This window comes from Cephaloticoccus capnophilus (assembly GCF_001580045.1).
Taxonomy (GTDB): domain Bacteria; phylum Verrucomicrobiota; class Verrucomicrobiia; order Opitutales; family Opitutaceae; genus Cephaloticoccus; species Cephaloticoccus capnophilus.
Map to the genome: position 1 here is coordinate 1 of NZ_LSZP01000047.1, position 57,671 is coordinate 57,671.

At 60.5% G+C, this 57,671-nt stretch carries 40 protein-coding genes, 1 tRNA gene and 2 pseudogenes (1 of these 43 running past the window's edge); 20 read left to right on the forward strand and 23 right to left on the reverse strand.

Annotation, left to right across the window (positions count from 1 at the left end; translation table 11 throughout):
* Positions 1–271: 271 nt before the first annotated feature.
* On the reverse strand, positions 272–1,183 hold the full coding sequence (locus AXK12_RS06010) for a phosphoribosylaminoimidazolesuccinocarboxamide synthase (protein WP_068712497.1): 912 nt from the start codon (positions 1,181–1,183) through the stop codon (positions 272–274).
* 491 nt (positions 1,184–1,674) lie between these two features.
* Here AXK12_RS06010 and AXK12_RS06015 point away from each other — a divergent pair, with 491 nt between their 5' ends.
* Positions 1,675–2,850 carry an ATP-binding protein gene (locus tag AXK12_RS06015; protein ID WP_082782697.1) on the forward strand — a complete coding sequence of 392 codons (1,176 nt, stop codon included), beginning with the start codon at positions 1,675–1,677 and terminating at the stop codon, positions 2,848–2,850.
* A 516-nt stretch (positions 2,851–3,366) separates the two neighbouring features.
* Here AXK12_RS06015 and AXK12_RS06020 read toward each other — a convergent pair.
* From AXK12_RS06020 to AXK12_RS06035, 4 genes are all read right to left on the reverse strand, one after another.
* Entirely contained in the window at positions 3,367–3,639 is a 273-nt protein-coding gene (locus AXK12_RS06020; protein ID WP_068712499.1) for a hypothetical protein, read from the reverse strand.
* Positions 3,640–3,726: 87 nt separating this feature from the next.
* A complete protein-coding gene (locus AXK12_RS06025; RefSeq protein ID WP_197457012.1) occupies positions 3,727–4,197 on the reverse strand; it encodes an FKBP-type peptidyl-prolyl cis-trans isomerase in 471 nt (156 codons plus the stop codon).
* Between the two features lie 76 nt (positions 4,198–4,273).
* Complete coding sequence (locus AXK12_RS06030) at positions 4,274–5,686, reverse strand: DEAD/DEAH box helicase (RefSeq protein WP_068712501.1); 1,413 nt, start codon at positions 5,684–5,686, stop codon at positions 4,274–4,276.
* Between the two features lie 235 nt (positions 5,687–5,921).
* A complete protein-coding gene (locus AXK12_RS06035; protein WP_068712503.1) occupies positions 5,922–6,332 on the reverse strand; it encodes an RNA recognition motif domain-containing protein in 411 nt (136 codons plus the stop codon).
* 694 nt (positions 6,333–7,026) lie between these two features.
* Between AXK12_RS06035 and AXK12_RS06040 the strand changes: the two genes are divergently transcribed.
* From AXK12_RS06040 to AXK12_RS06055, 4 genes are all read left to right on the forward strand, one after another.
* A complete protein-coding gene (locus AXK12_RS06040) occupies positions 7,027–9,333 on the forward strand; it encodes a TonB-dependent siderophore receptor (RefSeq protein ID WP_068712505.1) in 2,307 nt (768 codons plus the stop codon).
* 539 nt (positions 9,334–9,872) lie between these two features.
* Positions 9,873–11,513: a hypothetical protein gene (locus AXK12_RS06045; protein ID WP_231863561.1), complete on the forward strand. Its 1,641-nt coding sequence runs from the start codon at positions 9,873–9,875 to the stop codon at positions 11,511–11,513.
* 495 nt (positions 11,514–12,008) lie between these two features.
* Positions 12,009–14,684: a TonB-dependent receptor domain-containing protein gene (locus AXK12_RS06050; protein ID WP_197457013.1), complete on the forward strand. Its 2,676-nt coding sequence runs from the start codon at positions 12,009–12,011 to the stop codon at positions 14,682–14,684.
* A 183-nt stretch (positions 14,685–14,867) separates the two neighbouring features.
* Positions 14,868–16,175, forward strand: coding sequence for a citrate synthase (locus AXK12_RS06055; protein WP_068712511.1), 1,308 nt, complete (start codon positions 14,868–14,870; stop codon positions 16,173–16,175).
* Between the two features lie 131 nt (positions 16,176–16,306).
* Here the strand turns inward: AXK12_RS06055 and AXK12_RS06060 are convergent, their stop codons facing one another.
* The 8 genes from AXK12_RS06060 to AXK12_RS06095 form a co-directional block, all read right to left on the reverse strand.
* The gene (locus AXK12_RS06060; RefSeq protein WP_068712513.1) at positions 16,307–18,343 is read right to left on the reverse strand and encodes an ATP-dependent helicase; all 2,037 of its coding nucleotides are present in this window, start codon (positions 18,341–18,343) and stop codon (positions 16,307–16,309) included.
* 364 nt (positions 18,344–18,707) lie between these two features.
* Positions 18,708–19,850, reverse strand: coding sequence for a glutamate 5-kinase (gene proB / locus AXK12_RS06065; protein ID WP_068712515.1), 1,143 nt, complete (start codon positions 19,848–19,850; stop codon positions 18,708–18,710).
* A gap of 49 nt (positions 19,851–19,899) precedes the next feature.
* Positions 19,900–20,451, reverse strand: a complete 552-nt coding sequence (gene frr, locus AXK12_RS06070) for a ribosome recycling factor (RefSeq protein WP_068712646.1) — start codon at positions 20,449–20,451, stop codon at positions 19,900–19,902.
* A 78-nt stretch (positions 20,452–20,529) separates the two neighbouring features.
* A complete protein-coding gene (gene pyrH / locus AXK12_RS06075) occupies positions 20,530–21,276 on the reverse strand; it encodes a UMP kinase (RefSeq protein WP_068712517.1) in 747 nt (248 codons plus the stop codon).
* Between the two features lie 453 nt (positions 21,277–21,729).
* Positions 21,730–23,214 carry an efflux transporter outer membrane subunit gene (locus AXK12_RS06080; RefSeq protein ID WP_068712519.1) on the reverse strand — a complete coding sequence of 495 codons (1,485 nt, stop codon included), beginning with the start codon at positions 23,212–23,214 and terminating at the stop codon, positions 21,730–21,732.
* 2 nt (positions 23,215–23,216) lie between these two features.
* On the reverse strand, positions 23,217–26,354 hold the full coding sequence (locus AXK12_RS06085) for an efflux RND transporter permease subunit (RefSeq protein ID WP_068712521.1): 3,138 nt from the start codon (positions 26,352–26,354) through the stop codon (positions 23,217–23,219).
* Between the two features lie 209 nt (positions 26,355–26,563).
* Positions 26,564–27,781: an efflux RND transporter periplasmic adaptor subunit gene (locus AXK12_RS06090; protein WP_156468904.1), complete on the reverse strand. Its 1,218-nt coding sequence runs from the start codon at positions 27,779–27,781 to the stop codon at positions 26,564–26,566.
* A 53-nt stretch (positions 27,782–27,834) separates the two neighbouring features.
* Entirely contained in the window at positions 27,835–28,350 is a 516-nt protein-coding gene (locus AXK12_RS06095) for a MarR family winged helix-turn-helix transcriptional regulator (protein ID WP_197457014.1), read from the reverse strand.
* 94 nt (positions 28,351–28,444) lie between these two features.
* Between AXK12_RS06095 and AXK12_RS06100 the strand changes: the two genes are divergently transcribed.
* Complete coding sequence (locus AXK12_RS06100) at positions 28,445–29,326, forward strand: LysR family transcriptional regulator (protein ID WP_068712525.1); 882 nt, start codon at positions 28,445–28,447, stop codon at positions 29,324–29,326.
* A 57-nt stretch (positions 29,327–29,383) separates the two neighbouring features.
* Here the strand turns inward: AXK12_RS06100 and AXK12_RS06105 are convergent, their stop codons facing one another.
* The 3 genes from AXK12_RS06105 to dnaE all read right to left on the reverse strand — a co-directional run bounded on the left by AXK12_RS06105 (position 29,384) and on the right by dnaE (position 35,731).
* Positions 29,384–31,069 carry a SurA N-terminal domain-containing protein gene (locus AXK12_RS06105; RefSeq protein ID WP_068712527.1) on the reverse strand — a complete coding sequence of 562 codons (1,686 nt, stop codon included), beginning with the start codon at positions 31,067–31,069 and terminating at the stop codon, positions 29,384–29,386.
* A gap of 107 nt (positions 31,070–31,176) precedes the next feature.
* Positions 31,177–32,046, reverse strand: a complete 870-nt coding sequence (locus AXK12_RS06110) for a class I SAM-dependent methyltransferase (RefSeq protein WP_068712529.1) — start codon at positions 32,044–32,046, stop codon at positions 31,177–31,179.
* 19 nt (positions 32,047–32,065) lie between these two features.
* Complete coding sequence (gene dnaE / locus AXK12_RS06115; protein ID WP_068712531.1) at positions 32,066–35,731, reverse strand: DNA polymerase III subunit alpha; 3,666 nt, start codon at positions 35,729–35,731, stop codon at positions 32,066–32,068.
* Between the two features lie 158 nt (positions 35,732–35,889).
* On the opposite strand from dnaE, the gene rpsU reads away from it, so the two are divergent.
* Positions 35,890–36,087, forward strand: a complete 198-nt coding sequence (gene rpsU, locus AXK12_RS06120) for a 30S ribosomal protein S21 (protein WP_068712533.1) — start codon at positions 35,890–35,892, stop codon at positions 36,085–36,087.
* A gap of 152 nt (positions 36,088–36,239) precedes the next feature.
* A pseudogene (locus tag AXK12_RS09505) lies at positions 36,240–36,605 on the forward strand (DUF1016 N-terminal domain-containing protein); the annotation flags it as partial.
* Positions 36,606–36,617: 12 nt separating this feature from the next.
* Here AXK12_RS09505 and AXK12_RS06125 read toward each other — a convergent pair.
* Complete coding sequence (locus AXK12_RS06125) at positions 36,618–37,742, reverse strand: A/G-specific adenine glycosylase (RefSeq protein ID WP_231863562.1); 1,125 nt, start codon at positions 37,740–37,742, stop codon at positions 36,618–36,620.
* 65 nt (positions 37,743–37,807) lie between these two features.
* Here AXK12_RS06125 and rnhC point away from each other — a divergent pair, with 65 nt between their 5' ends.
* The 3 genes from rnhC to AXK12_RS06140 all read left to right on the forward strand — a co-directional run bounded on the left by rnhC (position 37,808) and on the right by AXK12_RS06140 (position 41,113).
* The gene (gene rnhC, locus AXK12_RS06130) at positions 37,808–38,866 is read left to right on the forward strand and encodes a ribonuclease HIII (protein WP_231863563.1); all 1,059 of its coding nucleotides are present in this window, start codon (positions 37,808–37,810) and stop codon (positions 38,864–38,866) included.
* Positions 38,867–38,947: 81 nt separating this feature from the next.
* Positions 38,948–39,784: a ribonuclease HII gene (locus tag AXK12_RS06135; RefSeq protein WP_068712538.1), complete on the forward strand. Its 837-nt coding sequence runs from the start codon at positions 38,948–38,950 to the stop codon at positions 39,782–39,784.
* A gap of 36 nt (positions 39,785–39,820) precedes the next feature.
* Complete coding sequence (locus tag AXK12_RS06140; RefSeq protein ID WP_068712540.1) at positions 39,821–41,113, forward strand: two-component system sensor histidine kinase NtrB; 1,293 nt, start codon at positions 39,821–39,823, stop codon at positions 41,111–41,113.
* Positions 41,114–41,505: 392 nt separating this feature from the next.
* Here AXK12_RS06140 and lipA read toward each other — a convergent pair whose 3' ends face one another.
* Together lipA and lipB are read right to left on the reverse strand one after the other, a co-directional pair.
* Positions 41,506–42,429: a lipoyl synthase gene (lipA, locus tag AXK12_RS06145; protein ID WP_068712543.1), complete on the reverse strand. Its 924-nt coding sequence runs from the start codon at positions 42,427–42,429 to the stop codon at positions 41,506–41,508.
* 91 nt (positions 42,430–42,520) lie between these two features.
* Entirely contained in the window at positions 42,521–43,381 is an 861-nt protein-coding gene (lipB, locus tag AXK12_RS06150) for a lipoyl(octanoyl) transferase LipB (protein WP_082782700.1), read from the reverse strand.
* A gap of 104 nt (positions 43,382–43,485) precedes the next feature.
* On the opposite strand from lipB, the gene lysS reads away from it, so the two are divergent.
* Positions 43,486–44,994, forward strand: coding sequence for a lysine--tRNA ligase (lysS, locus tag AXK12_RS06155; protein ID WP_068712545.1), 1,509 nt, complete (start codon positions 43,486–43,488; stop codon positions 44,992–44,994).
* 126 nt (positions 44,995–45,120) lie between these two features.
* Here lysS and AXK12_RS06160 read toward each other — a convergent pair whose 3' ends face one another.
* Positions 45,121–46,512 carry a carbohydrate porin gene (locus tag AXK12_RS06160; protein WP_082782701.1) on the reverse strand — a complete coding sequence of 464 codons (1,392 nt, stop codon included), beginning with the start codon at positions 46,510–46,512 and terminating at the stop codon, positions 45,121–45,123.
* A gap of 792 nt (positions 46,513–47,304) precedes the next feature.
* Here AXK12_RS06160 and AXK12_RS06165 point away from each other — a divergent pair.
* The 3 genes and pseudogenes from AXK12_RS06165 to AXK12_RS09600 form a co-directional block, all read left to right on the forward strand.
* Positions 47,305–48,738 carry a sigma-54-dependent transcriptional regulator gene (locus AXK12_RS06165; protein WP_068712654.1) on the forward strand — a complete coding sequence of 478 codons (1,434 nt, stop codon included), beginning with the start codon at positions 47,305–47,307 and terminating at the stop codon, positions 48,736–48,738.
* Between the two features lie 483 nt (positions 48,739–49,221).
* Positions 49,222–49,297: transfer RNA gene (locus AXK12_RS06170), tRNA-Gly, on the forward strand.
* 108 nt (positions 49,298–49,405) lie between these two features.
* A pseudogene (locus tag AXK12_RS09600) lies at positions 49,406–49,590 on the forward strand (IS256 family transposase); the annotation flags it as partial.
* Here the strand turns inward: AXK12_RS09600 and AXK12_RS09510 are convergent.
* From AXK12_RS09510 to mgtA, 3 genes are all read right to left on the reverse strand, one after another.
* Entirely contained in the window at positions 49,553–50,173 is a 621-nt protein-coding gene (locus tag AXK12_RS09510) for a response regulator transcription factor (RefSeq protein ID WP_068712547.1), read from the reverse strand. The pseudogene AXK12_RS09600 and the gene AXK12_RS09510 overlap by 38 nt on opposite strands.
* Positions 50,170–51,246, reverse strand: coding sequence for a sensor histidine kinase (locus AXK12_RS06180; RefSeq protein ID WP_068712549.1), 1,077 nt, complete (start codon positions 51,244–51,246; stop codon positions 50,170–50,172). The genes AXK12_RS09510 and AXK12_RS06180 overlap by 4 nt, the downstream gene beginning before the upstream one ends.
* Before the next feature lie 100 nt (positions 51,247–51,346).
* A complete protein-coding gene (gene mgtA / locus AXK12_RS06185) occupies positions 51,347–54,046 on the reverse strand; it encodes a magnesium-translocating P-type ATPase (RefSeq protein ID WP_068712551.1) in 2,700 nt (899 codons plus the stop codon).
* A gap of 335 nt (positions 54,047–54,381) precedes the next feature.
* Here mgtA and AXK12_RS06190 point away from each other — a divergent pair, with 335 nt between their 5' ends.
* The 5 genes from AXK12_RS06190 to ureC all read left to right on the forward strand — a co-directional run.
* Positions 54,382–55,005, forward strand: a complete 624-nt coding sequence (locus AXK12_RS06190) for a nucleoside triphosphate hydrolase (protein ID WP_068712554.1) — start codon at positions 54,382–54,384, stop codon at positions 55,003–55,005.
* 239 nt (positions 55,006–55,244) lie between these two features.
* Positions 55,245–56,099, forward strand: a complete 855-nt coding sequence (locus AXK12_RS06195) for an urease accessory protein UreD (protein ID WP_068712557.1) — start codon at positions 55,245–55,247, stop codon at positions 56,097–56,099.
* 21 nt (positions 56,100–56,120) lie between these two features.
* Positions 56,121–56,423 carry an urease subunit gamma gene (locus AXK12_RS06200; RefSeq protein WP_068712559.1) on the forward strand — a complete coding sequence of 101 codons (303 nt, stop codon included), beginning with the start codon at positions 56,121–56,123 and terminating at the stop codon, positions 56,421–56,423.
* 14 nt (positions 56,424–56,437) lie between these two features.
* A complete protein-coding gene (locus AXK12_RS06205; RefSeq protein WP_068712561.1) occupies positions 56,438–56,770 on the forward strand; it encodes an urease subunit beta in 333 nt (110 codons plus the stop codon).
* On the forward strand, positions 56,767–57,671 hold the 5' portion of the coding sequence (gene ureC / locus AXK12_RS06210; protein WP_068712563.1) for an urease subunit alpha. 805 nt of this gene lie beyond the right edge of the window; the window shows 905 of its 1,710 coding nt (coding positions 1–905); it begins with the start codon at positions 56,767–56,769; its stop codon lies off the right edge, out of view. Before AXK12_RS06205 ends, ureC begins: the two co-directional genes overlap by 4 nt.

The window sequence follows — 57,671 nt, forward strand, 5'->3', positions numbered from 1 at the left end:
GGGAGAAAGTAGAGTGATAACCCGTTTGGGCGAAGTGGGGAAAATCACCAGTAAACTCCCGGCTCCAAGTTTGGGTTCCTTTCTACCGAAGGCTTGGCTGCCGTGCGAATGCACGGCAGCCAAGCCTTCGGTAAATGGGTGCAGCGACACGCTGCCGCCCCACGCGTAGTGGGAAAAAGCGTATCGGCGCGGCGCTAGGCGACGGCGGTTTCGTCGTCGTCGGCCACGTTTTAAACGGGAGCAGACCCGAGGAGAGGGGGGCGGTGGGGTTTTAGCCCAGCAGTTTTTCGAGTGCGGCGAGGTACTTTTGTTGGGTGCGGCGAATGACTTCGGGGGGGAGTTTGGGCGGGGGGGATTGCGGGTCCCACTCGATGGCGACGAGGTGGTTTCTAACAAATTGCTTGTCGTAACTGGGGGGCGAGATGCCGATTTGGTAGCGGTCGGCAGGCCAGTAGCGGGAAGAGTCGGGAGTGAGGACTTCGTCGATGAGGTGGAGTGCCCCTTGCTCGTCGGTACCAAATTCAAATTTCGTGTCGGCGAGGATGAGTCCGGCGGCTTCGGCGCGGGTAGCCCCAAATTCGTAGAGCGCGAGGCTCGCGGCCTTGACTTGCTCAAAAAGTGCAGAGCCGAGCAGTGCCGTCGCTTCGGGCTCGGTTATGGGCGCGTCGCTTTGGCCCTTGGGGGCTTTAGTCGTGGGCGTGAAGAGAGGGGCGGGGAGTTTCTCGGCTTGGCGGAGTCCGGCGGGGAGCGGGATTCCGCAAAGCGCTCCGGCTTGTTGATAGGCGTTCCAACCGCCGCCGATGAGGTATCCGCGTGCGACGCACTCGATGGGCAGCGGGCGCAGCTTGCGAACGATCATGCTGCGGAGTTGTAGGTCGGGATCGGTGAGGCCGCGCCGTGCGAACTCGCCTGCTTGGTCGGGGAGTAGGTGATTGGGGATGAGCTGCGCGGTTTGCTCAAACCACCAGAGGCTCATTTGCGTGAGAATGATGCCCTTACCGGGGATGCCGTCGGGGAGGATGGCGTCGAAGGCGGAGAGTCGGTCGCTGGCGACGAGGAGCAGGGCGTCACCGAGGTCGAATAGCTCGCGGACTTTACCGGAGGCGATGCGTGGGAAGGGGAGGGAGGGGGAGGCCGTGCGAGCCTGTTCGGGCAACGCAGCGGCAATCTCGGCGTAGGTCATGAGGGTGCGATTTTGCTGTGGGTGTGGCAGAGCACGGGTCATCCGGCGACGGAATTCTTTGCTAATCAGCGGATTTCTTCCCTGTCGGGAACTTGGCCGCTGACCACGCACCAAAGCGCGCACCTCGCCGTTCAGGGCGAGGTCATCGTCATATGGAGCCGAAGGCTCCTCTAGCTTGTGGCGGAGAAGCTCCGACCGCAGGGGCGGAGTTCTTCACTTGTGGGGCGGGCGACTTTGGGAGGAGGAAATTTTAGCGCTAAAGCCGTGAAATTGGGTGAAAGGGGAGCGATTTTGGCATTTTATCAGTTTGTAACTCGATATGGAAAAGGGAGTTAGATACTAAATCGGGTTTTTAGAAGTTAAGTTCTAAAAAACGTGATTTGCTTAAAGTTATACCTGGTAAATTAGAGTTTGGATTCTAAAAAACGTGGTTAGTTTACGATTATACCTTGCAAATTAGAAGTTTAGTTCTAAAAAACGTGGTTATTTTTATGACAACGGTTTCCAAAATTGAGCGGCCACGTCAGCTTGAGCGGATTGAAGAGGCGATGGCGCTTTCGCCGGTGACTGCGTTGCTTGGCCCTAGGCAGTGTGGGAAGACTTGGCTGGTGCGGGAGTTGGCGAGCGGGCCGGGGAACTACTTCGACCTCTATGACTATGCGAGCCGGAGCCTGCTAGCTGAGCATCATTTTTCGGCTTTAGATCGACTTACTGGTACAGTGGTAATCGACGAGGCGCAGTTGCTGCCCGAGTTGTTCATGAAGCTGCGCATCCTTGCGGATAGGCCGGAGCAGCCCGCGCATTTTGTGATCACGGGGAGCGCGTCGCCCTACATCGTGCGCGGCGTTTCGGAGAGTTTGGCCGGGCGCGTGCGTCTTTTACCCGTTTCGGGATTTAATTGTTCCGAGGTGGGCTGGGAGAACTGGGAGCGGCTGTGGCTACGCGGCAGTTACCCTCGTTCTTATTTGAATGCGAAGAGCGAGGCTTCGCTGGATTGGCGGCTCGACTACGTGGTTCAGTTTGTGAGCAAGGATCTTCGTGGGATTGCGGACATCAAACTAAGTGACGAGCAGCTCCAGCGGCTGCTCCAGATGGTGGCCAACTACCACGGGCAGTACTGGAATCACTCGCAGGCGGCTGAGTTAGTCGGGGTGAGTTACAAGACGGTGCAGCGGATTTTGGAGTTGTTTAAGGGGGCTTTTATTACACGCGAGTTGCCGCGGTTCTTTACCAACTCGGGCAAGCGGCTGCGCAAGGCCCCCAAAATCTATCTGCGCGATAGCGGGCTGCTCCATGCGATGCTGATGGTGCGCGACTATCAGCAACTGCTTGCGCATCCGATTCTCGGTGCTTCGTGGGAGGGCTTTTGCATTGAGCAGATTATTGCGTTGAGCGAGGCGCGGGCGGAGGACTGTTTCACTTGGGGGCTACAAAGCGGGGCCGAGATTGACCTTGTGCTGGTCCGCCCGAGCGGGACCTACGGTTTCGAGTTTAAGGCGAGCGGTACGCCCAAGCGCAGTCGCTCGATGCTGCGCGCCTTAGCTGACCTGCCGCTAAAAAAGCTCTTCGTAGTCTATCCTGGGCAGCGGAATTACTCGATTGATGAGAAAATCGAGGCAATCGGCCTACCCAATCTGATGGATGCAATCGCGCAAATGGGGCGCTAGGGTCTGTCCCCGTTTCAAACGCGCGCCGCACCCCGCCTCTCCTGCCCGCAGGGTAAATGTCAGAGCTCACAGAGTTCCACTACGCGTGGGGCGCAGCCGCAGGCTGTTTTATTTGGCGGCGGGCTCGCTGGCCCGCCGTCCATTTACAGAGCCGCTTGGTTGCCGTGCATGCGCACAGCAGCCAAGCGGCTCTGTGAAAAGGGCCACAATCTTTGGGATGTGGATTTATCCGTGCTTTTTCCCACCTCGCCCAAACGGGTTATCACTCTACCTTCTCCCCCTGTCGCAACGCGACAGGGGGAATGCTTTCAAATTTGGGATTTCGCTTTCGCGCGATAGCGCGATGAGAAATCCTAAATTGAATGGGTGCGGTCACTGACTGCCGCCCCACGCGGAGTGGAAAAGTGCTGCTCACTGGTGAGCTGCGCTGCGGCCCTCACCTTGCTGCGCGAAAAATCTGCTTCCTTCGCGGCGCGCGTCTGAAACGGGGACAGACCCTTGAGTTGTCGTCCCCGACTACTGAGCGACTTGGGTGTAGCTGTATTTTTTAGAAAACTCGGACTCCGCCTGTCGTTGGGCGGCGTAAGGGCTAAGCCCTTGTTGGACGAGTTCGGTGCTACGTTTCTCCGTCCATCGGTCTTTGAGGGCTTGCTCGACGGCGAGGGGGATCGATTTTTCCTCGGCGCGTTTCTTTTTGGCAGAGCTAAAGCAGCCGGAGCTAAGGGCGGCGGCGGCGGCGGTCGCTAGGAGTACGGAGGCAAAAAGGAGTCGCGATTTTGGGAAAGGCATAGCGAGGCGGTTCTAGATGCGGATTTGAGCGCGCAGCGAGCGCGAATGGGGAGGCGGTGGGCGTGTTCGGCAGGGGCGCAAGCCGCGTTACTTCTTGTCGGCAGCGAGTAACTGCATCGTGAAAACGAGCGTGGTATTAGGCGGGATTCTGGGGGATTGGCCGCGGGTGCCGTAGGCGAGCTCGGGTGGGATGATGACGAGCCACTTATCGCCGGGGCGCATGAGGGGGATGATTTGATCCCAACCTTGGATGACCTGTCCGCGCCCGAGTCGAAACTTGAAGGGCTTTTGGGGATCGAGGTTTTGGTCAAAGGTGTCGCCATTAATGAAGCGACCGATGTAGAGCATCGACACCATTTGGCCGCGCTTGGCGGTCGGGCCGTCGCCCTGCTCGATGACGACGTAGCGGATGCCGGTGTTGGAGATTTCGGCGTTGGGGAAGTTTTGCTCGACCCACTCAAGGTCTTCGGGCGGGAGCTTTTCGCGTTGCGCGTGCAGAGGCAGTGGAGCGAGGGCGGCGAGTGCAAAAAGGAAGAGCGGTGCGATGCGGCGTAACATGATGGGGGGCGAAGCTAGCGGATGAGTCTGCGAAAGTTCACGGATTTTTTTAGAATCGGCGAAATGGAGCGCGGGCCTACCCGCGCCCGCGTGGCGAAAAGGTACTGCGCGATTGGGCGCGACCGCTGCGGCTGGCATTTCTACCTGCTGTATTTGCGTCGCTGCTACGGTTTCCCGAGCGCCCGCCGCCAGCGTTGCCGGAGCGTCGGTCGAAATTACCTCGTGCGCTGCCGTGTCCACTGGTGTTGCCCGAGCGGCGCGCTTGGCCGAAGCCGCCGCGTCCGCGTTCTCTTTCGGGGCCCGGCTCGTAGGGGCCGTAGGGAAAGCCTTCGAGCTGGAGCTCGGGGATGCGTGCGCCGATGAAGCGCTGGATGTCGCGGATGTCTTTCTCGTTTTCGGGGGTGACGATGGTGAAGGCGTCACCGACAGCTTGGGCGCGGCCCGTGCGCCCGATGCGGTGGACGTAGTCTTCGGGTTTTTCGGGGACGTCGTAGTTGATAACGTGTGACACGCCTGCGACGTCGATTCCGCGCGCAGCGATGTCGGTCGCGACCATGACTTCGTATTTGCCGGACTTGAAGCCGGCGAGGGCCTCAATGCGTTGGTTTTGCGAGCGGTTGGCGTGGAGGACGGCGACGGAGTGGTTGGCGTCGCGGAGTTTGCGCGCAATTTTGTCGGCGCCGTGTTTGGTGCGCGAGAAGACGAGCACGCTGTCGAAGTCGGTGCGTTCGAGGAGCGCGAGCAGCAGGTCGAATTTTTGGGGATACCCGACTGGGTAGAGCGCGTGTTTGACCGAGTTATTTACCGAGCGGTCAACGCCGATGGCGACGCGTGCCGGGTCACGCAGCGCGAAGGAGGCGATTGCTTGAATCTCGGGCGGTACGGTTGCCGAGAAGAGGAGTGTTTGGCGCTCGCTGGGGCAGCGGCCTATGATTTCGCGCACGGCGGGCAGGAAGCCCATGTCGAGCATGTGGTCGACCTCGTCGAGGACGAGGGTCGTGAGATCGCTGAGGCTGAGCGTGCCGTCGTTGAGGAAATCCATCAGGCGCCCCGGGGTGGCGACGATGATGTCGACCCCGCGTGCGAGTTCGCGGCGTTGGTGGCCGTAGCCGACGCCGCCGAAGACGGCGAGGGTGCGTAGATCGGTGTAGCGCGCAAAGTCGCGAAAGGAGGTTTCGACTTGGGCGGCGAGTTCGCGCGTGGGCTCTAGGACGAGGACGCGGGGGCGGCGGGAGTTGCCGCCGTTACTGCTCTTTCGGCGTTCGGCGTGGGTTTGGGCCGTGTGCTCGTGCGCGCCGAGGAGCCGGTCGAGGATGGGCAGCGCGAAGGCGGCAGTCTTACCGGTGCCGGTTTGTGCGGAGCCGATGAGATCGCCGCCGCCGAGGACGACGGGGATCGCGCGAAGCTGGATGGGGGTCGGGTCGGCGTAACCGGCGGCTTGGATGCCGCGAAGGATGGGCGCGGAGAGATTGAGTGCTTTAAAGGGCATGGGTGCTGGTAGCGGTCGGGTCGCTGCGCGGACGCCAAAACGGAAGGCGAACTCGCTTAGCGAAAGGGAAAAAAGGGAGAGGCAGGCACTTTGCCGGGCCGGAGAACATGCCACCGCACAGCACCTAGGAAGGGCGCGGCGATTTTAGATTTTTCGCCGCAGTTTTAGAGAAAAAGAACGGAGCCCAAACAGGCTCCGTTCTTTTGAGAAAAGGGGGAATCGGCTGCGAGGCGGCTTAGTAGCGCTCGCGGTCGCGGTCATAGCCGCCGCGGTCACGGTCGCGTCCACCGCCACCGAAGCCACCACGGTCGCGTCCGCCGCCGAAGCCGCCGCGTCCACCACCGCCGAAACCGCCACGTCCACCGCCACCGAAGCCGCCGCCAGCGGGGCGCTCTTCCTTCGGGCGGGCTTCATTAACAGTCAACTGACGGCCATCGAAGTCGGTGCCATTGAGTTTTTCGGCGGCCTGCTTGGCCTCTTCTTCGGTGCCCATTGTGACAAAGGCGAAGCCGCGGGGGCGGCCACTCATGCGATCCATCGCCACGTAGACGTCGGTAACATCGCCAAATTGGGCGAAGTGGGCACGTAGGTCATCCTCGTTGGCTTTGAAGGGGAGGTTACCGACATACAGTTTGGAGTTGCTCATCTGATGATTCGTAGATCTTCGCGTCCGCTGCCAGTTCTGTTCCCACCGTGGGTTTCGAAATCATCACTAGAGCCCTTGCTCTGCTAACGACTCACCAGATCCTGTCATCTAACGTTTTTCTCTATCGAGGGCGGCGAAGGAGGCAGAGTGAGTGGCGTGCGGCAAGCCCGAATTCGCAGGTCATTATCATGGGGCAAGGGCGGGTTAGCCGAGGGCGTGATGCTGACCAGTACGGGTAAGTGGCGAAGGTGTTTGCGCTAGGTGGCTGTCGGCCTCGCTTTTTTAAGCGCTTAATCGCGGAGGAATGTGCAACCGTATTGCGCGCTTACTTTCGTGAGCAAGGTAGGCTTAACAAAGTATACGTAAAGTAGCGTAATGCGGCGAGATGGGCAGGGTTACTCCTTGCGCTGTACGCAGATACCTGAATGCATGCGGCACCCCTTACCCCGTCCGATGCTACCCCGACTGACCGCGACGCCCAAATCGGGCCCCGTTGCACTAGTGCCGCATTGCGGCTGCTGGCTGCGCTGCGGCGCGCTAAGCTTAGTCACCTTAAATCGCTTTCAGTCTGTTTGTTTAAAACAGCTTACATTTCTTAAAACTTATTTCCCAGCCAGTTGCAGCTCTGTGCCGTGACTGGTTTTTTTTGTGCCCGCCTTGGGCACGTCAAAACACCACAAAAATAAATACCCCGATGAAAAGCCCCCAGCTACTCCCTGTCGCGCTTGGCCTTTGCGCCTTCGTTTGCTGCATAGCTCCAGAGCTTGTCGCTCAATCCAGCCCCTACAGTACTGACCAAGCACAACAAACGGACGATGAAACGGTCGTCTTGCCCGCCTTCTCAGTTGCAGGCGATACGGTTGACCGCTACCGCGCCGCAGATGCGGTATCGTCTGCACGCGTTCGCACTCAGTTAATCGAAACTCCGAGTTCAATCACCGTCCTGCCTCGTGATCTTATCGAAGATATCGCTCCGACCCGCGTCTACGACGCCACTAAATACATAGCCGGCGTCCAAGATGGCCGGGGGAACAGCTATCAAGACCGCATCACGCTTCGCGGCTTCGAGCTTTCCGGGCGCACTGTTAATAGCTTCGCCGATACCGGGAACCACAACTTCGATGAAGCCCTCATTGAACGCATCGAAGTGAGTAAGGGGCCCAATGCGATCCTCTCTCCCGGAGGTCCTCCCGGCGGCACGGTCAATATCGTGACCAAGGCTCCTGAGTTTAGGGCGAAACATTCGCTCACGGCTCTGGTTGGCGACTTCGATGCACAAAAGGTCACACTCGACACGACCGCGCCGCTCCCCGGTTCCGACCGCTTCGCGTATCGGCTCATCGCTGCCTACCAAGACACCGAGCGCTACCTATCGAGCACTGCAAAGCTGCGTAACAAGGTCATCGCCCCGCAGCTCGCATGGCGGATCAGCCCCACGAGCGAGCTCGTCGTGCGCTACGACTGGTTCGAGACTCGCACCTTCCGTGAGCAGTTAATGATTGTAGATCCTGAGGTTGTGCAGCGTGGGCAAACCCCAAGCCCGGCCCCCGGCTTTAACTGGAGGGGGACTAACGGCACTCCACCGTGGAGTGGACTTTCCTACCAAAAACACAGTCTCTCACTGGAGTTTAGCACATCCTTTAACCAATACCTCAGTATGCGTTTGGCCGGCCGCTTCCAGAGAACTGGGGAGGGCTCCGACCAAGCCCACATTACGACTCCCAGCGCGAGTAACCGCTACAACCCTTACACTGGAATCCTTACGCCCAACCAGACTTGGGCACTCGCCGACCCGAGTCTCGCTCACGACGCGAATCTCAACCCCTACGTCGCGACTAACTCACCCTATTACGATCCCACAGCCATTCAGCTTCAGGTCTCTCGCGGCCTTTATGCTAGGGGCGACACCTACTCGATTCAAAACGACTGGGTGCTCAGCTTTGATACTCCGTATGCAAAGCTGCAAACAGTCGCGGGCTTTGCGGGCTCGGATAGCGAATCGGTCTCTAGGGGCGTTAATGGTACAATCGCCCCGCTCAATCTTTTCGATATTGCGAGCCACGACTCCACTCCGACTTGGGACACAGCCCTAAGTACCGATAACGAAAACGAGGCGACCAACTGGCAAGCCTACCTCAACCAGCGCGTCACATTCTGGGAGGATCGTATTGCGCTGACGGGCGGCGCGCTCCACTACGATACACAGAGTAAATCGCGCAACAAAGTCAGAGGAACCAGCGGCGGCCTCGACGCCTCGAAAGACATGTTTCTCGGCTCTGCGCTCGTGCGCGTGACACCCAATGCCTCGCTCTACTACAGCTATTCGACCAATGCGGCTCCCGCGACGTTTAACTCTCAGCCATTGTGGCGTGAGGGAAAACAGCACGAATGGGGCGCGAAGATGGAGTTCTTCGAGCGGCGGCTTGGTGTAAACTTTGCGTATTTCGAAATCACCCAGACCAACTTCGTCGTCGCCAACCCCGCATACTACGCGGGCGACCTGAATCAACCCACCGACCTTCTCTCTGACTACTCCAACCACGGTGCTGAACTCGAAGTGATGGGAGCCCTCACCCGTAACCTCTCGGTCATGGCCAGCGTGACGAACCTCAAAATGCGCGACGCGCGTGGCCGCAACGTCCGCGCTGTCGCCGACCATCTCGCTGCCGCTATGCTCAACTACCGGCTCCAAGACGGTGCGCTCAAAGGCCTTAGCTTCACCCTCGGTGCCAACTACGCTAGCGAGCGCGCAGGCGACATACCGGTTCCTGATTTCACCCCTCTGGGTGTGGTAACGCAGACGAGCTTCTTCGTCCCCAGTCATACCCGCTGGAGTGCAGGCGCCTCGTACCAGTGGAGCCGCTACACCCTGCGCCTGATGGTCGATAACCTCACCGACAAAAAGAACTACTTCTCCGGTGCAGGGGCTCGCTTCTCCCAGCCCGGGCTAGCTTCTGCCGACGGTCGGAATATCCGCGGGACCATCACCGTAAGGTTTTGAAGACTGCTCAGGACGGCTAACCTGACCACTCACCCAAGCGCGCACCTCGCCGTTCACGGCGAGGTCAAGCGAGGTCATCGTCATAGGGAGCCGAAGGCTCCCCTAGCTTGTGGAGGAGAAGCTCCGACCGCAGGGTCGGAGTTCTTCACCGCGTACTCACAGTACGCCGTCAGGTTATCGAGACGGATCGGGTAAACCGCTCCCTTTAAACCAGATCAGAAATGATCTGGTTTTTTTGTGGAGCAACATGGGCTAGCACTTGTCCGAAAGGACTTACTTTAGCCAACACAGCAATCCTGCCCAATCTGACTTGTCCTTAATGCAAGAATCCGCCGAAGACACGCAATCGATCCGTTGAGCCTATAATCAGGCATAAAACTCGATTTTCTTGCTTCTGGCAGATGCAAATTGGCCGTGTAGCACGACTGCTGTTGCTGGTGGCAACCGTGTGCGTAGTATGGCTGACTATCGAAAACCGCTGGGGGAGTAACTTTCAGCTACCAACCCGTTATGCCTACGATGCTCACTATGTACTAGGGATGATGAAGCTCGCCCAAGAGGGCGATTTGGGGCTTTTCTCCCATATTTATACGAAATCACTTGGTGCGCCATTTGTAGGTCAGTTAAATGACTTCCCGCAGACTGAACGCGTAATTATCTGGGTAGGAGGTCAAGTCGCGCGAGTGGTTGGGCTCATGCCAGCTGCAAATGCTATGCTGATACTGTCGTGTGTGCTGGCAGCTCTTTCATTTTACCTATCAGCGAGACTGTGGAAGATTAATCGAGTGCCAGCTTGGGTATTCGCAGTGACTTATGCCTTTTTGCCGCACAACTCCCGCTCGATTCAGCATCTAGGGATCATCTTTACAGGCCTCCTTCCTCTTCAATTCTATATCTTGTGGTATGTTTCCGCTGCTCAAAAGCTATCTTGGAGGTCTCGCAGATTCAGGCTGACTCTCGTGGTAAGTTTATTGAGTGGACTATTAAATATTTACTGGATCTTTTTCTTTCTTCAACTTTATGTACTCGCCCTCCTATTTCGTATCATAAAACGGAGTCGGGACTTTACTAAAGCGCTTATTCCCTTTGCGATTACATGCCTAAGTGCCGGGGTTTTTCTTGGTAGTTTTATTATATATAGGATTAGCTATGGGGATAACGCTATGGCTGTGGTCAGGTCCTATGCGGATATTGAGCAATGGGCGCTCAAGCCTATCGACCTCTTTCTCCCTAAAACTCCACCACCTCTGCCTATTGTGTCGACTGTCCTTTCAAGGTACTACGACGGAGGCATGATTAAAATAGGAGAAAACTTTGGGAGCTATATTGGGCTTTTTGCTGCCCTTGGCTTGTTAGCCTTACTTTTCAAAAGTTCTCAGCGTCAAATCTCAAGAAAGTCGATTTCGCTCCCTTGCCTAGCTGCCATTTGGATTATTGCCTATACGGCTTTCGGAGGGCTTCACTCCGTTTTTAGCTTGGTTTTTGATTTCTATGAAATCAGAGCGACAAATCGCTACTCTACCGCGATTGCGACGATAGGGTTACTCTACTTTGTCTTTATAAGTCATAAGTTAACACGTAAGTGGAATCCTACGCTAAGGCTCTTCTTCCTTGGGGTGGGTGCTGTCTGCGGCTTACTAGAGCAGTCATGGAGCGCTTATCGAACACCGTCCCCACCTCCCGCTCTTTACGAGGTGGCTGATTATGTGAAAGCGGACAAAGCTCTAGTTTCTCGCTTAGAGCACGGTTTAGAGCCAGGAAGTATGATTTATATATTGCCTGCGACGGACTTCCCCGAGCCCTTTTGGGGTAGAGGGAAATTCAAAGGTGATTTTCATCATTATCAAGCCATGCGCCCTTTCTTGTATTCGACTAAGCTACGCTATTCATACGGCAGTAATAAAGGCCGACAGGGAGCGGACTGGCAGCTTGATGTGCAGGAGTTGGCTCCTAGAGGGATGGCGGCCACCTTAGAGTCGTATGGTTTTGCTGGGATTTTGCTTAATCGTAAGGGATATGAGGATCGTGGTGAACAGGTGCTAGCTGAACTCGCTAGAGCGGGGTGGCCCATGGAGTTTGAGCAGGGAGTCGATAACGAGTGGGTCTTCATACGGCTCACACCTGAGCAAAACCCAGTCTTGCCGACACCCACCCCTTACGCCCTGACACCGCAGAACTAGGGCCTACTCCCGTTTCAAACGCGCAGCCGCAGGCTGTTTTATTTGGCGGCGGGCTCGTTGGCCCGCCGCCCCACGCGTAGTGGAGGTCTGTGACCTCTGACACCGACCGCGCGGACGGTCGTGAACCGTTTCTATTTTGCGGGCTGCGCCGTAAGCAGTGGCGAGCGGCGAGCCAGATGCCTCGCGCTTGATGCGGGAGCAGACCCTAGGCCGTAGGCCGGGCCTCGGCGGTTTGTGGATAGAAAATGCGCAAATATAGAAATTAGGACTTGTTCTCATTTAATTAAGCATCCTTCTCCTCGGCCCTAAAAAGTAAGACTAATGACCAAGCAAAACTACTCCCTGGGAATCAGAGGACTTATTCGGCCCAATCGGCTGTGGCCTCTATTAGCGACTATTCTTGTGCTCTCAGGCGCCGTATCGCTTCGGGCGCAGCGGGTGGAGAGTCGCTCGATGCCGGGAGAAGAGGATCAGAGCGAGGCTGGGCTTACAGACGTGTTGACTCTGGCAGCCTTCGAGGTGTCGAGCGACCGCATCGAGCGCACGGCTTACGAGGGCAATATGGACTTGCTGCGCAGCGAGTACGATGTGCAGCCGTACTCGATTATTGGGCGCGAGGTGATTACCCGCTCTGGGGCGACGACGGTGGAGGATTTGCTCAGGCAGCAACTCACGATGAACACGGCGTTTTCCTCTAGTGCACAGAGTGCGACGGGTTATGGCGGCAGTGCCAGTAGCTTTAGTCTGCGTGGGCTGAGTGCTGCAGAGACGCTTGTCTTAATCAATGGCCGTCGCGTGGCCGGGGTGGGGCGCTCGAGCAGCACCGAGGCGGGTGACCAGCCAGATCTTAACGGGATCCCGCTGGCGGCGATTGAGCGGATCGAGGTGCTGCCTGCTTCGGCGTCGGCGATTTATGGCTCTAGCGCGGTCGGGGGTGTCATCAATGTGGTGCTCCGCCGCGAGTACAGCGGGCACGAGCTCAATACGCGTTTTGAGATGACGGACGACTGGCATGCGCCGATTGAGACTTTTAATTGGACCTCCAGTTTCCAGTTTGAGGGCGGTCGTACACAGCTCCTCATCTCTGCGCAGTACCAAGATACGCGGGCACTGTACGGGCATCAGCGCGATTTTCAGCGAAAGGGCCGTGCGCAAATTTTGGAGAATGACCCCGATGCGTTTTACGTGCCTGCGGGGACGAGAGCGAGTCCGCCTTGGGGGGCCTTGGTGAATATTCGCAGCCGCGATGGGAGTCCGCTTTTCGGCCCTGGCTCGTCGCACTTTACTCACATCCCGAAAGGCTATCGCGGGTGGCAGATTGATGGGCTGCAGCCGCTCATCGATAATCAAGGGACCTACAACCTCGACCTCGCGCGCGGGATGGCCAGCGGCTTCACCGCAGACGCGGAGATTATGGCTGCGAGTCGCTCCAAGTCTCTCAGCTTAAACGGCAGCCGCGAGATGACCGAGAAGCTGAAGGTGTTTTTTGATGGAGGCTATTCGCACAGCGAGCAAAACCCCTACGATAGTTGGTATGGGGCGTGGACTGTGCGGCTTTTCGCGGACTCGCCGAATAACCCTTTTGGCCAAGATGTACAAGTGACCTATCCGGTGCGAAACGTCGACCGCCGGAGTAGTTCGGAGGTGAATACGACGATTCGCGGTGAGCGCGTGGCAGTGGGCTTCGAGTATGAGTTACCGCGCCGCTGGCGAGTGGTCGGCAACTACTCGTGGAGCCACTCGGTCAATCACCACCAGTATCTCACGCGCTACGGCAGCCCGACCCGCGAGGACGCGATTCATGATGGGGTTTTGGACGTGCTGCGCGACACAAGCTCGTTTCCCACGCTGATTGATGAGTATGCGGGGATGCTCCACAGGATCACTAATGCGTGGTCGAGCGATAGCACCTTGCGCGCTGCGGGTGGCTTGGGCGACTGGTGGTACGCCGGGGAGATTATACTCGCCAACGGCATCGAGCGCCGCGAGTTACGCCAATTCGGCATCGGTGGTAACAGCGACGATCTGCACCCGCCACCGGTCCACCGCCGCCAGCAGGTTGATAGCTTCTATACGGAGGCCACCGTGCCACTCGTCGCCTCGCACCAACGCCGCCGGTGGCTGCACAGTGCTGAGCTGCAACTGGCGGCACGGCACGAGCGTTTCAACGTCGAGACGGCGGGCAGTAAATACGATACCACGGTGCCGACTTTCGGGATACGCTACCTACCCGTGCGTGAATTGATCTTTCGCACGTCGTATGGTCGCGGCTTCCGCGCGCCGACCTACGCTCAACTCACTGAGCCGACGCTCTCGACGAGCACGAGTACAGTCAACGACCCGAAACGCGGTGGCGAAGCAGTCGATATTTTCACGCTGAGAGGCGGCAATACCGCTATCACCCCCGAGACCTCGCGTAATCTGAACATCGGCCTCGTGTGGAGCCCCGAGAGGATTCCCGGGCTGCGCTTTTCGGCGGATTGGTATCGGATCGAGAAGCGCAACAACATCACCACTCCGGGCACACAGGCACTCCTTGACGAAGAAGACGAGTACCCGGGCCGCGTCATTCGCGGGCCCGTTGATCCGAGTGATCCGTATTATCCCGTGGGGCCAGTCATCCAGATTAACCGCGCTGTGATGAACATGCTGAAAATGGAGACATCGGGGATCGACCTAGGGGCGCGTTACTTGTGGCGCGGGGGCAGCTTTGGCGACGTGGATATCGCGGCCAATGCGACTCTCAGCGATTACTACCGCACGCAGACCTCGATCACCTCGGGCGTGCTTGAGCGGCGCGGGATTCCTTCGCAAAGCGGCCCGCTCAATCAGCGTATTAACGGCAGTCTCGTATGGACGCGCGGGCCTTGGAGCTGCGGTTGGGCGACGCAGTATTACAGCCGCTACCGTATCACCCCGACCAGTACGACCTCCATTCGCCGCCAAGGAGGCCCGCTTGTCGCCAGTCAGATTTATCACGATGTCTTCGTGCGCTACCGCGTGTCTACCCGGGGTCGCCACCGTGCCTTCGAGGGGCTGGAGCTGACGCTCGGTGCGAAGAACGTCTTGGACAAAGCCCCACCCACCGACATGTCGCGCGGCTACTACTACAGCACTTTCGGTGATCCCCGTATGCGCCGCCTCTACGCGAACGTGAAGAAGACGTTTTAGTTGAGCCGCCTACCGTGAGCGCGTTCTCTTCGGGTGATGTGTGTTGACGAGCTGCCAACGAGTAGCCCGCATAAAAAATAGGTCTGCGTTACGAAGGGCCTACGTAGCCCTTCGCAAAAAATGAAGCCCCTTTGAGCCCTTTGTTTTGCATCAGTTAGCCAACCTGATTTACTCCCCATCTTTATGACGAAGACGCCCCTACTCCACCTTGAGAACAAAACCTACGAACTGCCTTTTATTGAAGGCACCGAAGGAGAGAAAGCAGTGGATGTGCGGCGATTGCGGGCCGAGTCGGGCTATATCTGTTTCGACCAAGGCTACGGCAACACGGGGTCTTGTGAGAGCCAAATCACCTACATCGATGGGGATGCGGGCATCCTGCGGCATCGCGGCTACCCGATCGAGCAGCTCGCTGAGCAGAGCGAGTTTGTGGAGACCGCCTACCTCGTCATTTACGGTGAATTACCCAACGCGGCACAGCGGCGTGCGTTTGGCGACCTGTTGCGTACGCATGCCGAAGTCGAAGAGCCGTTGCAGCGCATCTTTGAAGGCTTCCCGCGCACGGCCCCGCCGATGACGATTCTTGCCTCGGTCGTCGCGGCACTCGCTGCGCATCACCCCGAGCTGGCGGCGAACAATTTTGAGAAAGACCTAGCCGTGTTTGATACGGCGGCGGCGATGGCGATCTCCAAGACGCGTACGCTTGGCGCGATGATTTATCGCCACCGCAAAGGGCTGCCCTTTGTGCCGTCGAAGGACACGACGTTTTGCGAAAACTTCCTGCACATGATGTTTTCGCAAAAAGAGCCCGGCGGGCCGGACTACCTCGCCGAGCCCGAAGTCGTGAAGGCGCTCAACCTACTCCTGCTCCTGCATGCCGACCACGAGCAAAACTGCAGCACGGCGGCGGTGCGCATGGTTGGCTCTAGCTCGGCCAATCTCTTCGCCTCGCTTTCGGCTGGCGTCTCTGCGCTCTCTGGCCCGCTGCACGGTGGGGCGAACACGGCGGTTATGGAAATGCTCCAGCAAATCCATGACGCGGGCGACGACGGGTCTCGCTTCATTGAGCAAGCGAAGTCGGGCAGTAAGAGCACGCGGCTGATGGGCTTCGGCCATGCCGTGTATCGCAACTTCGATCCGCGCGCGAAAATCATCGGCGCAGCTTGCGAGAAGGTGTTGGCGAAGCTCGGCATTAACGACCCGCTGCTCGATATCGCGCGCCACCTAGAGCAAGCGGCACTGCGCGACGATTATTTCTTATCGCGCAAGCTGTACCCCAATGTGGATTTTTACTCAGGCATCATCATGCGTGCGCTCGGGATTCCCGTGAGCTTGTTCACCGTGATTTTTGCAATGGGCCGGACAACCGGCTGGATCGCGAACTGGTATGAAGTCGCCTCACAGCCGAAGGGCCGCATCTACCGCCCGCGCCAGGTTTACACCGGCCCTGTAAAGCGCGATTACGTGCCGATGGCCGCCCGGCCTCTTTGAGGCTTTTATTGAGCGCGGTGTGTCGCGGTCGCAGACCGAGCCACCGCGCAGCGGGTGGAGGCGTAAAATCCTGTCCCTTCGGGCTGCGCCGTAAGCCGCACCGCGGTTCGCGTTTGAAACGGCCTCAGCCTCTAATAGTTGAAGCGCCGTTTGATGCGCAGGGTTTCGTAGAGTTCGGGCGGGACTTCTTTGAGGAAGCGGCTGGGGGTGTTCATCATCCCGCCGGGGCCGGGGCGGCTGGCGACTTGCGGGTAGCTCATATAGAGCGCGTCTTTCGCGCGAGTGACCGCGACGTAGAACAGCCGCCGCTCTTCCTCAATGTCGCCCGAGTCGATTGCGCGGCGGCTGGGGAATTGGCCGTCGGCCAGGCCGATTAAGAAGACGACGTCGTACTCGAGTCCCTTGGCTTGGTGAATGGTGGTGAGTCGGATGGCGGCGGCGTGGTCGGCCCCGGACTCCGCGCTGCGGGCGTCGGCGGTCTCGCCGTTGAGCAGGACGATTTGCGCGAGCAGCTCTTGGATGCCGTCGAAGCGCGCCGCGAAGCCGGCCAGTGCTTTCAGCTCGTCGAGCCGGTCGTTGTAATCGGCAAAGGCGCCTCGCAGGTAATCGCCATACCAGCCCTCGAGGGCGCGCTCGACGGCGAGCGCGGGCGAGGCCGGGGTGTCGCGAAGTTGGTCGGCGACTTCGGCGAGCGAGGCGCAAAAGTGCGGCCACTCGTCGCGGGCATCTTTGGGCACCTTGCTTTGGACGTCGTCGCTGGCGAGCGCGGTGACGAGGTCGGCCCGTAGGAGTGCGGCATGGTCGCGCGCGGCGGCGTGGATTTTCTGTGCGCCTTTTTCGCCAACCTTCGGGAGCAGCACCGCGATGCGTTGCCAGGCTAAGGTGTCGCTGGGGTTGTAGACGAAGCGCAGGAGGGCGACGAGGTCGCGGATGTGCTGCCGCTCGAAGAACTTTACGCCGCTAGTGATTTGGTAGGGGAGGCCGGCGCGGGCGAGCGCGAGCTGCATTTCGAGCGCGACGAAGTGCGAGCGGTAGAGGATGGCGATCTCGCTCGGCGAGACGCCTTCGTCTTCGATGAGGGCACGGGTGCGTTTGAGGACGAACTCGGCTTGCTCGCGTTCGTCGATTGCTTGGACGACGTAGGGTTTTTCGCCACGCGGGCGGGCGGCGCGCAGCTCTTTGTCGAAGTGGCGGCCGCTGGGCTGGGCTTCGAGGACGGCGTTGGCAAAGGCGAGGATTTCTGGGGTGGAGCGGTAGTTGGTTTCGATGCGATGGATGACCGTGTCCGCGTGCCGCTCGGGGAAGGTCATGATGTTCTCAAAATCCGCGCCGCGCCACGAGTAGATGCACTGCGCGTCGTCGCCGACGGCGGTGATGCAGTGGTGCGGGGCGAGTGTGTCGACGATCTGCGCCTGGAGCGGGTTGGTGTCTTGGTATTCGTCGACGAGCAGGTAGCGGAAACGGTGGGCAAAATAAGCGGCGACTTGTTCGCGCTCGCGCAGGAGCCGCAGCCACAACTCGAGCAGGTCGTCGAAGTCGATGACGTCTTGTTCGCGTTTGGCTTTTTCGTAGTGCGCGGCGAAATCAGCGAAGCGGTGCTCGATGTCGCGGTATTGGGGGAAGGAGTGCCGGACGGTCGTCTCGATGGACTGTTGTGTGTTGCGCGCGAGCGAGAGCACGCTGAAGAGCGGGCCGGGGCGCGGGTTGGTTTTGTTTTTAAAAAAGAGCTTATCGCGGGCTTCGACCGATTGCTTGAGGAGCGTTTCTGACTCGTCGGCATCAAGGATGGTGAAGCGGGGCGAGAGCCCGATCTCCTCGCCGTAGAGCCGCAGCGCGCGATTGCCTAGCGAGTGAAAGGTGCCGCCCCAAAACCGGCGTGGCTCGTAGCCGGTGAGCTCCTCCACGCGGTGGAGCATTTCTTTGGCGGCTTTGTTGGTAAAGGTGAGGAGCAGGATTTCGCCCGGCGGGACGCCTTGCGAGAGGAGGTAGGCGACGCGGTAAGTCAGCGTGCGGGTCTTGCCCGAGCCTGCACCTGCGAGGACGAGGAGCGGGCCCGCCGGGGCAGTCACCGCGGCGTATTGCTCGGCGTTGAGCTCTGCGGCGAAGTCAATCTGGGGAACGGCAAACGCGTGCGTGGGCGGCTTCTGGGAGGTCGGCTCAAAATCCATTGCCCTGCGATCAGGGCGTAATGGTTCGCGAGAGCAAGGCCTCGCGGCGCACTTTTCCACTGCGCGTGGGGCTGCGGTCAGTGACCGCTTCCATTTAATTTGGGATTTCGCAACGCGCTATCGCGCGAAAGCGAAATCCCAAATTTGAAAGAGTTCCCCCCTGTCGCGTTGCGACAGGGCGAGGAGTAAGAAGGTAGAGTGATAACCCGTTTGGGCGAAGTGGGAAAAATCACCAGTAAACTTCCGCCGCCAAGCGGCTCTGTGAATGGGTGCAGCGATGGGCGGCGGGCCAACGAGCCCGCCGCCAAATAAATCAGCCTGCGGCTGCGCCCCACGCGTAGTGGAAGCTCAGAGCGGAGTGGGCTCAGTTTTCGAAAACGGCGAGGTCGTTGCGGTGGATGACTTCGTGGTGGCGGCGGTCGGGGTAGCGGGCCTTTACGTCTGCGCTTTTGAGTCCGGCGATTGTGGGTATTTCGGAGGCGGAGTAGGTGGCCTTCCCGCGTGCGATGAGTGTGCCGTCGGGCGCGGCGACGTTGACGATGTCGCCCGCCTCAAACTTGCCGCTGGCGTGGGTGATACCGACAGAGAGTAGGCTGCGGCCTTGGTCGCGGAGGACGGGCACGGCGCAGTCGTTGATGTGAAGCGTGCCGCTGGGCCGCTGGAAGTGAAGCAGCCAGCGTTTTTTCGCTTCGAGGGTTGGGCCGCTCGGGGCAAAAAACGTGCCCGGGGCTTCGCCGCGCAGCAGTCGCGCGACGATGTCGGGCTCGGCTCCGCTGGCGATGAAGACGCCGCAGCCGGCACGCAGCGCGAGTTTGGCGGCGGAGAGTTTCGAGACCATCCCGCCAACGGCGGTCTCGCTGGTGGTGCCGCGTGCCATGGCCTCAACCTCGGGGGTGATTTTGGCGACGAAGGGGACGATCTCGCCCGTGCCGTCGAGGTCGATGAGCCCGGGCGCAGTCGAGAGGATGAAGAGGTGCTGCGCGTGGACTAGGCTGGCGACCATCGCCGAGAGCGTGTCGTTATCGCCGAAGCGCAGCAGGGCCTCAATCTCGGCGGCACTGACGGTGTCGTTTTCATTGATTACCGGGACGACGCCGTAGGCGATTAATGACTCGAGTGTCGCTTTGACGGCGAGGTGCCGGTCGCGGCTGCGCAAGTCTTCGTGCGTGAGCAGGACTTGGGCGACGGTGATTCCGTGTGGGGTGAAGTGGCTTTGCCACATCTGCATGAGGAGCCCTTGGCCAATGGCTGCGCAGGCTTGTTTTTTTACGACGTCGCTCGGGCGGCGGCTGAGCCCGAGGCGGCCCATCCCGAGCGCGACCGAGCCGGAGGAGACGAGAAAGACCTCCGTCCCTGCGGCGCGTAGTGCGGCGACTTGCGAGCAAACGCTGGCAATTCTCTCAGTATCCAGCTCGCCAATACCGCGAGTGAGAACGCCCGTGCCGAGTTTGATGACCACTCGTGCGGGGGGCGGTTTTTCGCGGCTTTGTGCGTTTTCAGCTTTCAAGGTCAGGCGCGCAGTCGGGCGTTACAAAAGCGGGCAAAGGCAAACGAACTCAGACTGCGAAGAGCTCTTTCTCTTTGTGCTCTAGGTGTTGGTTGATGTCCTTAATCGCGCTGTCGGTAAGGGTCTGGACTTCCTTCTCGTGCCGCTTGCGTTCGTCCTCGGGGAGCGCGGCGTCTTTTTTGAGCGAGTCCATCGCGTCGCGCCGGACGTTGCGGACTTGGACGCGGCCTTCCTCGGCGAGTTTGTGGGCGACTTTGGCGAACTCCTGGCGCCGCTCGCGGCTCATCTCGGGGAGCGGGACTCGGAGCGATTTGCCGTCGATGATTGGGTTGAAGCCGAGGTTGGCTTGCTGGATGGCTTTGGCGATCGCTTGGACGAGTGTGATGTCCCAGGGCTGGATTTGAATCATCCGTGCATCGGGCGTCGAAATCGCCGCGCAGGCTTTGAGCGGTTGGGTGGTCCCATAGGCTTCGACGACGATAGTCTCGACCATCGCGGGCGTGGCCTTGCCGGTGTGGATGGTGCTGAACTCGTGGAGCGTGTGGTCGATGGCCTTTTGCATGCGGGCCTTCGCGTCGCTGAGGATTGGGTGATTACTCATAATGTAGGGAGCTGCGGAAATGAGGGCGGGCGCGCGATCCAAAACCGCGTGCCAGCTAAGAGCCTTCGCGGAGAGAGTTTACGCGTGAACGAGGGTGCCGACTTTCTCGCCGGCGATGGCTTTGCGGATGGCGTGCTCGTCGCTGAGGTCGAAGACGAGGATCGGCACGTTGTTATCGAGGCAGAGCGAGAAGGCCGTCGAGTCCATGACGCTGAGCCGCTGCTTGAGCGCGTCGAGGAAGGTGAGCTCGTCATACTTGACGGCGTCGGGATGGAGGACGGGGTCTTTGTCGTAGATGCCGTCGACCTTGGTGGCCTTCATGATGATGTCGGCCCGCATCTCGCTGGCGCGCAGCGCAGCAGTCGTATCGGTCGAGAAATAGGGATTGCCGGTGCCTGCGACGAAGATGACGACGCGGCCTTTTTCGAGGTGGCGAACCGCGCGGCGAAGGATGAAGGGCTCGCCGATTTGGTTCATCGGGATGGCACTTTGGACGCGGGTGGTGACGCCGAGTTTTTCGAGGCAGTCCATGATCGCGAGGCCGTTGATGACGGTGGCGAGCATGCCCATGTAGTCGCCGGTGGTGCGGTCTACGCCTTGTTTCGAGCCTTGGAGTCCGCGAAAAATATTGCCGCCTCCGATGATGACGCAGATCTGCACGCCGAGCGCGTGGATTTCCTTAATCTGGTTGCAAATGGCCTGAAGGGTTGGGGCGTCGATGGGGTCACCGCTTTTGCCACCGCGCAGCACCTCGCCGCTGAGCTTTAGAACAATGCGTTTATACTTTACTGCATTGGAGGAAGGGGAGGGCGGCTCGTCGTTCATGCGCGAAGGAGCGGAAGGGAAATGTCAGTTTCCGTCAATCGCCAGTGCACGAGAGGTGGGGCGCATTACCTTTCCCTCAGGCCGAGATGGGTCGGAGGCGTGACCACTAACCGAAGCGCAAGCCTCGCCGTTCACGGCGAGGTCAAGCGAGGTCATCGTCATAGGGAGCCGTAGGCTCGCCTAGCTTGTGGAGGAGAAGCTCCGACCGCAGGGTCGGAGTTCTTCACCTGTTTTTCGGGTGGGCTTTTATTGTCCATCGGTCGCGATTAGGGCGGTGAGGAGGACAAGGATGATGACCATTGCGATGAGCATCGGGAGGAGGCGGGGCTGGGCCGTGGGGGGCGGTCTCCATTTCGGAAAAATTGTCCGAAATGGCGGTGCTTGGTGTTGGGTTAGGTGCAGGGCGGGCGAAAAAGCCCCGGAGGGCTTGCGGCGCCTCGCCTGGCTTTGAGCTTAGTGCTTTGCGGTGAGGCGGGCCGTGGTTTGCGCGGCGGTTTCGCTCGTGTCGTCCCAGCCGCCGCCGAGTGCGGCGTAGAGGGAGACTAGGTTGTTTAGGCGTGAGAGGCGGGCGGTGACGAGTTGTTGCTGCGCGGTGAAGAGTTCTTGCTGGGCGAGGAGCACGGTGAGGTAGCTATCGACTCCGGCTTTGTGGCGGGCTTCCGAGAGTTCGTAGCGGCGGGTCGCGGCGGTGACGCGCGCGGTTTGCGCGTCGATTTGGATGTCGATGGATTTAGCAATGGCCAGCGCATCGGCGACTTCGCGGAAGGCGTTCTGGATGGTCTTCTCGTAGTTGGCGACTTCGATGCGGTTGGCGAGCTTGGCCGCGTCGAGTTGGGCGCGGTTAGCCCCACCTGCAAAGAGGGGGAGCGCGATGTTGGGGGCGAAGGTCCACGCCTTGCTCGCGCCTTCAAAGAGGTCGGAGAGCTCGGGGCTGGCACTGCCGCCAAAGGCGGTGAGGCGCACGGCGGGGAAGAAGGCGGCGCGGGCGACGCCGATATTGGCATTGGCGGCGCGTAGGCTGTGCTCGGCGGCGCGGATGTCAGGGCGGCGAGTGAGCAGTTCGGAGGGGAGCCCAGCCGGAAGGTTGTCGATTAGTTGTTGGGTGGCGAGAGAGCCGGGCGCGGGGAGTGTGGCGGGCAGAGGCGAGCCGACGAGGAGGACGAGTGCGTTGTGCGCGAGGTCGCGGCTTTGCTCAAGCTGCGCAACGCTGGCGCGGACGGCTTCGCGTTGCGCCTCGGCAGTGCGCAGGTCGAGTTCGGAGGCGACGCCCGCCTCGAAGGACTGGCGGTTAAGCGCGTAGCTGCGTTCGGCGGCGTCGAGGGTTTGTTGCGCGAGCGCGAGTTGTTCGTCAGCGGCGAGGAGGCCGAAATATTGACGGGAGACGGCGGAGATGAGGGCGATGTGCGCGCTGTGGTGGGCTTCTTCGCTGGCGAGGTATTGCTGGAGTGCAGCCTCGCGCAGGCTCGCTACGCGGCCAAAGAAATCGAGCTCGTAGGCGGGAAGCGTGAGCCCGGCTTGGTAGGTGGAGTCGATTGAGCGGGTGCCGCTAGGCGAGAGGGCCGCCGGGGTTTGGCGACGGGTCGCGTCGCCGGTCGCGGCGAGGCTGGGAAGCGTGGCGGCGCGCTGGATGCGGTAGAGGGCGCGAACGCGTTCGACGTTGAGTGCGGTGATGTGCAGGTCGCGGTTGTTTTCGAGTGCGAGCGCGAGGATGCGATTGAGCCGCAAGTCGCCGCCCAGTGTTTGGGCACTCAGTGTTTGTCGCAGCGTCGCTGCTGCTGTGGTCGTGCCCGTGCCGCTACTCATCGTATCCGCATGCGGATACGCTTCCGCCACAGGCGCAGTGGGCCGTTTGTATTTGGGGGCGAGCGAGCAGCTCGCGAGCACGAGGGCGGCGGCTGAGAGTGCGAGTGAGCGGGAAAGGGTGTGGGAAAGAGCCATTGTTAGGAGTCCTCCTTTTTGGCGGTGATGAGGGTGTTGGGCTTAACGCGGAAGAGGCGCAGGATGACGACGAAGAAGAGCGGCACAAAGAAGATGCCCAGCACGGTGGCAGTGAAAGTGCCGCCGAGGACTCCCGTGCCGATGGCGTTGCGCGAGCCCGCGCCTGCGCCGGTGGAGATGGCGAGTGGGAGCACGCCGAGGCCGAAGGCGAGCGAGGTCATGAGGATGGGCCGCAGGCGTTGGCGGGCGGCTTGGATTGTGGCGTCGAAGAGGCTCATGCCGTTGTCGAAGCCCGCTTTTGCGAATTCGACGATGAGGATGGCGTTCTTTGCCGAGAGGCCGACGATGGTGAGCAGCCCGACTTGGAAGTAGACGTCGTTGGGCATGCCGCGCAGGAGCGCGGCGGCGAGTGTGCCGATGATGCCGAGCGGCACGATCGTCATGACGGAGGCGGGCACTGACCAGCTCTCGTAGAGCGCGGCGAGGCACAGGAAGACGACGAGGATGGAGATCGCGTAGAGCGCGGGGGCTTGGCTGCCTGCGCTGCGTTCTTCGTAGGAGAGGCCAACCCACTCAATGCCGAAGCCGTCGGGGAGCTGCCCCGCGAGCTCGGTGATCGCGGTCATCGCCTCACCGGTGGAGATGCCGGGGGCGGGGATTGCGGCGATGGAGGTGGAGGGATTGCCGTTGAAGCGTTCGAGCGACGCGGCGCCGAGCTGCCAAGAGCCCGTGGCGAAGGCACTAAAGGGCACCATCTCGCCGCGGTTGTTGCGCACATGCCATTGTTCGAGGTCTTCGGGCTTCATCCGCGAAGTGGTGTCGCCGCGCATGTAGACGCGTTTGGTGCGACCTCGGTCGATGAAGTCGTTAATGTAGGCACTGCCCCAAGCGGTGGAGAGGGTGCTGTTAATGTCGCTAATGGCGATGCCGAGCGCGGCGGCTTTTTCTTGGTCGATGTCGATTTTGAACTGCGCGGTATCGTCCATGCTGTTGGAGCGTGCGTTGACGAAGCGCGGGTCGGCGTTGGCGAGGTTGATCAACTGCTGACGTGCGGCGGTCAGTGCTTCGTGGCCGAGTGCAGCGTTATCGGTGAGGCGCATGTCGAGGCCGTTGGCGGTGCCTAGCTCCATGACGGCAGGGGGCATGAAGGCGACGGCGAGGGCGTCCTTGCGCGGGAGGAATTTTTGCAAGAAGCGGCCTTGGAGGGCGGCGACGGCTTGGTCGGGGCGTTTGCGCTCGGACCAGTCTTTGAGCCGGACGAAGGCCGCGGCTTGGTTTTGGCCGAAGCCCGAGAAGCTGAAGCCGACGATGCCGAACATGCCGTATACGTTCTCCGTCTCAGTTTCTAGGAAGTGGTCTTCGATGTCTTCGAGGACAGCCATTGTCTGTTCGTAAGTGGAGCCAGGGGGCAGCTGTGCTTGGGCAAAGAGTAGCCCCGAGTCTTCGTCGGGCAGGAAGCCGGTGGGCACTAGCGTAAAGAGCCAGCCCATGCCGACGACGACGACGAGGTAGACGACGAAGAAGCGGGCTTTGCGCCGGAGCATGCCGCCGACGCCGTTGACATAGAGGTTTGTTCCTCGGTCGAAGATGCGGTTAAACCACGCGAAGAAACCGGTGTCGTGGTAGTGGTGGCCTTTGGCGATGGGCTTGAGGATGGTCGCGCAGAGCGCAGGGGTGAGCACGATGGCGACGAGGACGGAGAGGCCCATCGCCGACACGATCGTGATGGAGAACTGCCGGTAAATCTCACCAGTCGAGCCGCTAAAGAAGGCCATCGGCACAAACACGGCGGACAGCACGAGCGCGATGCCGACCAGAGCCCCGATGATTTGCTGCATCGACTTTTGCGTGGCTTGCCGCGGTGGCAGCCCCTCCTCGCTCATGACGCGCTCCACGTTTTCGACGACGACGATCGCATCGTCCACGAGCAGCCCGATCGCGAGCACGATGCCGAACATCGTGAGCGTATTTATCGAGAAGCCGAAGGCGGCCATGATGCCGAAGGTGCCGAGCAAGACGACGGGCACCGCGATCGTGGGGATGAGGGTCGCGCGCCAGTTTTGCAGGAACAGATACATCACAAAAAACACGAGGATGACGGCCTCGACGAGGGTGTGAATGACCTCGGTGATGGAGATGCGGATGAAGGGCGAGGTATCGAGCGGGTAAAAGATTTCGATGCCCTCGGGGAAGTAGGGTTTGAGCTCGTCGAGCTTGGCGCGGACGGCGTCGATAGTTTCCAGCGCGTTGGCGCCGGTGGCGGGGCGGATGGCCATACCGGCGGAGGCCATGCGCTTGAAGCGGCCCGAGATTTCGTAGGACTCGGGGCCGAGCTCGACGCGGGCGACGTCGCGCAGGCGCACTTGCGAGCCGTCGGGGTTTACCTTGAGCAGGATGGCACCGAACTGCTCGGGGGTTTCGAGGCGGGCTTGGGCGTTAACAGTGGCGTTGATGCGCTGGCCTTCGGCGGCGGGCATGCCGCCGAGTTGCCCGGCGGAGACTTGGACGTTTTGCGCACGGATGGCCGCGCTGACGTCGCTGGGCATGAGGGCGAAGTGAGTGAGTTTGGCCGGGTCGAGCCAGATGCGCATCGCGTAGGCCGAGCCAAAGGCCTGGATCTCGCCGACGCCTTTTACGCGGCTGATGGGGTCTTGGAGGCGGCTGATGACGAAGTCGTTGATATCGGGCGCACTCATGCTGCCGTCTGTCGAGACGAGGCTGACGATCATCAGGAAGTTGCGCACTGACTTGGTGACGCGCACGCCGAGCTGCTGCACTTCTTGGGGGAGCAGCGGCATGGCCAGCGCGAGTTTGTTTTGGACCTGGACTTGCGCGATGTCCGGGTCGGCCTCGGAGTTGAAGGTGATGCTGATGCTGACGTTACCGGTGGCGTCGCTGGACGACTCGATGTAGCGCAGGTGGTCGATGCCGTTTAGCCGCTGCTCGATGACTTGGGTCACGGAGTCTTCGAGCGTCTTGGCAGAGGCTCCCGGGTAAGTCGCTTGGATGGAGATCTGCGGCGGCGCGATGTTTGGGTACTGGGCGACGGGCAGCTCGATAATCGAGACTGCGCCCGCGACCATGATGACGATGGCGATAACCCATGCGAAGACGGGGCGGTCGATGAAGAAACGGGCCATGAGTGTTGAGTAAAATTAAGTAAGGAGGTCGCAGACTTTTCTAGTGTGGCGAGAGGCGTGACGCGCGGCTTGGCGGCGACAAGTGCGCCAGCCTTGGCGGCTAAGGAGCGGGTCGGGGCTGCGACCCGGTCCTGTGCGCGTCGTCTGTTGGCGGCTCGTCCTTTGGCTGCGGGTGAATTGAGTTTAGAAGGGCAGCGCGGCGGGCGCGTTTAGCGGGCAGACTCGGGAGCGGCGACTGGCGCGGTGGAGGCGGGCGCCGTTGCGAGAAGCGGCTTTACGGGTGCGCCGGGCCGAAGCTTTTGCCGGTTGTCGAGAATGACGCGGTCGCCGGGGGCGAGTCCGCCGGTCACTAGCCAATCGCTGCCGACCGTGCGAGTGGCCTCAATCACGCGCACGCCCACGACGTCTCCGCGCTCACCCGATTCGACAACGAGGACCGTCGCTTGGCCGCGTTGGTCGCGGGTGACGACCGATTGGGGGACGAGGATCGCGTCGGGCTTCGTGCCTTCTTCGACGCGGGCTCGGACAAACATCCCTGGGAGCAGGTCGAGAGCTGGGTTGGGCACGGTGCCGCGCAGGGTGACGGTGCCAGTGGTGGGGTTCACCGTGACGTCGGAGAACTCAAGCGCGCCGCGCTCGGCGTAGCTTTCCCCGTTATTAAAGAGGATCGTGAGGGCCGCGCTCGCGCCGTTTTTCTGAAGACTGCCGTTCGCGACTGCCGCCTTGAGTTGCAGCGCGTCTTCGGCGGGTTGGCTGAGGTCGACGTAGAGCGGGTTGAGCTGCTGGATGGTGGCGAGTAGCGTCGCTTGGCCTTGTTGCACGTAGGCGCCTTCGGTGACTTCGGCGCGTCCGATGCGTCCCGTGATTGGCGCGACGACGCGGGTGTAGCCGAGGTTGATTTCGGCGGTGCGCACGGCGGCCTTGGCCGCGGCGACTTCGGCGGCGCGGGCTTTGGCGTCGGCGTCGGCGTTATCGTAGGCTTGGCGAGAGATGGCGTCGGTGCCGACGAGGTCTTCGTAGCGGCGGGCTTGGGCTTGCGCGGAGAGTAAGCTCGCTTCGGCGCGGGCGAGATTGGCGCGGGCGCTGTCGAGTGTGGCCTGATAGGGCTCGGGATCGATTTCGAAGAGGAGCTGGCCTGCGTTTACATCGGCGCCTTCGGTGAAGTGGCGCTTGAGGACGATGCCGGTGATACGGGCGCGGACTTCGGCGATGCGGTAAGCACTGGTGCGGCCAGGCAGTTCGCGGGAGAGCGTCACTGGCTGCGTCTCGATGGTGAGGATGTTAGCCTCGGGCGTGGGCCAGCCACCCGGGCCGCCTTGGGCCCCGCCTCCGTTTTTTCCGCAACCGGCGAGTGCGAGTGAGAGGGCGACAGTGGAGAGGGCGAGCGCGGCGAAGGGTTTCGATTTGGTAATTTTTCGGGACGTCATTTTGAGAATGGTGGAGGGGACGATGGGGGCGCGGGGCGAGTTTCGGTTAGTTTTTAGTTTTGATTATTCAAAAAGTGCTGGCGCAGTCGCGAGCAAGTGGCGTCGAGCTGGGCAAGTTCTTCTGCGGGGATTTCGGCCATTAGGTGGGTGATCGACTTCAGGCACTCCGCGACAGCGGCGGAAAAGACGCTGCGGCCTTTTTCGGTGACGCGCACGACGAGAGAGCGCAGGTCGGTAGTGGAGCGTTCGCGACGGATCAGGCCAGAGACTTCGAGCCGCCCCAAGGTCGTCGAAATGACGGGGCGGCCGAGGTGGAGCTGGTCTGCCATCTCGCTAGGAGTAAAGGTCTTGGGCTCTTCGCGGATTAGGAGTGCCAGGAGTAAGAAGCCGTTTTCGGTGATTTCGCTGGAGGCTAGGTCGCGCTGGAGTCCGTTTTCGAGAAGGCGGCAGGTATCGACGAGGGTGAAGAGTGTCTTGCACTTCGGCTCTGTGGCTTCGGGGTGGTCGGCGCGCGCGGCGGCGAAGAGGATTTGTCGGGCTGGCTCGTGTCTGGCGGATGGAGGAGGCATGGTCTTTGAGGCGCGCAGAGTAGAGTAAAACGGCGCGGCGAGTATGACTTTGTTGTTTGCAGAGTGATAACTAATAGTTATCAGGGCTGCATACATGGAATTGAGGCATCTGCGTTATTTTGTCGCCGTGGCCGAGGCACTGAACTTCAGGCGTGCCGCCGAGCGGCTGCATGTGGCCCAGCCCGCGCTGAGTAAGCAGATCAAACAGCTAGAGGAGGGGATCGGGGTGCAGCTGCTCTCCCGCAACACCGGCGGGGTGAGTCTCACAGATGCCGGGGCGGTGTTGCTCGACGAGGCCCGCGATATCTTGGAGCGCGTCGAGATGGCCGCTTCGGCGGCAGCCGATGCGGCGATCGGGAAGAGCGGGCGGCTCAATGTGGGCAACCTTGGGCTGCTGACGGCGAGTTTTTTGCCGACGGTCTTGTCGGAGTTTCGGGCGCGTTATCCGCAGGTGGATGTGAACTTAATTGAGGTCGGGATGGTGGACCAGTTGAGCGCGCTTCAAGCAGGGCAAGTTCACGTGGGCTTTATGGTCGGGCGGACTGTGTCGCTGCCGGTCGGCTTTGAGTGGGTGGAGGTGTTGAGCGCGCGGCCCGCCGTGATTATGAGTCGGGAGCACCCGTTGGCTAGCCGACCCTCAATTGCGCTGAGCGAGTTGGCGATGGAGCCACTGCTGACGGTCGCTGAACCGGGCAAGCAGACGCGGCATCAGCAGTATTTGAACGAGACTTTTGCCGTGCGCGGCATTCGGCATCGCCCGCCGAGGCGCGTGAGTAGTTTCGAGTCGCTGATTGCGATGGTGGAGAGCGGGCTGGGCGTGTCGATCCTGCTGCCGCTCTCACGTGGCTTCGACAACGTGGTGTTTCGCCCCCTGAAAGATAAAGAGGATGATTTGACCGCGCACCTCTTTGCCGTGTGGCGCAAAGGCACCGAATCACGGATTTTAAAAAACTTCCTCAAGGTCCTGCGCGGCTGAGCGCTCTTCACCACAGTCTAATTTTGACTGCGGTGAGGAAGGCGTGTCTTCTTTCCCTTATAGCGCCGGTTCGCTGCGTCGGAGTTCTTGTTCGACGAGGTCGGAGAGGATGCGGATGACGCCGACGTGTGAGGTTAGCTCGGCGAGTTGTTCGCGGATTTCGCCAAAGCGAGGATTCGCCGCAGTGAGGTCGGGAACTTGGCGTTTGGCGGTGTAGACGAATGTGCCGCGCGTGTCGCTCAAGGTCATCTCGGAGACTTGGGATTCTTCCAAATTCTCGAGCAGGTTAAAGGCCGTGAAGCTGCCGTCTTGGGGCGGGCTTGCGAGCGAGAAGGGCGCGAGGGCCGAGGCCTCGATCGCTACGCCGGCACTCTCCGCTGCCGAGGCCGCAGCCGCCGCGAAGCTGTCGCCTCCCATTAGCCGCGCCTCGATTTGAGCTTTTACGCGACGGCCGAGCTCGACGAACTGCTCGCGCTTTTGCTCTTCGATGTAATCGGTGCGGACGCGTTCTAAGACTTCGCTGAGGAGCGGGGTGTAGATCGGGAGCAGTTCCTTCCAGAATAGGACGACTGCGCCGTCGCGGACGGGAATTGCGTCGGAGTAAAATTGCTCGGCATTGAGCTTAAACGCTTCGGTGGTCACGGAGGCGAGGTTGCCGAGTTCGTCGGGCCCGCGATTTTCGGCGAAGGGGGCGAGTGGCTTTTCCTCGACTTGGTGCGCGGCGAGGAGCGCGGCGCGTGTGTTTGCGTCGTTCGGCAGTGACGCTTCGTAGAGTGCTAGGGTGAGGTCGGAGGCGGCGCGAGTGGCCAGTTGGCGTGCCTTCTCGCTGAGCACGAGGGCCTCGACCTGGTCGCGGACGAGTGCGAAGTCTTCGGGGCCTGCCGCTTGGGCTTGCGCTGGGGTTTCACTCGCTTCGGCGTTGCCGCTTTCGGCGGGCTTGGCGAAGCGGCCGGGCATTGAGTCGAAGACTTGGCGGAGCTCCGCTTCGTTGGTGCTTACTTGAGGCAGGTAGCGGCTGAGGGGGAAGTCGGCGTAGCTGGCGACGAGGCGAGGCGGGGTTTGGTAGCGAAACGTGTTATCGCCAAAAAACTTTGCGAGTTGGTCGTTCGTGGGCGCGATTTCGGGCGAGTAACTGGCGTAGTCGATGTGTGCGAGTTCGAGTGTCCAAGTGGTGTCTACGCGCTGGAGCTGGTCGACGATGTCGCTGTCGAGTACGTAGCCCGGCCCGGCGAGGAGGTTGCGGACTTTATCCGCGCGGATGTCGTCGGCGATTACGCGGCTGACATCGGTCTCGCGGATGCGCGCGTCGTTTTTGAGCGAGTCGCGGAATTGCGCGTAGTGCTGGGCATTGAAGCGGCCGTCTTCGTTGAGGAACACGGGCAGGGACTTAATATGTGCGGTGATTTCGGCCTCGCTGCTCTTGGGCAGGCCGAGTTCCTCGGCGAGGTGGAGCGCGGCGATACGCTGGAGCGCGTACTCTTGGAGTTGTTCGTCGCTCAGGCCCACGTAGCCCATTTGCAGCATGACGCTGAGGCTGGCGTCGCCGATTAGGCGCGACTGGTCTTCGACCGAGGCGAGGTTGTAGCCAAACACGTCGCGCTTTTGTGCGAACTGGCCGCCGCGTCCGATACCCCCTGCAGAGGGGGTGAATACGACAATGAGCGGAATCGCCATCGCCGCCAAAATTACGACGATGATAACGCCAAAGTGCCGCTGAAAGTATCGCTGGATCCAAGTAAACATGGTGGGGAAAAAGGCGGTGACGCTAAAACCCAGCTTCCCCTACGCAAGGCATCTATGCTGCCTTTTATCGGGCGGCGCTCTCGTCGCTGCGCCGTCGATAGTGGCCTTTATTGATTACAGACCCTAGCAACCCAGAATCGGCATTCGTCGGAGAACTCGCGGACTTGGCGCGATTCTCGGCTGATGTTTCTTCGCATGGCGTCGTACTCGTGTGCCCAGCCAGTGGCTTTTAGGTCGGCCAAAATCTCGGTGCGCGTGGGTAGGTGCATGAAGGTGCGGCCAATATCGACGTCTTCATAATAGCGGTCGCCAAACTCGCGCAGGATGGGGTCTTGTTGGCCGCGTGCCCAGCGAGTGGCTTCGAGCCGCCACAAGGCGCGTTCTTCGGGTGAGTCGTCGCGATCGTGCGTGGTGAAGAGTAGGGGCGCACCGGGGCGGCAAACGGCGGCGAGTTGGCGGAGTGCGCGGCGGCGGTTGCGGCGCAGCGGGATTTGCATCAGCCCGTTGAATAGGAAGAGCGCGCCGTCGAAGTGCGCACCCGTTGTGGCGGCATTAGTTGGCGTTTGGCTGTCGGGTTCACTTTTGCCTGCGAGGCCGCTTATCGCGTCGCGTAGCGCGGGGCTGCTGGCGAGTCGCGTCGCATCGGCAAAGAAGAGTGTGACGCGGCGCGTGAGTTTGCGTTCGTGGACGAGTCCTTGGGCTTGGGCGAGGAGTTCTTCGCTAAAGTCGAATGCGCTGAGGCGGGTGTAGCCGCTTTCGGCGAGCGCGACGGATACGCGGCCCGCGCCGCAACCGGCCTCCAGGAGGCGCGCCCGTTTGTTGGGGAAAAAGCGGTCGATCAGAATTCGCTCCGAGGCCCAGAGTCCGAGTTCGTGCGCGGCCTTAGTGTAGTGGATGACGGCGCGTAAGTCGTTGAAGTCTTCGCGGACGCTTTGGCCGCCAATCTGCCTTCCAATGCCTGTTTGTTTTTTCGCCATTGTGAAGTGCTTGGCCGCTTTAGCTGCGCTTCCCCCAGCGACGTTCTTGTTTGAGCTCGAGGGCTTTGGCTTCGACTTGCACGCCTGCGACTGCGGGGTGGGCACGGAGCGTTTGGAAGGCTGTCGGGTCGAGCCGCCAATTAAGGGCAGTGCTGATTTCAGAGGTCGTTGCGACGCGGTTTTCAAAGAGGAAGCCGAGCTGCAGCCGCGTGTCGCCGGAGCTTTTGTCCACGGTCTCGCGTAATTGTTTTAGGAAGTCGGCGAGTTGCGGATGCTCGGGGTGCAGGAGCCAAGTGATGGCGCGGATGGTGGAGGAGAGTGCGGCGTCGAGTGGGTAGCACTCGCGGACGTTGAGCCGTGGGCCTTCGCTACTGAGGAGGACGCTGCCTTGGATGAGGACGGGCGTTTCGGCGGCGAGTTGTGAGCCGTAGCGTTCGTAGGCGTCGGCGAAGAGGTTGAGCCCTATGGAGGCGTGGCGGGTTGCCAGCGTAAAGGCGGCCCAGGGGCGGTTATCTTTTTTGGAGAGGCGTTTGACTATGTTTCCAGCGATGCCGCAGAGCCGGAAGTCGCGCCGCTCGTCGATTTTGAGAAGTTCGTCGACCGGGTAGGTATCAATGGCTTCGGAGAGGCCCGCGTAGCGGTTCATGGGGTGGCCGGAGACGTAGAAGCCGAGCAGCTCTTTCTCGAATCGGAGTTTTTCTGCGTCGTTAAATTCGCGGTCAGTGGATTCTTCGGTTTTACCGGTGATTTGGGGCGGCTCGCCCGCGCGGGTGTCCGCTGTTTTGGACTCCGGTCTTTCCGGTTCGGCCAACAGGTCGAAGAAGCTGTTTTGCCCTGCGGCGCGGTCTTTGGCTTGGGCGGCGGCTTGGGCCATGGAGGCGTCGAGTCCGTTGAAAAGTGCTTTGCGAGAGGTGCCCGCGTAGTCGAAAGCGCCCGTTTTAATGAGGTGTTCGAGGACGCGTTTGTTGGCTGCGCGCGAGTCGATGCGCGCCACAAAGTCGTCAAAGTCCTGATACGGGCCGTGAGTTTCGCGCTCTTCGATGATTTTTTGGGCGGCGGCTTCGCCGACACCTTTGATGCCGGCGAGGCCGAAGCGGATTTTATCGCCGACGGGCGTGAAGCTTTCGCGCGATTCGTTGATGTGCGGGCTGAGGACGGTGAGGCCCATCGCTTCGCACTCGGCGATGAAGTGCGCGACTTTGTCCGCATTGCCGAGCTCGGCAGTGAGGACGGCGGCCATGAACTCGACGGGGTAGTTGGCTTTTAGATACGCAGTTTGGTAGGCGACGACGGCGTAGGCGGCGGAGTGCGATTTGTTAAACCCGTATTGGGCGAACTTGTTTAAGAGGTCGAAGATTTCGTCGGCTTTTGCCTCGCGGATGTTATGCTTTTCGTGGGCGCCGCGTACGAAGCGTTCGCGCTCTTGGGCCATCGCGGCGGCATCTTTCTTACCCATCGCGCGGCGGAGCATATCGGCTTGGCCGAGGCTGTAACCGGCGATGACGCGGGCGCACTCCATGACTTGCTCTTGATAAACGATGATGCCGTAGGTCTCGCGCAGGACGTTTTCGAGGAGCGGGTGCGGGTAGGTGATGGCATCGGGGTTTTTCTTACCGCGTGCATAGTCGGGGATGAACTGCATCGGGCCCGGGCGGTAGAGGGCGGAGATGGCGTTGATGTCGTCGATGTTGGAGATGCCGACTTGGCGGGCGGCGTTTTGCATGCCGCTGGATTCGAGCTGGAAGACGCCGACGGTGCGGCCTGCGTTGAGCAGTTCGTAGGTCGTGGGGTCGTCTTGCGGGATGTCGTCGATGTCGAAGTCGGGCTTGCTGGTGCGGCGGACGTGGGTGACGGCATCGGCGATGACGGTCAGCGTTTTTAGCCCCAAGAAATCCATCTTGAGCAGGCCGAGCTTATCGACCGCCTTCATCGAGAACTGTACGGTGACGTCGCCTTCTTGGAGCGTGAGCGGGACGAAGTTTTCGAGCGGTTGGTCGGTGATGATGATGCCGGCGGCGTGCTTGCCGGTGTTGCGCACGAGGCCTTCGAGGACGAAGCCTTGGTCGATGATCTTTTTGGCGAGCGGGTTGCGCTCGTACTCGCTTTTGAGCTCGGCGGAGCGCTCGAGCGCCGCGCGCAGCTCGATGTTGATCTCGTCGGGGATCATCTTGGCGAGCCGGTCGGCTTCGGCAAAGGGCAGGTCGTGGACGCGCGAGATGTCGCGCACGACCATTTTTGCGCCGAGGGTGCCGTAGGTGATGATGTTGGCGACGCAATCGCGTCCGTATTTGTCACGTACGTAGTCGATGACTTCGGCGCGGCGGCGCATGCAAAAGTCGATGTCGAAGTCGGGCGGCGAGACGCGCTCGGGATTGAGGAAGCGCTCGAAGAGCAGTCCGAAGCGGATGGGGTCGATGTTGGTGATGCCGAGCAGGTACGCGACGAGGCAGCCTGCGCCGGAGCCACGGCCCGGGCCGACGGGGATCCCGTGCTGCTTGGCCCAAAAGATGAAATCCCAGACGACGAGGAAGTAATCGACGAAGCCGGTGACTTCGATAATCGCCTGCTCGTAGCCGAGCCGGACGACGAGCTCTTGCTCGCGAGTGAGGTTGGAGTAGTCGGGCGGCTGGGGTTTCTCGCCTTCCGGGCGTTTATGGATGAGGTCGAGCGCGGCGGCGGCGGGTGGCTCGGCGGCGATCTCCGCGTAGTCGACGTGGTAGCGGGCGCGCAGTCCGTCGACGCAGAGCGAGTGCAGGTACTGGGCGGGCGTCTTGCCTTCGCTACAGATTTCAGGCGGTAGCGGGTAGCGGGGGTAGCGTTCGGAGCCTTTGGGGAAGGGGATCTCGAGGTCGCACATGTCGGCGACGAGCTGGGTGTTTCCCACCGAGTCGGGCACTTCCTTAAACACGCGGGCCATTTCCTCGCGCGATTTTAGGTAAAACTGGGTGCCGGAGAACTTGAAGCGGTCGTCATCGGTGATTTTCGCACCGGTCTGGATGCACAGGAGCGTATCGTGTGGGCCGGCGTCGCTGGCGTTGATGTAGTGGACGTCGTTTGTGCAGACGGTTTTTAGGCCGAACTCGTCAGCGAGCCGGAGCAGCCCGGGAATGATTTTTTGCTGTTCGGGGATGCCGTGGTCTTGGAGTTCGACGAAATAGTTTTCGCGGCCAAAAATCTCAACAAATCGTCCGCAGGCTTGGCGCGCCTCTTCTTCGCGGTCGTGGAGAAGGTGCTGGGGGACGAGCGAGGCGAGGCAACCGGTGAAGCCGATGAGGCCGCGTGCGTGGGCGGCGAGGGTTTCGAGGTCGGTGCGCGGTTTATAATAGAAGCCGCGTAGGTGCGCGTCGGATACGAGTTTTAAGAGGTTGTGGTAGCCTTCGAGGTTCCTGGCGAGGAGCCCGAGGTGAAATATCGTTTTGCCCTCGTCGGAGCGTCCGTGTTTTTCGAGCCGCGAGGTCTCGACCAAGTACAGCTCGCAACCGACTAGCGGTTTTATGCCTTTGGCCCGGGCGCTTTGGTAAAACGACATCGCGCCGAAAAGGTTGCCGTGGTCGGTGAGGGCGAGAGCGGGCATCCCGAGTTCGGCGGCGCGATCCATGAGTCGGTCGATGCGGCAGGCTCCGTCGAGGAGGCTGTAGTCGGTGTGGACGTGGAGGTGGACGAAGGAGTTATCGGGCGCGGACACGGATACGCGTGAGGGCAAGAGTGGGGGCGCGGGCGTGCAAGCACGGAGCGCAGGGGTGCGGCCAAATCTCGCGCAGAGCGAAAATGCCGTTGACGGAGCAGAGAGGCTGGGGCTTTCTCACCGCTTTTTCCCGTTTCCGAAACGACCTGTCCACCTCCATGCCCATCGAAATCAAGATCCGCAAAAACGAGCCTATCGACCGTGCGATTCGCCGGATGAAGAAGAAGCTCGACCGCGAGAACATCATCAAAGGCGTCCGCGCAAACCGCTACTACGAGAAGCCCTGCGAGCGCCGCCGCCGTAAGAATAAGGTGCAGGCATTTACCCAAATGCTGCGTCGCCGCTACGCAGAGTAGGGGTAAAGTCCCTTCCTGTTGGCGTAGCGTCGTTGCCGCTCTCGTCGGCTTACCTTTCCCGCTTCCTATCCTTAAGCCCGCCGAACTTGAGCGGGCTTTTTTGTTTCACGATGACTCCAGCCCAGTAGTTCGCTGGACTACGCCGAAGCTCGATACGGCAGGTTTTGGAGGGCCGGCGAGCCGACTACGGCGAAGAAGTGTTGCCCACGCTGGCGGCGCAGTTGGTGAAGGACTACGGCAGCAGCTTTGCGGTCAAGAACCTGCGCCGCATGGTGCAGTTCGCCAACACCTTTCCCCAGGAGCAGATTGTCGTATCACTGTCACGACAATTGAGCTGGTCACATTTCCTGGCGCTGCTGCCGCTGAAAGACCCGCTCCAGCGGCAATACTACGTGCAGATGGCGAGCGCCGAACGCTGGAGCGTGTGGACGCTGCGCGACACTTGGCAGGAAGGCGACTTGGAGGCGGCGATCATCCGCGAAATGGAGTCGTTCTTGCTGGAGCTGTGGTGTGGGTTTGAGCGCGCCAGCTTACTTCGCGAGGAGTTCGCCGACCCAGCGGCGGTGCGGGCCGGAGAGCGTCACCTTGTCCAGTTCGGCGAGGGGAAGCCATTCGTGATCTTCGGGCAGCGGGCCGTGCGGCGCATCAGCGGCGTAGATGTGCTCGGTGATTTGGTAGCGGGTGATGCTGCGTTTTTTCGTCAGTAACGGGGGGCCGACCAATGCCGGTGAGTCGGGCGGCAACTCCGGCAGTTCGTAGAGGTTGGCGAGGCGGCGGGACTTGGCGGTGCTGCGGTGCAGGAGGAGTTGGCCGTTTTTTATACACCAGGTGCGCCGGAGGGTGAGTTTCTCCATCAGTTTGGGCGCGAGCTTCGGGAAGTCTTCGGCGTCGTGCCCGAGTCGGACGCAGGCGCAGAGGCTGCGCACGGGGCAGGTGAGGCAAAGCGGTTTGCGGCGAAGGCAGAGGGTCGCGCCGAGCTCCATCATGGCTTGGTTGTGGTCGCCAGGGTGGGCAGGATTGAGGAGTGCGTCGGCGAGCGGGGTGTAGGCTTTGGCGGCACTGCTGCTGTCGCGGTAGGGTGTGGCGTCAGCAGTGAGGCGGGCGAGGATGCGCACGACGTTGCCATCGACGACGGCGGCGCGTGCGCCAAAGCTGATGCTCGTAATGGCCGCCGCGGTGTAGGGGCCGATGCCGGGGAGCCTGAGCCAGTCTTCTCGTGTTTGCGGAGCTGCGGACTTTTTTATTGGCCACCGCGTCGCCGCCGCTGCGGCGTTTGGCACAGTGCTGTTGCCGTCGTTTTCTATCCCCATTTCCACCAGAACTCGCGCGAGTTTGTGGAGGTTTCGGGCGCGGGTGTAGTAGCCTAGGCCTTCCCAGAGTTTGAGGACTTGCGCTTCAGGGGCGCGTGCGAGTGCAGCGAAGTCGGGTAGCGCCTCCAGCCAGCGCGCGAAGTAGGGCAGCACGGTTTTTACCTGCGTTTGCTGGAGCATGAATTCGCTGACCACTGTTTTGTAGAGCGTGGGCGCGCTGCGCCAAGGGAGGGCGCGGGCGTGTCGCCGATACCAAGCGAGCAGGCCCGAGCGAAAGGCGTCGCTGCGATTGGTTAGGGCGGCTTGGTTGTCGGGGGAGGCGTTGTTCAACAGACGGTCGATCAAAGGGCTAAGCGCGCGCGCAAGCCAGCGAGGAGTTTCGCTTTGTGCTTGGTTGGGAAGGGGAATCTGTGGCTAGTCGTGATATGGCCAAACGCGCGGTGAGCCGTGGAGCGAGCGACGCTCCAACTGCTCCAAAGACACTGACTTCCTACACAATCAAGCTCGATGCTGCCCAGCAGGCGAAGCTGCGTGCGCATTGCGAGGGGCGAGGCTGGGAGCGCGCCGAGGTGGCGTACACACACTTTGCGTTTAAGTCGGAGCAAGCGCGGCTAAACGTCGCCGCCTACACGAGCGGCAAGGTCGTCATTGCGGGCAAGGGCACAGAGGATTTCGTGAAAAACGTGATCGAGCCGGAAATCACCGGCAGTGCCGAACTCGGCTACGAAGCGGAGCGGCACCCCGAGTGGTTTGAGCCGCACGCGGGGCTCGATGAGAGTGGCAAGGGCGATTTTTTCGGCCCGGTGATTGCGGCGACTGTCATCGCTGATCGTGCGGCGATTGAGGCGTGGCGTGAGGCGGGAGCACAAGACTCTAAGAAGATGACGGATGGCCGCATCGTCGCGCTCGATAAACTGATTCGCGCCACGCGCGGCGCAGTCGTGCGCACTTGTTTTTGCAAAACGATGGCGCGCTACAACACGCTGATGTCGCGCCCGCGTGCGAATCTCAACTCGCTGCTGGCCTGGCAACACGCGACTGCGCTCAGTGAGGCACTGGTAGCGAAACCGGTCGCTTGGGGGCTGCTCGACCAGTTCAGCGAGCAACCGCTCGTGCAACGCGAACTCAAGAAGACGCATGCCGCCACACTCCCCGCAGGGTTTGAGCTAAAAATGCGCACCAAGGCAGAGGAGGATCCTGTGGTCGCAGCGGCCTCGATTGTCGCGCGAGCGGAGTATGTCCGCCAAATGCACACCTTGTCCGAACGCTTTGGCGAGCCGCTGCAAAAAGGAGCGGGCCCGCTCGTCAAAAAACAGGCCGCCCACCTAATCGACAAACTGGGCGCCGCCGCGCTCGGCGATTTTGCGAAACTGCATTTCCGCACGGCTTACGAAGTCGTTTCCGCAGCCGGAAAACTCGACGAGCTCCCGCTGCGTCCGCCGCCGCCCAAAATGTCTCAATGGAGCTGATCCGTTTTCGGCCTCCGCAAAAAAATGACCCGCGCCCAAGTGCGTTAACTTGACTGACGCCAAACGTGACCTCTCCCCAAAATGGCTAAGCGGCGACAGCTCCGCAGTTTTGACCTCAAGCAGCTTTCGGGCGGGGCAGGCAGCGCGTCGTCGAGCACACGCGTATCGCTGTCAGCCTCGCGCTCGGGAGGCGCAGTCGAGTGGTTAATCGGTGTCGATGAGGCGGGTCGCGGTGCGCTGGCCGGGCCGGTGGTTGCGGCGGCGGTCCGCGTTGGCCGCGATTTTTTGGAAGGCCGCTGGGCACTCGCCAACGCCAGTCGCGTGAGCGACTCGAAGCAGCTCAGCCCGGCGGAGCGCGAGGCCCTGTGTTTCGACTTCGAGGTGTTGGCGGGGCAGGGGCAACTGCGACTGCACTGGGGCTTGGCCGATGTCGATGAAATCGCGCAGTTCAACATCCTCGGCGCAACCAAGCTGGCAATGCGCCGCGCCCTCGAAGGGCTCTATCCGCCTTCAGCTTTTGCGCCCGAGCAGCCGCCGGAGCCCGATTTGTTTTCCGAGCCCGAAACCCTCGCCGCGTATCAGCCACCGGTCTCTGCCCGCATATTAATCGATGGGCTCGCGCTGCGACACTTCCCCTATCCGCACACTGGAGTCGTCAAAGGCGACGCGCGCTCGCTCTGCATCGCGATGGCCTCCATCATCGCTAAAGTGAAGCGCGACCGACTCATGACCGAGCTTGCCGCCGAGTTTCCCGGCTACGGCTTTGAGCAGCACAAGGGCTACGGCACCGGCCAACACCGCGAGGCCCTGCTTGCGCGTGGGCGCACCCCGCAGCATCGCGAAGTCTTCCTGCGCAAACTCTTCGCCAAACGGGCGGATCCGGCCCAAGTGGACTTCTGGGTTTCGCCAAATGGATGAGCCACCTCCTACACTAGCCGCTACGCTCCGCCTAAAATGCCCCCGATAAAGCACTCCTCTCTCGACCGCGTGTTGGGCCGCCTCGACATGCTCGACTCGGTGAACCTCACCAACCTCGTGCAGCGCTTGGCGCGCGAACGCGGACTCTTTGAGGACATTTTTAACACCCTTCAAGAAGGGGTGCTCGTTATCGCGCCGAGCGGCGAAATCGAGTATGCCAATGCCGCTGCGCATCGGCTCCTCGGTCAGCCCGAAGACGCGCTCTTGGGTAAAGTGCTCTGGCGGCTCGTGCCCGGCCTCCAAGCCTCGCTCGGCGTAGAGCTAGGTGCGCAACGCGAAGTCGACGCCTCCGCGTCGAGCGCGCAAACCCGCGCGGGCAAAGGCTCCGGATTCACGCCTCCTGCCTCTTCCGCGGCGATGCCCGTGATGACTCGCGAGTTTGAGCTCAGCTACCCGGAGCTGCGCACCGTGCAGCTCTACCTCGTGCCCTTTACCGAATCAGCGGCAGGAGTCCCGCGCTCGACCGTCATCCTCACCGATATCACACGCACGAAACAGAGCACCGAAGAACGCATCGAAAACGAGCGCACTTCGTCGATTTTACTCCTCGCCGCAGGCGTCGCGCACGAGCTCGGCAACCCGCTCAACTCGCTCACAATCCACCTCCAACTCATTAATCGAAAGCTCCGGCGGCTTGGGCTAAACGAGGCCAACACTGCGCACGCTCCACCGTCTCGGGACCTCGAGTCACTCGGCGAGTCGATTCGGATTTGTGAGGACGAGGTCAAGCGGCTCGACGGCATCATTACTCACTTTTTGGAGGCGATTCGCCCCAAGCCGCCCGATCTGCGCGAGACGAACCTAAGCGCACTTTTGGCCGAAGTTTTGAGCTTCCAACAACGCGAACTCGCCGACCGCGAGATTACCGTCGAGGCCGAGACCCGCGCCGACCTCGCACCCGTCATGGCCGACCAAAACCAAATCAAACAGGTCTTCTTCAACGTGATTAAAAACGCGGTCGAGGCCATGCAGCCCGGCGGCCGCCTCCTCATCCAAGCGCGCGAAGACGACGAAGCCGTTTACCTCGCCTTCGCTGACAGCGGCGCAGGGATAAAACAGGAGGAGCTTACGCGACTCTTTCAGCCCTACCACACAACGAAGATCGGTGGGCACGGACTCGGGCTAATGGTCGTGCAACGAATCATGCGCGAGCACGGCGGCCAAATCGGCATCGAGAGTAAAGAGGGCATAGGCACCGTCGTGACCCTGCGCTTCCCCCGCAAAGATCGCCGCATCCGCATGCTCGAGGCAAGCCACTCAAGTCAGTGACCGCCCTCTCTAAGCTTCCACTGCGCGTGGTGCGCAGCCGTAGGTTGGCCTTTCTTTTTCCCACTCCGTGTGGGGCGGCAGGCTGTGCCTGCACCCATTTACCGAACGCTTGGCTGCCGTGCATTCGCACGGCAACCAAGCGTTCGGTAGAAAGGAACCCAAACTTCGGGAGTTTACTGGTGATTTCTCCCACCTCGCCCAAGCGGGTTATCACTCTACTTTCCCTTTTACTGCTCTCCCTGTCGCAACGCGACAGGGGGGAATGCTTTCAAATTTGGGATTTCGCTTTCGCGCGATAGCGCGTTGCGAAATCCCAAATTAAATGGAAGCGGTCACTGACCGCCGCCCCACGCGGAGTGGGGAAAAGCGTATTAGCCAGCGGTCGTTTAGCGCTAGGCGACGGCGGCTTCGGCGAGCGCGGTTTCGGCCAAGTGGTTGGTGGTGTTGAGGTGGGCTTTGCCGGTGTATTTTTCGGATTGTTCGTCGGCGTGGTAGCTGGAGCGCACCATTGCGCCGCTTTCGACGACGCCGATGCCTGCGCGTAGTCCAAACTCCTTCCAGTAGGCGAATTCGTCGGGGTGGGCCCAGCGTTCGACCTTTAGGTGTTGGGGCGTGGGTTGGAGGTATTGGCCGATGGTGAGGATGTCGGTGCCGTCTTCGACGATGTCGTAGATGGTTTTTTCGAGTTCTTCCTTGGTTTCGCCGAGTCCGAGCATGATGCCGGTCTTGGTCGTGAAGCCGCGCGACTTGGCGTGGCGGAGGACGGAGCGCGAGCGTTCGTAGCGGGCTTGCACACGGACGGGTTTTTGCAGCCGCTCTACGGTTTCGAGGTTGTGGTTAAAAATGTCGGGTCGTGCGTCGAGGACGGTATCGAGGTCGTGCAGGCGGCCTTTCCAGTCGGGCGTGAGCACTTCGATAGCGGTTTGGGGCATCCGGTAATGGATGGCGCGGATGGTGGCGGCCCAGACGCTCGCGCCGCCGTCTTTTAGCTCGTCGCGCGCGACGGAGGTGATGACGCAGTGGCGCAGGCCCATTTTGGCGACGGCGTCGGCGACGCGGGCGGGTTCGCCGAGGTCGTATTCGGTGGGGCGGCCTGTTTGTATTGCGCAAAAATTACACGAGCGCGTGCAGATGTTGCCCAAGATCATGACGGTGGCGGTGCCGCGCGACCAGCACTCGCCGAGGTTGGGGCACTGCGCGCTTTGGCAAACGGTGTGCAGCTTGTGCGTGTCGACGAGTTCGCGGACGGCTTGGTAGCCGGGGCCGGAGGGCAGTTTTGCGCGGAGCCAAGCAGGTTTACGCTGGGTGGTGGTCATGAGTAAAACGGAGCGCAGAGTCGATGTCTGGTGGAGCGTTAATCGCAAAAGAAAAGTTTGCGCAGCACTTGGCCTAGGGTCTGTTCGCGTTTCAAACGCGAGGCATCTGGCTCGCGGCTCGGCGCTCACGTGTGCTGCGCACGCTCGCCGGCTTGGTAGGTGGCGCATTTTGGGAGTGCCAGAGTGCGCAAAACTCGCTGGCGAGGAGTCGCTTTACTTCGGCAGCGCTCGGGCAGGGCAGCCCCGCTGCGCTGAGCTCGGCGGAGAGCGAGGTGACGCTGCCTTGCGTGGGGGCGATGCCGCAGGGGACGATGCCACCGAAGTGTGCGAGGTCGGGCGCGAGGTTGAGCGCGAAGCCGTGGTAAGCGACCCAGCGTTTTACGGCGACGCCGATTGCCGCGACTTTGCGCTCGCCTATCCAGATGCCGGTGAGGCCGGGGCGGCGGCTGGCGGCGAGCCCGAGCGCGCCCACGGTGTTGATTAGCACTTGCTCAAGAAAGCGCAGATAGGCGTGCAGGTCACGTCGCGTGTCGAGCGACACGATGGGGTAGCCGACGATTTGGCCGGGGCCGTGGTAAGTGATGTCGCCGCCGCGGCTGGTTTGCGCGAGAGTGATGCCGCGTGCTGTGCGCTCCGCCTCGCTCCAAAGCAGGTGCTGCTCTGCACCTGTGCGCCGGCCGAGTGTGAAGACGGGTTCGTGCTCGGTGAATACGAGCGTGTCGGCGATCTCGCCTGCGATGCGCTGGGCAACGAGTGCTTCTTGGCGCGCGAGGGCTTCAGCGTAGGTCGTCCGCCCCCAATCCGCCTCGCAGAGGCGGTTATCTTGCGCGTCGGCGCGGTCGCAGACCGAGCCGACGTTGCCCGCGCTACCGGCGTGTCGGGGCGCTTCGGTGGTTTCGCAGAAATCGTTTTCGCTATTCTGTGCGGATGCGGGGGCGGTTGGGGCGGTCATTGGGCTGCGAATGGTTTTAGGGAAAAAACCGCACTCGCGCTCGACTCGCAAGAGCGCCTTGCGTTGGCGCGGGTGGGGCGGCTTGCTCGTCGCTCATTTTCCCCATGAGCGAAACCACGTTGGACACTTCAGATATTTCCCACGACCAGCATGCGGTGCGGCTGGCTAAGCTGCGCGAGCTTCAGGCGGCGGGCCGTGACCCGTTTCGCGCGAGCTTCACGCCGACGCATTTTTCGGGCGAGGCACTGGCCGCCTACGCGGAGGGCGAGGCGGGCAGTGCATCGAGTGAGCCTGCTGCTGCGGAGCTGTCCGTGGCCGTTGCGGGGCGGCTCGTCGTCATTCGTGACATGGGCAAAAGCCAGTTCGTCAAGATTCTCGACCAGCAAGGGCAGATCCAGCTTTACGTGAAAAAGGACGCGGTGGGCGAGGAGGCCTATGCGGCGTTTAAGCGGCTCGACCTTGGCGACATCATCGGCGCGGCGGGCACGTTATTTAAGACCAAGACGGGCGAAGTCACCGTGCGCGTGGAGCGCTACACGCTGCTCGCCAAGGCGCTGCGCCCGCTGCCCGAAAAATGGCACGGGCTGGCCGATACTGAGCAAATCTACCGTCAGCGTTACCTCGACCTCATCGTTAACGCGGACTCGCGCCGTCGGCTCGTGCAGCGTTCGCGCATCGTCTCGCACATCCGCCGTTTCCTCGAAGCGCGGCACTTTATCGAGGTGGAGACTCCTGTGCTCGAAAACACAGCGGGCGGGGCGGCGGCGCGGCCCTTTGTCACCCATCACAACGCGCTCGATACGGATTTTTATCTGCGCATCGCCACGGAGTTGCGGCTCAAGCGCTTGCTCGTCGGCGGGCTTGATCGCGTTTTTGAGATTGGCCGGATTTTTCGCAACGAGGGCGTTTCGCGCCGCCACAACCCCGAGTTTACCATGCTCGAAGTCTATCAAGCCTACAGCGACCGCGTGGGCATGATGGGGCTCATTAAAGCGCTGCTGACTTCGCTGTGTGTGGAGGTCTTGGGCACGCTGCAAATCCCGCACGCGGCGAGCGGGCAGGTAATCGACTTCGCGGGCGAGTGGCGCGAGGTTCGTTACAAGACGCTCATTTGCGAAAAGACGGGGGTGCCAGATTGGTTTGCGCTGCCAAAAGCGGAGAAAGTCGCCCGCGCGACTGCACTTGGCTGCAAAATCGACCCGGCTTGGGAAGACTACGAGGTGACTAACGAAATCTTCTCCAAGCTGATCGAGCCCACGCTTATCCAGCCGACCTTTGTCACGCACCTGCCCAAGGAGCTTTGCCCGCTTGCCAAGCTCGACAGCGAAGACTCGAGCACAATTGACGTCTTCGAGCTCACCATCGGCGGGATGGAGGTCGCGCCCGCCTACAACGAGCAAAACGACCCGCATGTGCAGCGCGCGATGTTTGAGGCGCAGGCCGGAGGCGAGACGCAAAACATCGATCACGACTTCCTGCTCGCACTCGAACACGGGATGCCGCCAGCGGGCGGCATGGGCGTAGGTATCGACCGGCTATGTATTTTGCTAACGGGTGCCGAGAGCATCCGCGACGTCATCCTATTCCCCGCAATGAAACCCCAAGGGGCGTGAGGTGTAAATGAGCGAGCCGCCCTTCACTGGGCGGCCCGCATTTTAGGCGACTTGGGTGAGGAGCCTCCGCTATTTCATGAAGGCTCATCCTTATATGTGGAGGCGGTGATGCCTGCCACTTGGGCCTTACCAGCCCATGTATTTAATGGTGTCTTTAACCGGTGTGTAGTTGTCGTTCCAGTATTCGACTTGGATGCCGAAGTTATTGCCGTGGAGCGCGGAGCCAAAGGCACCTGTGTTAGAGAGTGCGCTTCCCGGGTGGAGGCGGTCGGCGGCTTCTTGTGCCGCAGAGCTCCAGAGTCCGAAAGTGTAAAACAGGCGGATTTCCGGACGTTTCCAAAAGCCACTTCCGCTGGGCGAGAGGATCGGCGCGAAAGTGAGCTTTGTCATATCGAGTGCGTCACTGCCATCGGGCTTGATCCGGTCGTGACCGACTTCGAGGGCGAGCTTGAAGAAGTCGGTGATTGAGTAAGTCGTCCGTGCTCCTACTGAGAGGACGTCCTGCCCGAGACCGCTACTGAAGTGATCGCGCTCCCACAACCCGAGCACTTGTCCGCCGAAACGTTCATTTTGCCATTCATAGGTGTCGATGAGTCTCCAGCTCGTGTTAGTGCGGTCTAAGGCGAGGTTGCCAGTGAATCCCAGGTTAGTCCCGGGCCCTTCACCATACTGCACGGCAAAAATGTTTTCCTCTTGGTCAGAAAACAGTTGGCGGTGTTGCAGGGATGCTGACCAACCGGAGTTTGTGCCCGGTAACTCCTTGTTTTTCGCAATGTGGGTGAAGCCTACGTCGATGAATCCACCAGGGGTTATCTGGAGGCCTTCGAACAGCAGGTTATTCCGTGTGACGTAGTCCTCTTGGTCTAGATCGTCTTGGCGGGTGAGTGTCCATGTGGCCTTTACCGGACCGAGTGGAACATCTTGAATGCCAACACCTAGGCCCGAGAGGTCCTGATAGTCGAAGTCGTAGATATGCACATTTTCATTTTTGACATAGAGAGTGCGTCCGGCAGTCAGAGCACCACCCCGGAGCCAGGGAATGTTACGCCAAATGAGATTGGATTGAGTGAGCCGTGGGTCGCCCTCTTTATCGCCAAAGTGGTGTACACCGTACGGATATTTGATTTCACCGCCAGCCTCTAGGCTAACAATAGACCCATCACCGAGGCGGGCGAGGTCTTGGCGAAACAGAAACTCGCCGTACTGGTCGAACTCGTTTCCTAGCCGATATTTTGAAGCGGCACCGGGAAGTTTAAACTCCCGATTTTGCTCCATCCCATCGACCATTCCTGCACGGAAGTAGATTTTAAACTCTGAATTCCAGTCTTCTGCTTCTGATTTGGATTTAGCGCTAGCGGGCTCTCCTTCTGCGGAGATGCTGTCTAGGTAAGGGTTTTCCGAGGGCGGGATTTCATCGTAGATGCTTTGCGTAGCCGCATGGATAGGTGAGTTTACCCCTATGAGGCTCAGTGCTGCCAGTGGTAGTAGTTTTATGTTATTTATGATAGTAGGCATCATGGTTTGGTTTATCTTTTGTTGCGGGGTAAATAGCTGAGAGGCAGAGCCGGTTTATGTTTTTAAACAAAGCTCCGCCCGGCACCTCATCGTTGTTTGTCACAATAGGAGAGAGTGTAGTTTTTTTGATTTTATGTCTTACTCTTTTATCTCATCTAAGTATAGAGTGCAGCGATCGTACTGTAGCTGCTACTCTTCAGTTTTGAACGGATTTGGCTTTCCGTTTCCACAACGAAGTGTGGCATGAGCTGTTCTATAAGGGTAAGTATCGATATACGTATATTACATCGAATATCATATTATGAATGATTAGAGAAAGTGTCATATCGGGAACTTCTTTTCGAATGGCCCTTGGATATACTTATTTTATACTCGGGGATATGTCTCTTGTCCCTAAATAAAGAGGCTGTGGCCCGCTGTCTGACTTTTTGGAGCGCCTGGCAGATTAGGCGGGGCTGCGAGAGGGCCGACTTTCGCCGCCGCTTTGGCCTTGGTCACAAGGTCGCCGGAAAGCCGGTTTTGCGGGGGGCGCTACGCGGAAAAAATAATTCGGATATTTTTGAACGTATGGGGGAAGGGCTGCGTCTTCCCCGGCGTAAGTTTGGTTTGCTTGGTGTTAGGGGAGGGCCGCCTAGGGGTAGGCGGCCCTCAACTTTTGGAAGGGGCTCGGTGCACCGAGCCCCTTCTTATTTGGAAAGACGCGATCGTTCGAGGTGGAGCGGGCTGAGTTGTGCCTGCCGCCGCCCCCGAGCGGTTGCTTGACCGAGCGAGTGCGCAATTGCTGTTATGGCGGGCATGCTGCCCAGCGTCCTAATCGTCGACGACGAAAAGCACACCCGTGAGGGCCTCCAACAAGCCCTGGAGGAGAGCTATGATGTCTGCGTCGCAGCGAATGCGACTGAGGCGTTTAACCTCATGGACGCACAGCCTTTCGACGCAGTCGTGACCGACTTACGCATGCCCGGAAAGTCTGGGCTCAAGGTCATCGACAAGGCACTCTCGCTCTCGCCGCGTCCGGCGGTGCTCATGATGACCGCTTACGGCAATATCGAGACGGCGGTCGAGGCGATGAAGCGTGGGGCGGTCGATTTTTTGACCAAGCCGGTAAATATCGAGCGACTGGAAGTGCTGATCCAGCGTGCGCTCCGCACGCGAACGCTGGAGACGGAGGTCAAGCAGCTCCACGAGCGGCTTGATGAGAAGTTTAATTTCGACCACATCGTGGGCAACTCCGAGAAGCTGCGCGAAGTGATTGAGCGCGTGCGCTTGGTGGCTCCGTCGCGTGCGACGCTGCTAGTCGAGGGCGAGTCTGGCACGGGTAAGGAGCTCATCGCTCAAGCGATTCATCAAGCGAGCCCCCGGTCGCGTGGGCCTTTGGTCGCCGTGCACTGCGCTGCGCTTGCCGATAATCTTTTGGAGAGCGAATTGTTTGGGCACGAGCGGGGCGCCTTTACCGGAGCCAATGAGCGGCGGATTGGGCGTTTCGAGTCGGCTAGCGGGGGGACGCTGTTTCTCGATGAGATTGGGGAGATCTCGGCCTCTACCCAAGTGAAGCTGCTGCGATTTCTGGAGACCAAGTCGATTGAGCGCGTGGGCGGGAGCAAGGCGATCGAGCTAGATGTGCGGCTCGTCGCGGCGACGAATCGCGACCTAGAGCAGCGCGTGCGCGAGGGGAAGTTTCGCGAAGACCTGTTTTTCCGGCTAAACGTGGTGCGCATCGTCATGCCACCGCTGCGCGAACGCGTGAGCGATATCCCGCTGCTGCTGGCGCATTATTTAAAACTCTTCGCTGCGGAAAATCAGGTTTCCCCACTCACGCTCACGGCGGGCGCCTTGCGTGCGCTGCAAAGCTACCCTTGGCCCGGGAATATCCGCGAACTGCGCAATTTCTGTGAAAACGCGGTCGTGCTGCATCGCGGGCCCGAACTCAGCGAATACGACCTAGAGCCGAAGTTTCGCAATGCGGGCTTTGCCGAATCCCAAGCGAGCGCAGCGTCATTGACAGGCGAGGGCGGCGCAAAGCCCGAGCTGGGCGTGGCGACGCAGCGGCATTTCTCAATGGCCCCCAATCGCCTCCTCTCGATTGAGGAAAACGAAAAACGGCTCCTCCACGAGGCACTCATAAAATCGCGTGGAAACCGGACCAAGGCCGCTGCGCTGATGGGCGTGAGCCGCCGCACCCTGCACCGCAAACTCGCTCAGTGGCCCGAACTCGACGTGCTGGATTGATTAAGGGTTAGGGCTCACAGACCTCCACTGCGCGTGGGGCGGCGGTCAGTGACCGCTTCCATTTAATTAGGGAATTGGCCCCGTCGCTTCGCGACGAAACCAATTCCCTAATTTGAAATCCCTTCCCTGTCGCGTTGCGACAGGGGGAGTAGAGTGATAACCCGTTTGGGCGAAGTGGGGAAAATCACCAGTAAACTCCCGCCTCCAAGTTTGGGCTCCTTTCTACCGAACGCTTGGTTGCCGTGTCTGACGGGCCGCCAACGAGCGGCCCGCAAAATAAAACAGCCTGCGGCTGCGCACCACGCGGAGTGGGAAAGTGCTCCGGCTAGGGTCTGCTCGCGCTTGGAAGCGGGAACAGGCCCTAGCACTTGAGAGCGGTATTTCGGCGAGTTTTGCGAGGGGCGTACGAGCGCGACTTTGAACAAATTAGAAAATAGGCGTTGACGCGTCGCCCGCTCCACCTATCTCTCGCCACCCTGTTTTGCGGGCGTAGCTCAGTTGGTAGAGCACCACCTTGCCAAGGTGGACGTCGCGCGTTCGAGTCGCGTCGCCCGCTCCACTTCGACAATCCAAGGACTTCTGCCGAAGTTCAAATAGTGTTGTAAGTGGTTGTAGAGTTGAGATTTCTGCAAAATCTCAATCTGCTGACATCCACTGAATCCCAGTCATCGCCACGGCCTTTGCACAGGACACCTAAGGAGGCGGCAAGCACAGGGTGGCGCAATATTACCGACCCGATCAGGTCGAAGGTGCCCAAACTCGCCACGTTGATGGAGCGTGCCGAACGCCGATAGGCTCGCCTACATGAGCTTTCTCAAACAGCACTGGGCAACGCTTCCATCATCCGCACCAGCTCGGCCAAGGATTTCGCCTGCATCTTGCGCATCACATGGCTGCGACGGACTTTGATGGTGATTTCGCTTAAATCAAGTTCGGCGGCGATTTGTTTGTTGAGCAAACCTTGTACGACCCCTCGCGCGACGCTTTGTTCGCCGGGATTCAATGAATCCCATCTGCTGCGCAAATCCGCAAGTGCCGCAGCCTCCGCGCGCCGTTTGCGGTCGAGCTCAATCCCGTTCCAGACCGCATCCAAAAGCTCCTGATCGCGGAATGGTTTGGTCAGAAATTCAATCGCGCCCTGTTTCATCGCGGCAACGCCCATCGCGATATCGCCGTGCCCGGTGATGAAAATCACCGGCAAGTGGATGCCAAGCGCATGCATCTGGCGCTGGAATTCCATCCCGCTCTGTCCCGGCATGCGCACATCCAGCACCAGACAGCCGGGCGCATCGGGGAGCGGTTCGGCCAGAAACTCGGCGACCGAAGCAAATACGCGCGCACTGAGCCCGACCGAAGCCATCAGGTCTTCCAGCGCCGCGCGCACGGAAGCGTCATCGTCCACCAGATGTACGAGCGGAGCGGGATGTTCACTCATGGCCTAGGTTCCACCGGTACGCTGATACTGAACACCGCGCCGCCATTGGGCGCCGATTCAGCCCAAATCTGCCCGCCATTGGCCTCGATCATCGTCCGGCTGATACTGAGCCCGACGCCGATACCGTCCGCTTTGGTGGTCCAAAACGCATCAAACAAATGCGCTTGAATCTCCGCCGGAATACCCGCGCCGGAATCAGCCACCGTCAAGATCATCGTGTCCTCTTTCAATATCGAACCCACCCGCAGCACATGCGCCTTGTCTGGTTTGTCGGCCATCGCTTCAATCGCATTGAGCAGCAGATTGCCGATCACCTGCCCGATCTGCACCGGATCGGCGAATGCCCGAGGCAAATTCCCGGCGAGCTCAAGCGCAAGTTCAATCCCGTGGCGTTCCAGCTCATCGGTGGACAGCGCCAGCACTTCCATCACCGCCGCATTGAAATCAAACGCCACCGCCTGCACCGGTTCGCCCCGGCTCAAACTGCGCACCCGGGTCACGATCTGGCTGGCGCGCGCGGCATCGGCCAGAATGCGGTTCAGCGCCAGCTCCGCCTTGGCCAGTTTGGGGGGATCCTGCCCGAGCCAACGCTGGCAGGCGTGGCCGCTGGTGACAATCGCGGCCAATGGCTGGTTGACCTCGTGCGCGATCGCGGTCGTCAGTCCGTCCAGCCGCTTGACCCGCGCGAGCCGCAAAAGCTGCGCCTGCGCCGCGTGCGCCGCATCGCGCGCCGCTTCCATTTTGATGACCAGCCACGCCACCATGATGATGGCGGTGATGCTGATGGCGAGATTGATCAAACCGGCGTGGAGATCACCGTGCGGGGTCAGCGCAAAACTGAACACGCTCAGGCCAATACACCAGACGGCGAGCCACAACAACGCGCGCCCGCGCAGCACGCGCGCGGCGATCAAGACCACCAGCGTATAAAACACCGCCGCCGCGACTTCATAATGGGTGGTGGTATCTACGCTAAAAATCGCGGCCATGACCAGCGCAAGCCCGGCCAACCACAGCGTGCGTGCGCGGCGTGACAGCGGCGGGCGGGCTTGAATGGAAGCGTGAGTTTGCATGCGTACAGCCTAGCAGAGAGCGTAAATGAAACAAAATCGAAGGATATTGCGATTGTTTCCCTCTCCTATTTATGACAGAGGGAAACCGCAAAACATCTTCTTACTGCCAACCGAATTTGCGAATATAAATTCTTTTCAGTAGCGTGGTCAAAGCCGCATATCCAAGCAGGATGGCAACCAGCCACGGGAAATAACTGCCCGGAAGTGGCTGAAGTTTGAAATATCCGGCCAAGGGGCTCATCGGCAGGCAAACCCCGATCAGCATAATCAGCCCGGTCATCAGCAGCAACGGCCAGGCGGCACGGCTTTGGATGAACGGAAGTTTGGGCGTGCGGATCATATGCACGATTAGGGTCTGGGTTAACAAACCAACGACAAACCAGCCCGATTGAAACAAGGTTTGTGCCGCCACATTATTGGCAGAAAACACAAACCACATGAGAAGATAAGTGAGAATATCAAATATCGAACTGATGGGCCCGAAAAACACCATAAACCGGCCAATATCGCCCGGATTCCAGCGCAACGGTTTTGCCACCAGCTCATCGTCTACATCATCAAACGGAATCGCGATCTGGGAAATATCGTATAACAAATTCTGCATCAATAATTGTAACGGCAGCATCGGCAAGAAGGGCAAAAACGCACTGGCGACTAAGACCGAAAACACATTGCCAAAGTTGGAACTGGCGGTCATGCGGATATATTTGAGCATATTGGAAAAGGTCTTACGCCCTTCCATCACCCCCGCCTCCAGCACCATCAAACTTTTTTCCAGCAGAATAATATCAGCGGCCTCTTTGGAAATATCTACGCCCGAATCCACCGAAATCCCGATATCCGCCGCACGCAGCGCCGGGGCATCATTGATGCCATCGCCCATAAATCCGACCACATGCCCGTTGCCGCGCAGCGCGCGCACGATGCGTTCCTTATGATGCGGGGTCAGGCGGGCAAACACCTGATAATCCTGAGCGGCCTGCGCCAATTGGGCATCATTCATTGTTTCCACCTGCCCGCCGAGCAGAATCCCGTGACGTTCAAGCCCGACCTGTGCGCATACGTGCGCGGCAATCAATTCACTATCGCCGGTCAATACTTTCACCGCGACACCGTGTTTTTCCAGCGCGCTGATCGCGGGCGCGGCGGATTCCTTGGGCGGGTCGAGAAAGGCGATATAACCAAGCAGGGTCAATCCAGCTTCATCTTTAACTGAATAATTGGATTGGGGCTTTGCCATGACTTTGATGGCAACAGCGACCACACGTAACCCTTGCGAATTTAGTTCCTGGGTGAGGGCGCGTACATTCTTCAATAATTCCGGAGTAAGCTCCACATCCTCATCATCATGGCGAATCCCGGTGCAAACCGATAATATTTCTTCCACCGCGCCTTTGCAGACTAAGGTATGCTGGTCTTCCCGCTCGGAGACCACTACCGACATCCGACGGCGATTGAAATCGAACGGAATTTCATCCACTTTGCGATCATCGTGCGTTTGCAATTCGGCATGCTCCAATACCGCACGGTCGAGTAAATTTTTAAGCCCGGTCTGGTAATAACTGTTGAGATAGGCATAACGCAATACCTCATCCGATGGTTCACCAAAAGCATCGGTATGGCGCTCCAATACAATTTTATCCTGGGTCAGCGTCCCGGTTTTATCGGTACACAGCACATCCATCGCGCCGAAATTCTGGATAGCATCGAGATGTTTGACGATGACCTTTTGTTTTGATAACTTCACCGCGCCCTTGGCCAAGGTCGATGTCACAATCATCGGCAGCATTTCCGGCGTCAGCCCGACGGCAACGGAGAGCGCAAATAAAAATGCCTCCATCCAGTCGCCTTTGGTAAATCCGTTAATCGCCAAAACTACCGGTACCATCACCAGCGCAAAGCGAATCAATAACCAACTCACGCTGTTGACCCCGGATTGGAATGCCGTTTCAACGCGGCCCGTGCTGGTCACGCGCACGGATAATGCGCCAAAATAACTGTGGTTTCCGGTCGCGACCACCAACGCGGTCGCGGAACCTGAAATCACATTGGTGCCCATAAATAATAAATTCGGCGCATCAAAAATCGCATTAAACGGCTGGCTGATGTCCGGGAATTTCTCCACCGGCAATGATTCCCCGGTCATCGCGGCTTGGGAAACAAACAAATCCTTGGCGGCGAGCAGGCGGCAATCGGCTGGAATCATATCCCCCGCCGAAAGCGCGATCAGATCGCCCGGCACCAGTTCACGGATGGGAATTCCCATCTGTTTCGCAGGCGAAGCCCCCCGCCTGATCACCGTCGCGGTATTGCTGACCATCGCTTTGAGCGCTTCGGCGGCGCGATTGGAGCGCGCTTCCTGAATAAACCGGATCAAGGTGCTTAGCACGACCATGGTCGCAATCACCATGGCGGCCGCCATGTCCTCGGTCAGGAGCGAAATCAGCGCCAGAAGGCTGAGCAGCAGGTTGAACGGGTTTTTATAGCACTGCCACAGATGCCGCCACCAGGGCAGGGGTTTTTCGTGTTCGATTTCATTAAAGCCGAACTTTTCCTGCCGTGCCTCAGCTTCATCGGCGCTCAAGCCTTTCATATCCGATTCAAGCCGGATCAACGCCGCTGCAATATCATCGCTCGCGACCCGGCGCCTCTCACGGGTAATGGCGTCAAATATAGACGTAGCGCCGCGCGGAAAATTCGCTGCATCGGGCATTGCCGTACGCCGGAACAACCCGCTTGCGCGGCGGCGCGCCAGAAACCGGCTGAACAGGTGTTTTAAAATGGAATCGATCAGTTTCATGGGAAAATCAATAGCTTGAACACTGCAGCTATTGTCCCATCGGCCTTTTGCTCAGGCCAGCAGGCATTGGCATCGCCCGGATATACCAAGGGATATGCTGATTCCGGCCCCGTTCCGCGGCCCCGATGGCCGCATTGCAAAAGGAGAACCCGTCATGGGTCAGCCCGTGGCCTGTTAAATCGGGCCAGGTCGGGCGGATGAGCGTGTTTTGGAGTTTCCTTATTCGGTTTTGGGGCGAGTGCTTGGGGCTGCCCAATGAGTGTTTGCGATTCCCAGACTAAGTCGGATGCCGTCGCCTCTATGACTGGGGCCAAGGTGCCGGAGGCCATTGCCGCATGAACTCGCCTGCCACGATCGTGGATGCACTCTTGCAGCGCGCGGGGGACGCGCGCCGCTTCCTCGTCGGCCTCGCCGGCCCGCCCGCAGCCGGCAAGTCGACGCTGGCCGAAGCCCTTCGCGACGGCCTGATCGCCCGAGGCGAGAGCGCCGAGATCCTGCCGATGGACGGCTTCCACATGGACAACGGCATCCTCGCCGCGCGGGGCCTGCTGCCGCGCAAGGGCGCGCCCGAGAGTTTCGATGCCCGCGGTTTTATCGATATCGTCCACGCCCTGAAACGGGCGGAGGGCGAGGTGCTCGTGCCGGTCTTCGACCGTTCGCGCGAGATCGCCATCAATGCCGCCCGCGCCATCCTGCGGGAAACGCGCTTCGTCCTCGCCGAGGGCAACTACTTGCTCTTCAAGGATGCGCCGTGGGACAGGCTCGACGGCCTCTTCGACTTCACCCTCTTCGTCGGTCCGCCCTATGCGGTGCTGGAGGAGCGGCTGCGCCAGCGCTGGCTGGGTTATGCGCTGCCCGAGGACCAGATCCGCTGGAAGCTTTACGGTAACGACCTGCCGAACGGAAAACGCATCCTGGAGAATTCCCGCCCCGCCGATCTCCATATCGACTTTTTTTGAGGCGATTGTCCCTGCGGCGCGCGGCTGCTATCGCCGCCGCAAAGACGCGGAGAGACGCCGTATGCCGCGCTACCTTACCGAAATCGCTATCCGCCGGCCCGCCGACTGGCACCTATGCGTAAGTCCGCCGAAGGACTCTGCGTTCAGCCCGTGGGCTGTTAAATCGGGCCGGGTCGGGCGGATGAGCGTGTTTTGGAGTTTCCTTATTCGGTTTTGGGGCGAGTGCTTGAGGCTGCCCAATGAGCGTTTGCGATTCCCAGACTAAGTCGGATTCGAGCGGCTGGCACGCCCGGCTCGCGCTTGATTTTGCGCGCCAGGGCCCACGCACGGTGCTGGTCGGCAATCGCCACACGGGCCCGCTGCGGGTGCAAAAGCCGCTGCATCCCGAGGGCGAGGCCGTATGCCACGCTATCGTGCTGCATCCGCCTGCCGGAATCGTCGGCGGGGATTCACTTGCAATCGCCGTTGACCTTGCCGCCGGTGCGCACGCGCTTTTGACCACGCCGGGCGCGGGCAAGTGGTATCGCAGCGGCGGGCCGAGTGCGTCGCTCACGCAGACGATCACGGTCGGCGATGGCGCGGTGTGCGAATGGCTGCCGCAGGAAACGCTGGTGTTCGACGGTGCGCGGGGCGGGCAGACGACCGAAATCGAGCTGGCCGCTGATGCGCGGTTTGTCGGCGTCGAGCTGCTGTGCTTCGGGCGCACGGCCTCGGGCGAGCGGTTTGCGCACGGGGATTTCGCCATGCGCACACGCATCCGCCGCGACGGGCAGACACTGTGGCTGGAACGTGGTAGGGTGACGGGAAATTCGCCGCTGCTGGCCTCGCCCATCGGGCTGGCCGGTCAGCCGGTCGTCGCCACGATGTGGGTGGTCGCACCGCAGGTGAACGAGGGGTTGCGCGATGCCTGCCGTGCAATCTTGCCGGAGGTCGGTGCGGGCGGTGTGACCTTGTTGCCGGGCGGCGTGCTGCTGGCGCGCTGGCTCGGGCCCGCGTGTGAACCGGGTCGGGCATGGTTTGCGCGCTTGTGGGCGGTGCTGCGTCCTGCATTGAGTGGTCGCGCTGCGGTCACGCCGCGCATCTGGAACACTTGAAAAACGCTTGAGGAGACTGACATGGAACTGACCCCACGCGAAAAAGACAAGCTGCTGATTTTTACCGCTGGCCTCGTCGCCGAGCGCCGCCGCGCACGCGGACTGAAGCTCAATTATCCCGAAGCCGTCGCACTCATCACCTGCGCACTGCTCGAAGGCGCGCGCGATGGCCGCACGGTCGCCGAGCTGATGCACGAGGGCACGAAAATCCTCACCCGCGATGAGGTCATGGAGGGTGTGCCGGAGCTGATTCCCGAGATTCAGGTCGAGGCGACGTTTCCCGACGGCACCAAGCTGGTCACGGTGCACAACCCGATTGTTTAAGGAGGACAACGCTCATGATTCCCGGAGAAATCAAAACCCTGGACGGCGAGCTCGCGCTGAACGCGGGCCGCGAAACGCTGACCTTGACGGTCAAAAACACGGGCGACCGTCCGGTCCAGATCGGCTCGCACTATCACTTTGCCGAGGCCAACGCCGCGCTCGCCTTTGACCGCGCTGCCGCGCGCGGATTCCGGCTCAATATCGCTGCGGGCACGGCGGTGCGTTTTGAGCCTGGCCAATCGCGCACGGCCGAGCTGGTCGCGCTTGCAGGCGCGCGCCACGTCTACGGATTTCGCGGCGAAGTCATGGGCCCGCTCGATACGGAGAAGGCGGAGGTGCGCTCATGAGTGCCACTATTTCGCGCCGCGCCCACGCCGAGATGTTTGGCCCGACCACCGGCGACCGCGTCCGCCTTGCCGATACCGAGCTGTGGATTGAGGTCGAAAAGGACTATACGATTTACGGCGAAGAAGTGAAATTCGGCGGCGGCAAGGTCATCCGCGACGGCATGGGCCAAAGCCAGCGCGTCGCCGCCGAGGTCGCCGACACGGTCATCACCAACGCGCTGATCGTAGACCACTGGGGCATCGTCAAAGCCGACGTCGGGCTCAAGGGCGGGCGCGTCAGCGCCATCGGCAAAGCGGGCAACCCCGACATCCAGCCCGGCGTGGATATCGTGATCGGCGCGGGCACCGAAATCATCGCAGGCGAAGGTCTCATCCTCACCGCAGGCGGCATCGACACCCACATCCACTGGATTTGCCCGCAGCAAATCGACGACGCACTGATGAGCGGCGTGACCACCATGATTGGCGGCGGCACCGGCCCCGCGACCGGCACTTTGGCAACCACCAGCACGCCCGGGCCGTGGCATATCCACCGGATGCTGGAAGCGGCGGATGCCTTCCCGATGAACATGGGCCTGCTCGGCAAGGGCAACGCCAGCCTGCCCGAGCCGTTGCGCGAACAGGTCGAGGCGGGTGTGATCGGGCTCAAGCTGCACGAAGACTGGGGCAGCACTCCGGCGGCCATCGACAACTGTCTTTCGGTGGCCGAAGCGCTCGACGTGCAGGTCGCCATTCACAGCGACACCCTCAACGAGTCGGGCTTTGTCGAGACCACGCTTGGCGCGTTCAAGGGCCGCAGTATCCACACCTTCCATACCGAAGGCGCGGGCGGCGGGCACGCGCCGGACATCATCCGCGCCATCGGGTTGCCCAACGTGCTGCCCTCTTCGACCAACCCGAC

What these genes read in the sequence shown, in the direction of transcription:
- mgtA (WP_068712551.1), bottom strand. Translation starts at nt 54,046, where the DNA reads ATGAAACTGATCGATTCCATTTTAAAACACCTGTTCAGCCGGTTTCTG.
- AXK12_RS06165 (WP_068712654.1), top strand. Translation starts at nt 47,305, where the DNA reads ATGCTGCCCAGCGTCCTAATCGTCGACGACGAAAAGCACACCCGTGAG.
- AXK12_RS06020 (WP_068712499.1), bottom strand. Translation starts at nt 3,639, where the DNA reads ATGCCTTTCCCAAAATCGCGACTCCTTTTTGCCTCCGTACTCCTAGCG.
- AXK12_RS06180 (WP_068712549.1), bottom strand. Translation starts at nt 51,246, where the DNA reads ATGCAAACTCACGCTTCCATTCAAGCCCGCCCGCCGCTGTCACGCCGC.
- AXK12_RS06085 (WP_068712521.1), bottom strand. Translation starts at nt 26,354, where the DNA reads ATGGCCCGTTTCTTCATCGACCGCCCCGTCTTCGCATGGGTTATCGCC.
- frr (WP_068712646.1), bottom strand. Translation starts at nt 20,451, where the DNA reads ATGAGTAATCACCCAATCCTCAGCGACGCGAAGGCCCGCATGCAAAAG.
- pyrH (WP_068712517.1), bottom strand. Translation starts at nt 21,276, where the DNA reads ATGAACGACGAGCCGCCCTCCCCTTCCTCCAATGCAGTAAAGTATAAA.
- AXK12_RS06035 (WP_068712503.1), bottom strand. Translation starts at nt 6,332, where the DNA reads ATGAGCAACTCCAAACTGTATGTCGGTAACCTCCCCTTCAAAGCCAAC.
- AXK12_RS06160 (WP_082782701.1), bottom strand. Translation starts at nt 46,512, where the DNA reads ATGATGCCTACTATCATAAATAACATAAAACTACTACCACTGGCAGCA.
- AXK12_RS06090 (WP_156468904.1), bottom strand. Translation starts at nt 27,781, where the DNA reads ATGACGTCCCGAAAAATTACCAAATCGAAACCCTTCGCCGCGCTCGCC.
- AXK12_RS09510 (WP_068712547.1), bottom strand. Translation starts at nt 50,173, where the DNA reads ATGAGTGAACATCCCGCTCCGCTCGTACATCTGGTGGACGATGACGCT.
- AXK12_RS06135 (WP_068712538.1), top strand. Translation starts at nt 38,948, where the DNA reads ATGGCTAAGCGGCGACAGCTCCGCAGTTTTGACCTCAAGCAGCTTTCG.
- AXK12_RS06060 (WP_068712513.1), bottom strand. Translation starts at nt 18,343, where the DNA reads ATGGATTTTGAGCCGACCTCCCAGAAGCCGCCCACGCACGCGTTTGCC.
- AXK12_RS06015 (WP_082782697.1), top strand. Translation starts at nt 1,675, where the DNA reads ATGACAACGGTTTCCAAAATTGAGCGGCCACGTCAGCTTGAGCGGATT.
- lysS (WP_068712545.1), top strand. Translation starts at nt 43,486, where the DNA reads ATGAGCGAAACCACGTTGGACACTTCAGATATTTCCCACGACCAGCAT.
- AXK12_RS06045 (WP_231863561.1), top strand. Translation starts at nt 9,873, where the DNA reads ATGATGAAGCTCGCCCAAGAGGGCGATTTGGGGCTTTTCTCCCATATT.
- AXK12_RS06195 (WP_068712557.1), top strand. Translation starts at nt 55,245, where the DNA reads ATGAGCGTTTGCGATTCCCAGACTAAGTCGGATTCGAGCGGCTGGCAC.
- AXK12_RS06190 (WP_068712554.1), top strand. Translation starts at nt 54,382, where the DNA reads ATGAACTCGCCTGCCACGATCGTGGATGCACTCTTGCAGCGCGCGGGG.
- AXK12_RS06205 (WP_068712561.1), top strand. Translation starts at nt 56,438, where the DNA reads ATGATTCCCGGAGAAATCAAAACCCTGGACGGCGAGCTCGCGCTGAAC.
- AXK12_RS06110 (WP_068712529.1), bottom strand. Translation starts at nt 32,046, where the DNA reads ATGGCGAAAAAACAAACAGGCATTGGAAGGCAGATTGGCGGCCAAAGC.
- AXK12_RS06200 (WP_068712559.1), top strand. Translation starts at nt 56,121, where the DNA reads ATGGAACTGACCCCACGCGAAAAAGACAAGCTGCTGATTTTTACCGCT.
- lipB (WP_082782700.1), bottom strand. Translation starts at nt 43,381, where the DNA reads ATGACCGCCCCAACCGCCCCCGCATCCGCACAGAATAGCGAAAACGAT.
- AXK12_RS06140 (WP_068712540.1), top strand. Translation starts at nt 39,821, where the DNA reads ATGCCCCCGATAAAGCACTCCTCTCTCGACCGCGTGTTGGGCCGCCTC.
- AXK12_RS06030 (WP_068712501.1), bottom strand. Translation starts at nt 5,686, where the DNA reads ATGCCCTTTAAAGCACTCAATCTCTCCGCGCCCATCCTTCGCGGCATC.
- AXK12_RS06080 (WP_068712519.1), bottom strand. Translation starts at nt 23,214, where the DNA reads ATGGCTCTTTCCCACACCCTTTCCCGCTCACTCGCACTCTCAGCCGCC.
- AXK12_RS06025 (WP_197457012.1), bottom strand. Translation starts at nt 4,197, where the DNA reads ATGTTACGCCGCATCGCACCGCTCTTCCTTTTTGCACTCGCCGCCCTC.
- rpsU (WP_068712533.1), top strand. Translation starts at nt 35,890, where the DNA reads ATGCCCATCGAAATCAAGATCCGCAAAAACGAGCCTATCGACCGTGCG.
- AXK12_RS06055 (WP_068712511.1), top strand. Translation starts at nt 14,868, where the DNA reads ATGACGAAGACGCCCCTACTCCACCTTGAGAACAAAACCTACGAACTG.
- AXK12_RS06010 (WP_068712497.1), bottom strand. Translation starts at nt 1,183, where the DNA reads ATGACCTACGCCGAGATTGCCGCTGCGTTGCCCGAACAGGCTCGCACG.
- AXK12_RS06040 (WP_068712505.1), top strand. Translation starts at nt 7,027, where the DNA reads ATGAAAAGCCCCCAGCTACTCCCTGTCGCGCTTGGCCTTTGCGCCTTC.
- lipA (WP_068712543.1), bottom strand. Translation starts at nt 42,429, where the DNA reads ATGACCACCACCCAGCGTAAACCTGCTTGGCTCCGCGCAAAACTGCCC.
- AXK12_RS06100 (WP_068712525.1), top strand. Translation starts at nt 28,445, where the DNA reads ATGGAATTGAGGCATCTGCGTTATTTTGTCGCCGTGGCCGAGGCACTG.
- AXK12_RS06095 (WP_197457014.1), bottom strand. Translation starts at nt 28,350, where the DNA reads ATGCCTCCTCCATCCGCCAGACACGAGCCAGCCCGACAAATCCTCTTC.
- AXK12_RS06105 (WP_068712527.1), bottom strand. Translation starts at nt 31,069, where the DNA reads ATGTTTACTTGGATCCAGCGATACTTTCAGCGGCACTTTGGCGTTATC.